Source organism: Sinomonas humi (assembly GCF_000802235.1).
Classification (GTDB): domain Bacteria; phylum Actinomycetota; class Actinomycetes; order Actinomycetales; family Micrococcaceae; genus Sinomonas; species Sinomonas humi.
Genome location: NZ_JTDL01000152.1, coordinates 115344 through 171560, shown reverse-complemented (window position 1 = coordinate 171560; position 56217 = coordinate 115344). Strand labels below are relative to the sequence as shown.

Below are 56217 nucleotides of genomic sequence, written 5' to 3'. Positions count from 1 at the left end.
GTGCATGTAGAGGGCGGCGGCGGTGGTGTCCACGATGGTGGTCATGGCCCAGTTGATCCAGTAGAACCAGCCGGAGACGTAGGCTGCCTTCTCGCCGAAGAACTCGCGGGCGTAGGAGACGAAGGACCCGGAGGAGGGCCGGTGCAGGACGAGTTCGCCCAGGGCGCGCAGGATCAGGAAGACGAAGAAGCCGCAGATCGCGTAGGAGAGGACCAGGGAGGGCCCGGCGGCGGCCAGGCGGCCGCCGGCGCCCAGGAACAGGCCGGTGCCGATGGCCCCGCCGATCGCGATCATCTGGATCTGGCGGGCCTTGAGGCCCTTGTGGTAGCCGGCGTCCTCGGCATGGATCACATGATCCGTCGAATGCGCATGGCCGCCATCTTCAACGTGGTCAAAGCGTTGCTGGCCCGTCTGGGCGGGGTCGGTGGAGGACATCGGCGTCCTTTCGTTGGTTGGGAATGGGTGGGAGATGGTGTTCAGTCAGAGAGGGAGCGCGAGCGTGAGGAAGCCCACGGTGGTGAAGAAGCTTTAGAGGGCGGAGATGCTCAGAGAGTCAGATTTGCGAGGCGTTCGGGGCGCAGGAGTTCCTCGAGACGCTCGGCGGTGAGGAGGCCGCGTTCGAGCACTAGTTCAGCCACTCCTCGCCCCGTCGCCAGCGCCTCCTGCGCGATTGAGGTGGCGGCCGCGTAGCCGAGGTACGGGTTGAGCGCGGTCACGAGACCGATGGAGTGCTCAACGCTCGCGCGCAGCCGGTCCGCATTGGCCGTGATCCCACGGACGCAGCGCTCGGTGAGCGTGTAGCACGCGGCTTCGAGGTGCGCGATGCTCTTTTGGAGGCTGTGCACGATGACCGGTTCGAACGCGTTGAGCTGGAGCTGCCCCGCCTCCGCAGCCATCGTGATCGTCACGTCATTTCCGATCACCTCGTACGCGACTTGGCTTACTACCTCGGGGATGACCGGGTTGATCTTGCCGGGCATGATCGAGGAGCCGGACTGCACAGCGGGCAGGACGATCTCTGCGAGACCCGCACGGGGTCCCGACGAGAGCAGGCGGAGGTCGTTGCAGATCTTCGAGAGCTTGACGGCTACGCGCTTGAGGACACCGGAGAGGTGCACGAAGGCACCCATGTCCTGCGTTGCCTCGATGAGGTCGACGGCGGTCACGAGCGGCAGGCCTGTTGCCTCGCCGAGGTGGCGGCAGGCTGCTTCGGCATAGCCAGCGGGAGCGTTGAGGCCCGTGCCGATCGCTGTGGCGCCGAGGTTGATCTCGTGCACGAGCCGCGAAGCCTCGCGCAGCCTCTCCCGGTCTTCTCCTATGGTCACCGCATAGGTTCCGAATTCCTGGCCAAGGGTCATGGGCACGGCATCCTGAAGCTGGGTGCGCCCCATCTTGACGACGGTCCGGAACTCGGTGGCCTTGTCCGCGAAGGCGTCTTCGAGCGAGGTGAGTGCTTTGAGGAGGCCCTCGATGCCGTAGACCGTCGCGACACGCACGGCAGTGGGGTAGACGTCATTGGTCGACTGGCTCAGGTTGACGTGGTCGTTCGGGTGAAGCGCTGCGTAGTCGCCCTTTGCATGTCCGAGCAGCTCGAGCGCGCGGTTGGCGATGACCTCGTTCGCGTTCATATTCGACGAGGTCCCGGCGCCGCCCTGAATGACGTCGACGACGAACTGGTCGGCGAGCTGTCCGCTGAGGATTTCGAGGCAGGCCTTCTCGATGGCGCTCCCGCGCTCCGTGTCGAGGAGGCCGAGTTCCTGGTTCGCCCGGGCGGCCGCGAGCTTGACTGCCGCGAGCCCTCGCACAAGGTGGGGGTTGGTCGAAAGCGGCTGTCCCGTGATCGGGAAGTTTTCGACCGCGCGGAGAGTGTGGACGCCCCAGTACGCGTCAGCGGGGATTTCCCGGTCGCCGAGGAGATCGTGGTCGATGCGTGGGGAGGGGTCGTTGCGTGTGGAGGGGAGGGAGGTTTCCCCGTCGAGCGTCTCTTCATCGAGCATCTCGGCACGGTTCATGGGTGGAGCCTTTCGTCCTGTTTTGGGCGCAGTTCGGTGGGGCGGAGTTCGGTGGGGCGCGGTTCGGTTGGGCGGAGTTCGGTGGGGCGCAGTTCGGTTGGGCGCGGTTCGGGTCGGCAGGGTCGTTGTGGCGGCCTGATCAGGTCAGGCTGGGAACGCGTCGTCAAGTGCGGCGAGGAGGCCGACGGGCCGGCCGCCGCCCAGGACGGTCGAAGCGGCGAGATCGGCGAGGGGACCGTCAGGTGCGGCCTCGGAAATGCCGAGCGCGGCAAGGGCGCGCACCGCTACGGGCATGCGAGCGCGGTCGCCGCCGTCGGAGATCTTCACAGCGATCGCGCGACCGTCCGGGAGTCCGACGAGCTGGACGCCCTCGAAGCCGTCCTTCGCAACGGCTCCCGGCAGGCGCCGCATGAGGAGGGTCACGTCGCGGCCCTCGCCCGCGACCATCTCAGGGTGGGCCGTCATGGCGCGTGCGACGGCGGCTTCCGCGCTCACGGCGACAGACCCGCCGTCGTGCGCCCCGCCTGTGTGCCCGCCGTCGTGCGCCTCGCCTGTGTGCCCGCCGTCGCGGGTCTGCGCTTCGGCCGCAGCCTGCGCGAGGCGGCCGTAGGCGCGGGCAATGCCAGCGAGACTGAGCGCCGGAAGAGGCGTGCCGCATCCGTCGGTGCTCCAGCCAGCGGGCTCTTCGCCAGTCAGCTCGGCGATCGTCGCAGCGACGAGCTGTTGGAGCGGATGATCCGGATTCAGGTACCCCGCGACGGGCCACCCGTTGAGGGCGCAGACACCCGCCATCGCGGCATGCTTGCCCGAGCAGTTCTGGCACAGGTGGTCGGCGCTGCCGCCGTCGTGGAGCCACTGCTCGCGCTCCCGTACGCCATAGGGGAGGTCCACGGTGTTCTCTAGCGCTGAGATGCCTAGGCCGTGGAGAGTGAGGATCCGCAGCGCACCTTCGCGATGTGCCTTGCCGCCGCTGTGGCTCGCGGCCGCGAGGGCAAGGAGCTCGTCCGGAAGGCTGAGGCCCGCGCGCACGAGGGCGACGGCCTGGAGCGGCTTGAGCGTGGACCGTGGGTAGAAGGGAACGCTCGAATCACCCGCTTCCCACAGAAGGCCCCCGTCTGCGCCGGTGGCTGCCACGCTTCCGTAGTGGACGCCTTCGACGAGCTCGCCACGGATCTGTACGGCGAGTGGGACGTGGGCGGGGAGTCCCGGAAGCATGAGGGCACGGCCTGCCGGGGTGACGAACGGGGAATGATCAGTGATGGAAGGCATGGCTCTCTGGGACGCGATAGTGGGTGGTTGAGCTCGGCAGATGGGTCGAGGCCGGTCAGGGCGGCCGAGGCCGGTCAGGGGCCCGGAGTCCCCAATGACCCGACAGCTTCGTTGACGGCTGCGAGGTGCTCCGCCATGGCTTCGCTCGCGAGTCCGGCGGAGCCGGCCTCGATCGCTGCGACGATCCGGGCGTGCTCGACGTCCGAGGCGCGCTGGCGGTCGGCGACGAGGTTGAGGGTTTCAGATTGGTTTGCGAGCGCCTCGCGCAGGTCGACGACGACGCTTTCGAACACCTTGTTGCCGCTCGCCCGGGCGATCAGGCAGTGGAAGGTGGCGTCGAGCGCGACCCAGGCCGCAGGGTCGTCCTCGACGGCCATGTCGGCCACGATCCCCTTGAGGGTTGCAAGGTCCTCCTCGCTGCGCCGAGCAGCGGCGAGCCCAGCCGCAGGAACCTCGATGTGGGGACGGGCTTCGGTGAGGTCGCGCGCGGAGTAGCGCCCGAGCACGAGATCGCCTGAGGCGCGGTTCGAGACGACGAACGTTCCCTTCCCGGTGTGGGTTTCGGTGAGCCCTAGTGCGGCGCATGATCGGAGCGCTTCCCGGACCACCGAGCGGCTCACGCCGTAGCGCCCGGCCAGAGCAGCCTCAGCGGGGAGTTTCGAGCCGACGGGGACACGTCCCGATTCGATCTCTCCACGCAGTTCTGCCAGAACCGCTTCCGCGGCGCTCAGACGGGCCAGAGGGCGGCGGATGACCTCGGCGGACATCACCTCTGGCTGTCTAGCTGTACGGCTGTCTGACAGGTTCACCCCACGAGTATGACGCTTCTCACAGAGCGGTGTCAACCGGGCGCGTGCCCCTCAGAGTGCGGGATACAGCTCGCCAACGGGAACATCAATCGCTAGGCGATTCTCCGGCCCGGGGAGCGGGCAGGCCCATGCTTCGTTGTAGGCGCACGAGGGGTTGTAGGCGAAGTTGAAGTCGAGCACGTAGACGGGTACGCCGTCGTCGTCCGCGCGGGCACCCAGGTAGGCGCCCTTGATCGTGTCGAGAAGATACCGCCCCGCACCATAGGTCCCACCCTCTCGGCCCGCGGTGCTGTCTCGGAATGGCACGAAGACGCCGCCGCCATAGCCCGCGTGGCGCCACGCCGCGAGCGGGCCGAGGCCGGGTACGTCGAACGTGCCGAGCCGCACGAACGGCACCACCCCGTCCGTGCCGGTTTGGACCGACCTCTCCTGGCCCACACCCTCTGGGAGGAGGGGCAGCTCGAAGCGGTAGCCGGCGTCGTAGGGAGCCGTTCGCAGCCCGCGAAAGGCTGTGCGCTCTGCACCGACGACGGCGGAGGCGGGGTGAGTGCCGAAAAGCAGGTCCCGCTCGCGGCACCACAGTTCGTGCCCAGCGCGTGGGCTCTCGGCTGCGCGGACGCGCCGATAGAGATCGAACACGCGGAGTCGCCAGTCCGCGATTTCATGGGCGGGGATCGCGAGTTCATGGGCGGGGATCGCGAGGCCGTGTTCGTCGTGCTCCAGCATGGCGCCAGAGTACCGCCGCTGCCGTTCGCTAGTCTGGCTCCATGGTCGCGGTTCGCCACGTCGTGATGGTTCTCGGCGCAGCCCTTGGCACCCTTGTCCTTGCTGGGTGCGGCGGCACTCAGGGTGCGCCTCAGTGGACACCAGTGGGCCCGCAGGCGTCCTCGGTTAGCGCCTCTCCGACTCCCAAGGCGACTGCCTCGACGAGCGGGACACCGTCGGCCGGCGCGACGTCGACCGATTGGAAGACTTTCACCGACCCGGGGAAGACGATCAGCTTCGAGCTGCCCGCGCAGTGGATCGTGCAGTCCGCTCCGCTCGCTCCGGGTTCTGCGGCGTCCGCAGTGCACTATGACGTCAAGAAGGCCGACGGAACTTTCGTCGCCGCGCTCCAGACCGGGCTGCCGATGCCTGCCTCGCAGCCGTGCGATGCGAGCCAGGCCAAGCCCTACACGGTGCTCAACAGCGTCCCGGTCAATCTTCCGTTCAAGGATGGCCCCGCGGCGCTGACGCCCCGCTTCGTCTTCCGCGTCATCCAGGGATACAAGTACTTCGGCTCGTTCGGGCTCGTCGGTGTCACAACCTCGGCCCAGGATGGGAAGGCGTGCCGCCTCCTCAACATCGTGCCGGGACCGACGGGCTCCGGCGGATACGCCTTCTCGGATGTCACAGAACTCGCGCCTCTCGCCCCCGAAGCCGAGGTTGCCCCGCTGCAGGCATTCGATAACCTTGCTCAGGCGTCGGATTACGTCCAGACGTCGGGAGACTTCGCCGATGCGCAGCGGATGATCATGTCGCTCAAGTTCACGAAGACCTCCTAGGCCGTTCGACTCCTAGCCTCTGGAGCACCATGCTGCGTACTGTCAGCGCCCGTCTCTCGTTCACCACCGTGGCCCAGACGAAGGTGGCCATGGCCGTCGCCGTCGCGAAGAATCCCGGGTACACGTCCTTCGACGAGCAGCTCACCGTGACCTCCGACGGCCAGCCCGTCCCGTGGCGCGAGCTCGTGGACGGGCACGGAGGCCGCTTCCAGGTGCTCGAGTTCGACTATCCCTCTGACGTGGAGGTCGAGTACACGGCGAGCGTGCGTGGGCGCGCCGTCCCCGAAACGGTGGACGAGATGGAGCTCATCCGCTACGTGCGGCCGAGCCGGTACGCAGAGAGCGACCGGCTTCTTCCGACGTCCTACGGACAGTTCGGGGGGATGGCCGGTTCCCCGCTCGTCGTTGCGGTACGCAAGTGGGTTCACGAGCAGCTCTCCTACGTTGCCGGTTCGTCCCGTGGGACCGACGGTGCGGTCGAGACCCTGCTGCATCGCCGCGGCGTCTGCCGGGACTATGCCCACCTCGCGATTGCGCTCCTGCGCGCCAAAGATGTCCCGGCCCGGCTGACGGCGGTCTACGCCCCCGGGCTGCGGCCTATGGACTTCCATGCCGTCGCGGAGGCATACGTCGACGGCGCCTGGCATGTCATCGATCCGACCGGCCTCGCGTCGCGTTACGGGATGCTCCGGATCACGGCAGGGCGCGACTCCTCGGACACGGCCTTCCTCTCGACCGTCGGAGGGAGCCTCGTCCTCCGTCGGCTCGCAGTCGCTGCCGACTGTGACGAAACGCTCCCCGACGACGATCCGGAAGCACTCGCCGTCGTCGGCTGACCCTCGTCCGAGCGTTCGTTGGTCACGTTCCGCTAGTGCGCGAGCGTTTGTTGGTCACGTTCCGCTAGTGGGCGCGTGGGAGGTGACCAATGGACGACGACGGCGCGCCGCCCGGGGCGGGCAGCTCACAGGGGGTGCGTCTCGACCACATGCTCCCGGAGCTTTGCGGTGAGCCGCGTCAGCTCGGCGAGCTCATCGGCGTCGAGCGCCCCGCCGAACAGGCGGCTGATCTCGCGCACGTGCCCGCGTCCGATCCGTCGCTGGGTCTCGCGGCCGGCCTCGGTCAGCGTGATGAGAATGCCGCGGGCGTCGTCGGGGGCGGCGCGGCGCGTCACGAGCCCCTTGCGCTCGAGCCGCTCGACAAGCCGGCTGAGGCTCGACTGGGCGAGCAGGACATGCTCGTTGAGCTCGTTGAGACGCAGGCCTCCCTGCGGGCAGCCGCTCAGCGTGAAGAGGACGTCATACTCCTTGATGCCCAGGCCCCGGAAGGCTGGGTCGGCTTGGAGGCGTCGCATCACCGCGACCTGCGCCCGGAAGAGGGACTCCCATGCTTCGGCCGTCTCGCGGACCGAGGGCGTGGGCGTGGCGGCCCCTCCAGCCGGAGGATTCATTTCGCGACCTCCGCCCCTTCGGCCTCCGCCTGGGCGGCAGCAGCGGATCCGTCCCGGCGGGCGACCAGCGCGGCGTGCGTCGGTCCCTCGGGGACGTCGGCGGGACGGCCGGCTTCGAATCCGGCCTTGAGCTCGGGGAGCACCTCGCCCAAGAGGTCGAGCTGCTCGAGGACTGTCTTGAGGGGCAGGCCGGCATGGTCGACGAGGAAAAGCTGGCGCTGGTAGTCGCCGAAGTAGTCCCTGAAGGCGAGGGTCTTCTCGACGAACTCGGCTGGGCTTCCCACCGTAAGGGGTGTCTGGGAAGTGAAGTCCTCGAGCGACGGACCGTGGCCGTAGACCGGCGCGTTGTCGAAGTACGGGCGGAATTCCCGCACGGCGTCCTGTGAGTTGCGCCGCATGAAGAACTGGCCGCCAAGGCCGACGACGGCCTGGTGGGCCTTGCCGTGGCCGTAGTGCTCGAAGCGCTCGCGGTAGAGGTTGATGAGCCGAATGTAGTGCTCCTTCGGCCAGAAGATGTTGTTAGCGAAGAATCCGTCGCCGTAGTAGGCCGCGAGTTCGGCAATCTGCGGGGTGCGGATGGAACCGTGCCATACGAACGGGGCGACGCCGTCGAGCGGTCGCGGTGTGGCGGTGAAGTTGTGGAGCGGGGTGCGGAACTTCCCTGACCAGTCCACAACGTCCTCGTCCCACAGGCGCCGGAGGAGTGCATAGTTCTCGATCGTGAGTTCGAGCGCGTCGTGGGGGTTCTTTCCGAACCACGGGTATACCGGGGCGGTGTTGCCGCGGCCGAGCACGAGGTCGGTTCGGCCGTCGACGAGGTGCTGGAGCATCGAGAAGTCTTCGGCGATCTTGACCGGATCGTTCGTCGTGATGAGCGTCGTGGTCGTGGAGAGGATGAGGTGCTCGGTCTGCGCGCCGATGTAGCCGAGCAGGGTGGTGGGCGAGCTCGGGTAGAACGGCGGGTTGTGGTGCTCTCCGGTCGCAAAGACGTCGAGCCCGACTTCCTCGGCGTGCCGGGCGATCTGGACTATCGCCTTGATGCGCTCGGCTTCGGTCGGCATCCGGCCGTTCGTCGGGTCGAGCGTGACGTCGCCGACGCTGAAGATTCCGAACTGCATAATGACCTCTTTCCTCGTGTTCCATCAGGATACATGCATTTGCATCTACCTTGAACCGAAGGCGGTCAGGGATTGTTCCCGGCGGGTTCAGCCCTCCAGAACGAGGGGCTCGGCGAGTTCACGAAGGAGCCGACGCCGCTCGAGGCGTCCCTCCACGAGCCGATACAGGACTGGCACGAGAACAAGCGTGAGGGCCGTAGACGAGACGAGCCCGCCGATGACGACGACGGCGAGCGGCTGCGAGATGAACCCGCCGCCCCCAGTGAGGCCGAACGCCATGGGGGTGAGCGCGAAGATCGTGGCGAGCGCCGTCATGAGGATCGGCCGGAGTCTCTGGCGGGCGCCGTGCTCGATCGCGTCCTCGAGGGCGAGGGCCGGACGGTCCGGGCGCGGCCTGCGGTATTGGTTGATCAGGTCGATGAGGACGATCGCGTTCGTCACGACAATGCCCACCAGCATGAGGAGCCCGATGAGGGCCGGAAGTCCGAGCGGAATGCCGGTTGCGAGGAGGAGCAGGATGGCTCCGGTCGCGGCAAACGGGATGGAAACGAGCAGCACGAGTGGCTGGAGGAGGCTCTTGAAAGCAGCCACCATGACGACATACACGATCGCGATCGCGGCGAGAAGAGCGAGGCCGAGCTGGCGGAACGAGTCAGCCTGCTGGCTTGCCGCTCCGCCCACCGACGCTGTCGCTCCGGCCTCAAGTGCCAGACCGTTCACGCGCTTCTGCACCTCGCCGCTCACGGTGCCGAGATTCGCATTCCCGGGGGTGACCGAGACCGTCGCCGTGCGTTGACCGGAGGTGCTCGTCACCGTGACCGGTACGTTCACCGTCTCCACGCTTGCAATCGAACCCAAAGTGAGGCCATGCGCGCCCGGAAGGGGGAGTGATCGGACGGCATCGACGCTTGAGAACTGCGTGCCCTTTCCGATGAGCACTGGGTAGTCGGTCGTGTCGATCCGCACAGTACCTGCTGGAATTGGGCTCGCCGTCGCCGCGAGCAGCGCCCCAACCTGCTGCTCATTGAGCCCGGCCACAGTGGCCTTGGCACGGTCCACCTTGACTTGGACGACCGGCTGCGCCGCGGCGAGATTGCTCGTCACCTCCGTCGCCCCCGGAACGCCCTGGAGCGCGCCGAGGACGGCGTCGTTGGCCTTTGCCAGCGATGCTGAGTCCGGCGCCTTGACCGTGACATCGACCGTGGAAGCGGTGCCGAAGCCGCCCTGCTGCTGGCTCAGGTTCACTTTGCCAACTCCCTGGAGGCCGCTGAGTTCGGTGCGTACGCGCTGTTGCAGCGCCAATTGGTCGGCGTTCTCGTCGGTGATGACCGTGAACGCCGCACTCGAGGCTCCGGAGGAGAGGAAGGCGCTGAACCCCGTCGTCGAGTTGCCGATCGTGACCTGAACCGTCTGCACTCCGTCGGTGTGGCGGAGCACGTCCTCCACCTTCCCAGCGGCGGCGCTTGTGGCGTCGAGGCTCGTGCCCGGCGGCATCGTCTGGTTCACGGTGAAGCTGTTCTCGCCCGAATTGCTCAGCAGGTTCGTGGGGAGGAGAGGCGTCATCGCGAAGGTTCCAACGAGGACGACGGCGCCCGCAACGAGCGTCCACACCGGGTGCCGCTGGGTTGTGCGCAGGATCGGCAGGTAGCCCCGTTGGATGAGGCTGCGTTTCTCCTTCTCGTGCGCGAGCGCCTCGACCTCGGCAGGGTCCACGGCAGGGAAGCTCTTGCGCCCGAGGAACCAGTAGGCGAGGACAGGCACGATCGTGAGTGCAACCGCGAGGGATGCGAGGAGCGCGATCGTGACCGTGAGCGCGAACGGGCGGAACAGTTCGCCCGCGAGATCGCCGACGAACGCGATCGGGAGGAATACGGCGACGGTCGTGAGGGTGGATGCGGTGACCGCTCCGGCAACCTCGCGCACGGCGGCGAGGATCGCCGTCGTCTTCTCCTCGCCATAGCTCAGGTGACGTTTGATGTTCTCGATGACGACGATCGAGTCGTCGACGACGCGCCCGATCGCTATGGTGAGCGCGCCGAGCGTAAGGATGTTGAGCGAATAGTGGGCCGCGAAGAGTCCGATGAAGGTGATCAGGAGCGAGAGCGGAATCGAGACTGCCGTCACAAGGGTCGAGCGGACCGAGAGCAGGAACACGAGGATCACGAGGACCGCGAAGCCGAGTCCCAGGAGGCCCTCGGTCGTGAGGTCTTGGATGGACTTTTCGATGAACGGCGCCTGGTCGAAGACGGTTGTGAGCTTGGCGTTGGACCCCAGCGCGGACTGGAGGCCCGGGACCGCGTTCCGGACGGCATGTGAGATTGCGACGGTGTCGCCATCAGGCTTCTTCGTGACCGACACCGCGAGCGTTGGCTTCCCGTCGGTGCGCGTGATCGAGGTCGCAGCATCGTTCTGGACGGCCACGCTCGCGACCTGCCCGATGGTGGTCGGCTGGGTCGCCCCCGCGAGCGGGAGACCTTTGATGGCGTCCGTCGAGTCGATCGGGCTGCCAGCCTGCAGCGAGAGCGTGCGTCCCTGCTCCGTCACGGTTCCCACGGGGACCAGCGAGCCGTTGTTCTGGAGGGCGTTCTTGATCGCCGCGACGTCCACGCCGCGCGAGGCAAGCGCTGCGGGGTCCGGTTGGATCTGGATGTGCTGTGTGGCCGCGCCTGTGATGTCGACGCTGCGCACGCCGTCGATCTTCGACAGAGCCGGGACCACCTGCTGGGTGAGCTCATTCTGAAGGTCGCTCAGGGGACGATCGGAGGAAGCAGCGAGGAAGACGATGGGAAAATCCGTGATGCTCCCGGCGAGCGTGTTGGGCGAGACGTCCGAGGGGAGCTCCGACTTCGCGTTAGAGATCGCGCGGTCGATCTGGTTGCGCGCTCGGTCGAGGTCGGTTCCATACGCGAAGGAGAGCAGGATCGTCGAGACTCCCGTGCGCGATGTCGAAGCGCTGCTCTCGAGGCCCTCGACGGCTTGGAGCGACTTCTCGAGCGGCTGCCCCACCTGCTTGTCGACGACGTCGGGAGAGGCGCCGGGCATCGACGTCACAACCGTGAGCTGCGGGAACTCAATCGACGGGATGAGCTCCTGCTTGAGCGTGCCCACGGTGATGACGCCGAAGACGGCGGCGAAGACCGTGATGAGCGCGATGAGCGCCTTGTTGGCCATAGAGAGGCTCGCGAGCCGGAACATGGGGTGGTCTCCCGTCGAACGACGGCGGCCCGCACCGTTGTACGGTGCGGGCCGCCAGATGCCTTTGCGCTACTGGGCGGTGGCCGCCAGCTGGAGGGCGTCGGCCGTATTGGCCGTTACCTCGGCGAGCAGGTCGGGATTCTCGTTGAGTTTGACGCCGTAGCCCGGCATCATCTCACGGAGCTTGTCCTCCCAGCCACGGTACTTCTTCGGGAAGCAGCGCCGCATGAGTTCGAGCATAATCGGAACGGCGGTCGAAGCGCCGGGGGAGGCGCCGAGCAGGGCGCCGATCGACCCATCACGTGAGGTGATCACCTCAGTGCCGAACTGCAGGACACCACCCTTCTGCGGGTCCTTCTTGATGATTTGAACTCGCTGCCCCGCTGTGATGAGCTCCCAATTATCGCCGTCTGCCAGCGGGAAGTACTCGCGCAGCGCTTCGACCTTCGCGCCACGGCTCTTCGCTACTTCCTTCACGAGGTACGCCGTGAGATCCATGTTGTCTTTCGCGACCGCGAGCATGGGCACGATGTTCCCGAGCCGGATCGAGAGGGGCAGATCGAGGAGTGAGCCGTTCTTGAGGAAGTTCGTCGAGAAGCCCGCGTACGGGCCGAAGAGAAGCGAGCGCTTCCCCTCGACGTACCGCGTGTCGAGGTGCGGGACCGACATCGGTGGAGCGCCCACCGAGGCCTGCCCGTACACCTTGGCGTTGTGACGCTCCGCGATCGATTCGTCGGTGCAGCGGAAGAACTTCCCCGAGACAGGGAATCCACCGTAGCCCTTGCTCTCCTGGATGCCCGAGGCCTGCAGAAGGTGGAGGGCGCCACCGCCGGCGCCGATGAACACGAACTTCGCATGGATGCGGCCACGCTCGCCGGATGCAGTGTGCTTCGTGGCGACGTCCCAGCCCCCGCGCGAACGTGCGACGTCGGTCACGTCCGTTCCGTAGTTGACCTCGACGCCGTTGTCGGCCAGGAAGCCGACGAGCTCACGGCTCAGGGTTCCGAAGTCGACGTCGGTGCCGGAGGCGACGCGGTTTGCGGCGACGCGGCCCGGGCCGCGCCCCTCCATGACAAGCGGGGCCCATTCCTCGATCTGTGCCGGGTCCTCGCTGAACTCCATCTCGCTGAACAGCGGGTTGGGGTGAAGGGCCTCGTAGCGCTTCTTCAGGTAGTCCGCATGCGCGTCGCCGATGACGAAGCTCATATGCGGCACCGTGTGGATGAAGCGCGTCGGGTCTCCGATATCGCCCTTGCGGACCAGATGAGACCAGAACTGGCGCGAGAGCTGGAAGCCCTCGTTGATGCCCAGCGCCTTCGCGGGGCTGACGGAGCCGTCCTTGGCCTGAGGCGTGTAATTGAGTTCGCAGTAGGCGGCATGGCCCGTGCCTGCGTTGTTCCATGGACCCGAGCTCTCGAGCCCACCGGCCGGGAGGCGCTCGAAGAGCACCACGTTCCAGGCTGGTTCAAGTTTCTTGATGAACGCCCCGAGGGTCGCGCTCATGATGCCCCCGCCGATCAAGACGACGTCGGCGGACCGAGTGGTGGATATGAAGGTCACTGACTCTCCCTGCGCGTATGGACCACAGGCAGAATATCCCCCGGTGGGGCGGTTCTCTAAATCCTCGCGTGCCTGTGCGTCAAGGGGTTCACGCTCATTTTTTTCGGTGCGGCGAATTCTCCGCCGGACCGGTGGCCCGAGGCCTACGAGGTGAGGACGACATGGTTGAACGTCTCGTTGAGCACTGGTGACGTCGGATACGTGTCCACGCGATTCGAGAGTGCGACGGCCGAGATCGGGAAGGCGATGGGGATCGCGGGAGCAGTGCTCGCAAGCTGGGAGTTGATGTTCTGGTAGGCCTGCGTCCGATCGTTGCCGTCAGGCAGGCCGCGGGCTCGTCCGAGCTTGGTGAAGAGCTGGGCGTCGAAGAACCCGAACTCGCCGTTCTTGGAGCCGAAGAGCGGGGCCAGGAAGTCGTCGGGATCCGCGTAGGTTCCGTATCGGCCCAAGAGGTGGAACGCGTGGTCGCCCGAGGTGGTGACCTTCTCCAGATAGCCGTCGGTCCACGCGATCGGGACCGGTTGGATGTTGAGCCCCACAAGGGTGAGCTGCGCGCTCAGCTCCGCATAGACCTTCTCAGGCGAGGGCAGGTACAGGTGAGTGATGTCGAGCGGATAGTAGAACTTGAGCGGCTCGCCCCCGTAGCCGGACTGAGCGATGAGCCGCTTGGACTTCTCCGGGTCGAAGGACGGGAAGCCACCCGCCTGGTTGAAGCCGTTGAGCTTGGGCGGGAGGAATTGAGCTGCGGGCTTCGTGTCCTCGAGGAAGAACGGGGTGATCAAGGCGCTCTTGTTGATCGCCGAGGCGATCGCGAGCCGCACGTTGTCGTTCTGGAGGATCGGCACGGTCTGGTTCATGCCGAGGTACATGACCGAGAACGGGTCGCGTCGGACTATTTGAAGGCCCTTGCGGACGAGGGTCTCGATATTGTCCAGAGTCACCGCGTCGTAGCCGTCGATGGTGCCCTCGACGAGCGCTTCAAGCCGGTTCTGGGCTTGGTCGTACACAACGAGAGCGAGCTGAGCGATCTGCCCTCGGGTTCCCCAATAGTCCGGCGACGCCTCGAGCAGTACTCGGTCCGAGGTCCATTCTTTGAAGCGGAACGGGCCCGTGCCCACGGGGTGCTGGGCGTAGCGTGAGATCTTCGTCCCGGACGAGGGCTGGTCTTCGACGTCGGCAGAGCCAGCCTTGAGCGCGGTAGGGGAGGAAATCGCGAACGCGGGAGCTGTGAGGGCTTGGAGCAGTCCGGTGAGCGGAGATGTGAGGTCCAGGCGCACTTTGTAGTCGCTGAGGACCGTGCAGCCCTTGTAGAGCGAAAGCTGTGGCGCGTCCGAGTGGGCTTGGAATGTGGCCGTGAAGGGAAGGACCCCTCGGGTCGCGCGCAGCGCGGGGGAGAAGTTGAACCAGCGGTCGAAATTGGCTTTGACGGCGGCTGCGGTGAACGGGGTTCCGTCGTGGAACCTCACGCCTTGGCGCAGGGTGAATGTGTAGGAGAGCAGATCCGAGCTCTGGGTCCACTGCGTGGCGAGCGCGGGTGCCGGTGCCCCGGTCTCCGGGTCCGTTGTGAGGAGGCCTTCGAGGACTTGGCGAGTAACGCGCCACGACTCGATGTCCGCAGTGAGCGCGGGGTCAAGGCCGATGGGGGAGGCCGGCGTTCCGAACGTGAAGCTTTGGTTCGGTGCTGACGCGGCGCTCGCCGTTGTAGTCGGTTTGGGCTGCGGTGAAGGGGTGCAACCTGCCAGTAGTGCTGTTACTGCCGCCGCTTGAAGCAGATCCCTGCGCCTGATGCCTCGCGCCACTCCCTACGCCTTTCCCGCCGCACATGCCCGGCGCCCGTACCCAGGTCTCGACCCGCGCGGCCGGGCTCGTGCTCATGCCGGAGGTGGTGCGCGAGGAGGGACTTGAACCCTCACGTCCGAAGACACAGGAACCTAAATCCTGCGTGTCTGCCAATTCCACCACTCGCGCAGAGCCCGCACAGAACTGGGCGGGACCGTCAGCCAGTCTAGCGGGCGTCCTCAGGGAACCTGTTCAGGCAGCACCCAGCTCATTCCAGACCGAGGTCGCGCCGGAGTTTCGCGACGTGTCCCTTGGCCCGCACGTTGTACTGGGCGAGTTGGATCCGCCCGTCTTCGTCGAGGACAAACGTGCTGCGGATGAGGCCCTCATAGGTCCGTCCGTAGTTCTTCTTCTCGCCCCACGTGCCGTAGCTTTCCGCGACTTTATGCCCCTCGTCGGCCAAGAGGGTGAAGCCGAGATGCTGAGCCTCCGCGAACTTCACGACGGCGGAAGCCGGATCGGGCGAGATCCCGACGACCGAGTAGCCCGCCCTTCCCAGAGAAGCAAGGCTGTCGCGGAAATCACATGCCTGCTGAGTGCATGCCGGTGTCGCAGCTTGAGGATAGAAGTAGAGGACGGTCTTGCCCCCGCGGAGATCCGCGAGGGATGTGGTGCCGCCATTGGAATCGGGCAACGCGAAGTCGGGGGCGACATCGCCCGGGGCGAGCCGCTGTGAGGGTAGGGGAGTGCTCATGCCGAAAGCGTAGCCGCGTGATCGGCCGCTTGCTCCAGGCGGACGTTGGGGCGTGACTGACGACACGTGCGACGTGCTGGTTCCGGATTTCACTCTGGGCCGCGAACCGTGTAAAGTCTCATGTCGTTGCGGGGGACGCCGCGAGGTGCCAAGAAGGTCATGAGACCATCCTGAGCATGCGAAGATCCCGCTGACGAAAACTGCGCCTCTAGCTCAACTGGCAGAGCAATTGACTCTTAATCAATGGGTTCCGGGTTCGAGTCCCGGGGGGCGCACAGCAACCCCTTCCTGACCTGCGGAAAACGCGGATCGGGAAGGGGTTTTTTCGTGTCCTGACGGTGTTGCAACCCCCAAATTCACCCGCTTTCGGCGTTCCCGCTAGAGCGGCTCGACATCGTTATCACCGTCCTCGAAGACATCGTTATCACCGTCTTCGAAGACAAGGGCGAGCCCGGGACCCGCATCGCACCGACGCCCCGAGGACCCGGGTTCACTTTTGCCGGGGCGTCCCGTCGTCTGCCTCGGGCTCTGTCTCATCCGCGTCGGTAGATGGAGGAACCAAGGGTGCATCGCCGTCGCCGCTGGCCTCCACTTTGCCCTGATCGGTGATGGGGCCGCTCAACTCCTTGTCGACCTGAGCGGGATCGAAGGGAAGTTGGGTGACCGGGGCCGTCACCGTGGTCGTCGTGCCGCTGTGGAACGGCCCGATTTGGACGAAGGCGTTCGGGTCGTCGATGTGGGGGATCAGGTTCGCCGGGCTGTAGTTGTCGTCCCGCTCGTACCGGCGCTTGGCGGTGGAGGCGATCCACTCGTGGTCGCCTCCCCGAAGCGGCCTCAGATATGGAGGCAGCAGGCGCCAGAAGCCGGTCCGGGACTCGGTGAGCTGAGCGAGCGGGTTGGGGCGCGTCAGGTACTGGGCCGGTGGCTTTGAGGGGAAGCCGTCAGGCTTGAAGGCGACCCCGCAAAGAGATTCGAGCCGTTCGACGATCCACATGAGCGGGACGTCAGCCAGCGACGCGTCCTCGTTGCCGCCTCCGACATCGGCGTGGGTCCCGGCAAACCAGACCTGCTCCAGATGCTGTCCGTCTGCGTCTTCCTGCTGCTGCCACAGAGTGGGCTCGAAGGAGTTGCGCTTCTCGTCGATGGCGAGGGCCTGGAAGGCGAAGTCGACCTTGGTGGAGAGCTTCGTGTCGTGGAACTGCCAGGGCCTGTTGAGCACGTTGACCCAGCGCAGGCCGTTTAGGGGGATGCCGAGGGCGCCGACCGTGTCCCAGACCGCGATGCACCGGATGTGTGGTTCGGCCTCGATCGCATACTTCGCCCGGAAGTTCTGCGCTGCCTCGCTGCGCGGGTTCGTATCGTCGCTCCGATCCCGGTAGAAGCCATAGGCCTCATCCAGCATTTTCATATTCTCGGGGCGCAGCAGTCCGCAGTCCCTGATGAAGCCAGCCGTGCTGCGGGCCGTGAATGCGCCGCGGCTGAAGCCGACCAGGAAGATCTCATCGCCCGGCTCATAATTCTCGGCGATGTCCTTGTAAGCGGTGCGGACGTTGTGGGCCAGCCCCACACCGAAGGCCCCACCTGAAAAGCGGTCCCATGTCCCCACCCCGACACCTTCCACATAGAAGGCAAGCTGTTTCACCCCCGCTTGGTCTACCGGGGCCAATGCACGGTACAGCTTCTCCACATTCGAGGGACACGCGTGACCGTCCGTCGACTGATTCGGCCGATCCCACGTCCCGTCGCAGCACACGATGATCTTCTTCATGGCCCCTCCTCGGTCCCGGCGCTGCTGAAGACGCGGTCCAGCGACTCAGCACTCGGGAAGACCTTGCGCCACCTCATCGGGACCGCGAAGAGTCCAAGGTCCCCAATTTGGGAGAAATGGGCAGCCGCGACCGGAGGCCGCAGGGCGGCGAGCTGGTTCGAGGCTCTCATGACGTCCGGGTTTCGTGTCCTCTAGCTCACCGGCCTAGGTGGGGCGAAGGCGGAGGCTGTTCATTCCGCCGTCGACGGGCAGGGAGGTCCCGGTGGTAGAGCCGTTGATCGGGCTGGCGAGGTAGGCGATCGCCGCGGCGACCTCCTGGGCGGAAACGAGCCGTCCATGCGGCTGCCGGGCGTTGAGCGCCGCCCGCTCGGCCGCGGGGTCAGGGGCCTTGTCCAGCAGGCGGGCAACCCATGGGGTGTCGGCTGTGCCGGGACTGACGCAGTTCACCCGGATGCCTTCCCGGACGTGATCGGCCGCCATTGCCAGGGTCAGCGAATAGGCGGCGCCCTTGCTCGCCGAATAGAGGGCGCGCTGGGGCAGGCCCGCCGTGGCCGCGATCGAGGAGGTGTTGACGATGGCGGCGTGATCGGACTTCCTCAGGTGCGGCAGCGCGGCCCGGGACACGCGGACGATGCCGAGGACGTTCACCTCGAACACCCGCCGCCACTCGTCGTCGTCGTTGTCTTCGACGGTGCCTTGGGCGCCTATGCCGGCGTTGTTCACCACGATGTCGACGCCCCCCAAGGCGCGGACTGCCTCGTCGACCGCTGCCTCGACGGAGGCGGTATCCCCGACGTCGCACGTGATCGGGACCGACCCCTCCGGTGCGGAGGCGGGAGCCAGGTCCAGCACCGCAACTGCACAGCCGCGCTCCATGAGGTACGACGCGGTCGCCGCACCGATCCCCGAAGCGCCGCCCGTCACGATGGCCCTCAGACCGTCAAACTCGGCTGCCATTGCTGCTCTCCTTCCCCATCCCTGTCGTGGAGGATGACGGGATGCTCGCTGGGCACTTGGCCGATCCGGATGAATTTCATCGGTCGACTCCTTCGACGGGGGACCCTGCCGGGGCGGGGGCGGGGGCGGGGGCGGTGTCGATCAGGCCCTGTTCCTCCAGCTCGTCCCAGAGGGCCTGCGGGACCTCGCGGGAGGCCAGTGCGACGTTCCGCCCCACTTCGGCAGCTGTGCGCATTCCCACCGCCACAGAGATCACTAACGGCTCCCGGAATGGGAAGGCCAGGGCCGCCGCCGGCAGACTTGTGCCGTGCCGTTCGCAGATATCGGCCAGCAGGTTGGCGCGCTCGAGGAGTTCCGCCGGGGCTGGGGCGTAGTTGAATGTTGCGCCGGGCGCCGGCCTGTCCGTGGAGAGGAGCCCGCTGTTGAAGACTCCGACGTTGACGACGCCGATCCCGCGACGGGCGCAGGCGGGCAGGAGGTCCTGCCGGGCCCCCTGTTCGAGGAGCGTGTAGCGGCCGGCGAGCATGACGACGTCGACGTCGGTCTCAGTCACGAACCGGTGCAGCATCTCGGACTGGTTCATGCCAGCCCCGTACGCGCCGATGACGCCTTCGTCCCGCAGCTGGGACAGGGCCGGGACGGCGCCCTCGAGGGCCTCGGCCCAGTAGTCGTCCGGGTCGTGGATGTAGACGATGTCGAGGCGGTCCGTGCCCAGGCGGGCGAGGCTCTCCTCGATCGAGCGCAGCACGCCGTCGCGTGAGTAGTCGCGCACTCGCATCAGCTCATCGCTGACATCGAATCCCTCGGTGTCCCTGCCCCCGGGGCTCGGGTTGGGGCGAATGAGCCTGCCGACCTTCGTCGAGAGGACGTAGTCGGCGCGGGGCTGGCCCCGGAGGGCTTCGCCGATCCGCCGCTCCGACAGGCCGAGCCCATAGTGGGGTGCGGTGTCGAAGTACCGGATGCCATGTTCCCACGCGGCCTCGATGGCACCTATTGCGTCCGCATCACTGATCTCCTGGTACAGGTTGCCGATCGGCGCACCCCCGAACCCGAGGGTCGTCAGGGCGACAGCGGTGCCTGGGATAGTGCGTTTCTGCATCAATCGGTCCTTCCGTGCGGGAGGTCGTGTTCGAATCCGTAGAAGCGGGGCGGCCGTCCGGGCTGCGACGCTGGTCCTCTCCTCGGCGCCTCTCAGAAGCGGGTGTGGTCGTCCATGAGGAGGGCGGCCATCGTCCTTGCATGTGTAGCAGCGTAGGGGTCGCCTTCCGCAGCGGCGACGACCGCTCCCTTGATGAGGATGTGCATGGACCAGGCGAAGCCCTCAGGGTCCTCCAGCCCTGCCGCTGAGGCGATCCGGGCGAGCTGCTCCCGCGTCCTCTCCATGTATCGGATGCTTGCCCTGCCGAGCAGGTGCTCGGGACCCATCTCCATCATCACCTGCACGAAGGTCATGACTTGGGCCCTCCCCAGGAGGAACCAGACGTCGAAGACATCGAAGACGGCAAGCAGGGCGTCGTCCTGGTCGGCGTTGCGGGCGACGGCGGCGTCTATCGCCTCGCTCCGTTCCCGGTACCACCGGTCCAGGTAGGCGAGGACCACCTCGTCCTTGGAGCGGAAGTGCCGGTAGAAGGTGGCCTTGGCCACCCCCGAGGCCCGGATCAGCTGATCGATCCCGACGTCGCGGATACCCCGCCGGGCGAACAGCTCGTAGGCCGCGGCAACGATCCTCTCAGACGCACTGGGCGCCTTCTCGGCTGGGCCGCCCGGTCCTTGGCCTTCCATTTCCACTCCGCGATGCTACCCGCAGACGCAGCGGAGACAGACACCCGGCCCTCGGGAGGGAAACCGAACCGCGCCAGGGGATTGGATGATCGACAAGCGCAAGGCCCCAGGCCGCCGGTGACGATCCCGAGCCAGCCCGTCCAGTGCGGGAGCACGCCCTTGTGGCCGGCGATGAACTGCAGGGTCGCCTCGCCGCCGGACACTGGCGGCGGGCGGAGCGCAGGGCGCTTACGCCCCGAACTGCACCGCGTCGACCTTCCAAGTGCCGCCCTCGTTGGCCATCGTGACGCTTGCATTCGCGAGCTCGTTCGGGTCGATGGCCTCGGGCTGCCCGGGTGTCGTCCAGCGGCTGTCCGTCACGGGTGCGCCGTCGGGGCCCATGTACTGACGGCTCAAGTAGCAGAAGACGTGCCCCGTCTGCAGGGCAGACCCGGCACTCGTGTGCAGGGTGCACTCCATTCCGGTCGTCTGGACCGTGAAGCCTGCGGCGTGGACCTCGCTCTGGCCTGGGGTGAAGTCGGCTGGGAACGAGCTCGCCATGTGGGCGGTGATGAGGCCCTGCGACAGGAGCTCGTCGCGCGCACCTGCCGGCGAGGGGTATTTGGGTGCAGCCTCGTTCATCAGGACGGGGAGTACCCGATAGATCGTGTCGCGCGCCTTGGTCTCCTCAGGGGTGAGGGCGCCTGCGTAGCCGGGGCCGTCAATCTGAAGCGAACGCAGGGTCGGCGCCACGACGGGAACGCTCACGCTGGACGGCGAGGCAGACGACGGCGAGGCAGACGACGCCGGGGAACTCGCCGTCGTCGTCGGGCTGCTCGACGGCGACGGGCTGGCACTGCCGGTCGTGGCGCTACCGCTCGCCGCAGCCTGTGGCCCCGCCGCACTGCAGCCCGCGAGGGCGGCACCCGACGAGAGCGCGAGGAGCGCAAGGCTCGAGGCGAGCAGAAGCTTTCTGGCAGTCATTCCACGTCCTTCCTGCGGACCTGATCCTGGCGGACCCTGTCTCGCGCAGACCATGTCTTGTCGACTTGCTCTGCCAACCTACGCGACTTCACCGGCTGACTCATGCAACGCCTCTGGCGTGGTGAGGCGCGGGTTCAGACAGGCCAGGCCGGCATGTGCCGGCGCGGACGCGGCAGCTCGGACGTGCTGGTCCCGGACGTGGCAGCTAGGCGATGCGCCCGCCGCGACCCGAGCGGTGGCGGCCATTTCCCGCGGTGGAGGAGTCCCGGTGGAAAATCGTCCAGCCGGCGACGCCCGCCAGCGCCGCGAGCGACAGGATGATGGGGAGCCAATCCATGCCCGACCTCCCTCGAACCGCACCGTGCCCGAGCAGCCGAACTGGGATATGCCCTTCGAGCGGGCAAGCGCCTGGTCGGCAATTCGAGCCTCTGGGGCAATCAAAGACCTGCGCCCGCAATGTGTCCAGAGCGGGAGGTGCTCAGAGCGCGCAGAGTTCGCGCATGAAGGCAGTGAAGTCGTCCGCGTCGTCTTCCTGCTCGACGGTCCGAGGTGTCGCGGTGCGCTCCGGGCTGTCGAGCTGACACAGGGACCGGACGGTGAACGAGAACTCGCGGCCCGTGCTCGTCCCTACGTCGAATGCCCCTGGTGCTGGCTCGGCAGCATATGCGAGGTTCGTGAGGTCGATGGTCCAGGGGCGGCCGACTGCTTCGAGCGTCCGGCGGTCGAACGGCGCGATGACGAGTTCGATGGGCTGCCTCCGGTAGCCCAGTACGACGCCTCGCGGCATCGGCGTCCCCGTGAATGGGCCGTCGAGCATGCCGCCTGCTTCTGCAGCGCAGACGAGGTTGTACGACCCGTAATTGGGGATCTGCCCGTCAAAGACGCGGTGGAGCGCCGCCTTGAGCGCTGCGTCTGATGCTGCGGGGCCTCTTCCGTCCCCTGGGGGCGGATGCTGGCTGCTCACGCTTGCTCCTTTCGCCGCCGCGCCTCCCAGTCTACGGACAGGTCGGTTCGGGAATGAGGCCCCGCCGTCCCGTTTTCGAATATGGACTGGAGGGGGGCGTGAGGCAGCAATCGTCTGTCCACCATCCGAGCGTGAGTCCGAATGCTGGACGAAACATTGGCGGAATTTCGCGGAAGCTCCCCTTTCCCGGTCGGGGGGAGTCTTCTGGCGGTCATAGACTCTCCCCATGACCGAGCAGAGCCAAACCTCCCCAGCGCCCACTGAGGGCGTCGACATCAAGCCGCGCAGCCGCGTCGTGACCGACGGCATCCACGCGGCCCCGGCCCGCGGCATGCTTCGCGCCGTCGGCTTCGGCGACGAGGACTTTGCCAAACCACAGGTCGGTATCGCGAGCTCGTGGAACGAGATCACTCCCTGCAACCTCTCGCTCGACCGCCTCGCAAAGGCGGCGAAGGAGGGCGTCCACGCGGCGGGCGGCTTCCCCATGCAGTTCGGGACCATCTCGGTCTCGGACGGCATCTCCATGGGCCATCAGGGCATGCACTTCTCCCTCGTATCGCGCGAGATCATTGCTGACTCGGTCGAGACCGTCATGCAGGCCGAGCGCATCGACGGCCAGGTCCTCCTGGCGGGCTGTGACAAGTCCCTGCCGGGCATGCTCATGGCTGCCGCCCGCCTCGATGTCTCGAGCGTCTTCCTCTACGCAGGCTCGATCATGCCTGGGTGGGTCAAGCTCGAAGACGGCACGGAGAAGGACGTCACGCTCATCGACGCCTTCGAGGCCGTCGGCGCCTGCGCCGCAGGTCGCATGTCAAAGGGGGACCTCGACCGTATCGAGCGAGCGATCTGCCCCGGCGAAGGTGCCTGCGGCGGCATGTACACCGCGAACACGATGGCCAGCGCTGCCGAGGCTCTCGGCATGTCGCTCCCGGGCTCAGCGGCTCCGCCCTCGGCTGACCGCCGCCGCGACATGTTCGCCCACCGCTCGGGCGAGGCAGTCGTCAACCTTCTGCGGCAGGGCATCACGGCGCGCGACATTATGACCCGCGAGGCGTTCGAGAACGCAATTGCCGTCGTCATGGCCTTCGGCGGCTCGACCAACTCCGTGCTGCACCTCCTGGCCATCGCCCGCGAGGCCGAGGTCGAGCTCGAACTCGAGGACTTCAACCGCATCGGCGACAAGGTCCCCCACCTCGGCGACCTCAAGCCGTTCGGCCGCTACGTCATGTACGACCTCGACCGCGTCGGCGGCGTGCCCGTCGTCATGCGCGCCCTCCTCGACGCGGGCCTCCTGCACGGCGATGCGCTCACGGTGACCGGAAAGACGGTCGCCGAGAACCTCGAGGAGATCGCTCCGCCGGACCTCGACGGCAAGATCGTCCGCGCCATGGACAACCCGATCCACAAGACGGGTGGCCTGTCCGTGCTGCGCGGTTCGCTCGCCCCGGAGGGCGCGGTCGTGAAGACGGCCGGCTTCGACGCCCAGGTGTTCGAGGGCTCTGCGCGCGTCTTCGAGCGCGAGCAGGGTGCGCTCGATGCTCTGGACAACGGCGAGATCAAGGCCGGGGACGTCATCGTCATCCGCTACGAGGGTCCCAAGGGCGGCCCGGGGATGCGCGAGATGCTCGCCATCACTGGCGCCATCAAGGGCGCTGGGCTGGGCAAGGACGTCCTGCTCCTCACGGACGGCCGCTTCTCTGGCGGCACCACGGGCCTGTGCATTGGGCACGTTGCGCCGGAAGCGGTCGACGGCGGTCCCATCGCCTTTGTGCGCAATGGGGACCGCATCCGTGTGGACATCCCGAACCGCACGATCGAACTGCTCGTCGACGAGAGCGAGCTCGAGGCACGCCGTGACGGCTGGGAGCCGCTCCCGGCCCAGTTCACGAAGGGCGTCCTGGCCAAGTACGCCAAGCTCGTCCACTCAGCCAGCGAGGGCGCGGTCCTCAACTGACGCTGGCGGTTCGGAGGGATCAGGGGCGGCCGGGTCCGAGGGCTCGGCCGCACCCGGTCTCACTTGCTGGATAGATGTCCGGATAGTGAGACCGCTAAGTCGCAGATTGACACTCTCACGAGGAATTGTGAAGACTGTGGGCATGCAGACCGTTTCGACCGACATGGTGCTCAATGTCGTCGTCCTTGCCAAGCGCGTGGCTTACTGAAGCCGCCACTGGCAACGTTCTGTCACGCGCAACCCCTCGGAGAGCCGAAACGCTCCAGGGGTTGTTTTTATTTGAGCTGAGCACAGCTCCTTCGCCACGAAGATCCTAAGGAAGAGACTGATGAGCAAAGGAACGCCGATCAGCCCATCGCTGATGGCTTCGAAGCCGTCTGCGGCCAAGGCCGCGGATTCTGTCGACTCTGTCGACTCTGCCTCTGCCGTCCTGGGGCCCAACCGAGTAGTTGAGCCTACAGAGATGACTGGATCTGAAGCAATCGTCCGCTCGCTCGAGGAACTTGGCGTGGACGATGTCTTTGGTCTTCCGGGCGGCGCGATCCTGCCGACCTACGACCCTCTGATGGCTTCGAAGATCAACCACGTCCTGGTGCGCCACGAGCAGGGCGCCGGCCACGCTGCCCAAGGGTATGCAATGGTCACGGGACGTGTCGGCGTCTGCATTGCCACGTCGGGTCCGGGCGCCACCAATCTGGTGACCGCGATCGCCGACGCGCACATGGACTCCGTTCCCCTCGTCGCAATCACCGGTCAGGTCGCGAGCGGCGTCATCGGCTCCGACGCCTTCCAGGAAGCGGACATCGTCGGCATCACTATGCCGATCACGAAGCATTCGTTCCTCGTCACCCGAGCAGAAGACATTCCGCACACCCTCGCGGAAGCTTTCCACCTCGCGTCGACGGGTCGCCCAGGCCCCGTCCTGGTCGACGTGACGAAGGACGCCCAGCAGTCGAAGATGGTCTTCAGCTGGCCGCCCAAAGTGGACCTCCCGGGCTACCGTCCTGTGACGCGCGGGCACAGCAAGCAGGTGCGCGAGGCGGCTCGCCTCATCGCAGCCTCCGCCAAGCCCGTGCTCTACGTGGGCGGCGGCGTCGTCAAGGCCAACGCGGCAGCCGAGCTGGTGCAGCTTGCCGAGACGACGGGCGCCCCCGTGGTGACGACGCTCACCGCACGCGGTGCGTTTCCGGACTCGCATTCCCAGCACGTCGGCATGCCCGGCATGCACGGCTCGGTCTCGGCCGTCACAGCGCTTCAGCAGGCGGACCTCCTCATCACCCTCGGGGCTCGCTTCGATGACCGCGTGACCGGCGTTCTGAGCTCGTTCGCACCGAATGCCAAGGTCATCCACGCTGACATCGATCCGGCCGAGATCTCCAAGAACCGCACGGCCGACGTCCCGATCGTGGGTTCGGTCAAGGAGATCCTCCCCGAGCTCACCGAGGCCGTGCGCGCGATCCAGGAGAGGGACGGCGGTACCGACCTCGCTCCTTGGTGGGCGTTCCTCAACAAGCTCAAGGAGGACTACCCCCTCGGCTGGACCGAGCCGGAGGACGGGTTGCTCTCGCCGCAGAAAATCATCCAGCGGATCGGCGAACTCACCGGCCCTGAGGGCGTGTACGTCGCGGGCGTCGGGCAGCACCAGATGTGGGCCGCCCAGTTCGTGAAGTACGAGCGCCCCCGCGCGTGGCTCAACTCTGCCGGCCTCGGCACGATGGGCTACTCGGTTCCGGCAGCCATGGGCGCCAAGGTCGGCAATCCCGAGCGCACGGTCTGGGCGATCGACGGCGACGGCTGCTTCCAGATGACCAACCAGGAGCTTGCCACGTGCACGCTCAACAACATCCCGATCAAGGTCGCCGTCATCAACAACTCGTCCCTCGGCATGGTGCGCCAATGGCAGACCCTGTTCTATGACGGCCGCTACTCGAACACGGATCTGCACACTGGAGCCGAGACCGTTCGGGTTCCCGACTTCGTCAAGCTCGGGGAGGCCTACGGGTGTGCGTCCTTCCGCGTCGAGCGCGAGGACCAGATCGACGAGGTCATCATGCAGGCCCTCGAGATCAACGATCGCCCCGTCGTCGTCGATTTCGTGGTGAGCCCGAACGCGATGGTGTGGCCGATGGTCCCCTCCGGCGTGAGCAACGATCTGATCCAGGTGGCCCGCAATTCCACGCCAGTGTGGGAAGAGGAGGACTGAGGCATGGCCCGCCACACCCTGTCCGTGCTGGTCGAGGACAAGCCAGGCGTGCTGACGCGCGTCGCAGGCCTCTTCGCCCGCCGGGCGTTCAACATCCACTCGCTCGCGGTGGGACCCACCGAGGTCGACGGGATCTCGCGCATCACCGTCGTCGTCGATGCGGAGGGCGACCTCCTCGAACAGGTGACCAAGCAGCTCAACAAGCTCGTGAACGTCATCAAGATCGTCGAGTTGCTCCCCGAGAACTCGGTTCGCCGCGACCACCTGCTCATCAAGGTCCGGGCGGACTCGATGACGCGGGTCCAGGTCACCCAGGCAGTCGAGCTGTTCCGGGCGTCGATCGTCGACGTGTCGACTGACGCGGTCGTTGTTGAGGCGACCGGCACAACCGAGAAGCTCGACGCCCTGCTGACCGTCTTGGAGCCGTTCGGCGTCCGCGAGATCGTCCAGTCCGGGACGCTCGCGATCGGACGCGGTTCGCGGTCCATGAGCGATCGCGCCCTGCGCGCGAGCTAGCGCCGTCTTTCAAGCCCAATAGAGATTTTCCAGTGAAGAGCCAAGGAGATATCAAGTGACTCACCTCTACTACGACGACGACGCCGACCTGTCGATCATCCAGGGCCGCAAAGTCGCCGTCATCGGCTACGGCAGCCAGGGGCACGCGCACGCCCTGAGCCTGCGCGACTCAGGCGTGGACGTCCGAGTCGGACTCGCCGAGGGTTCGAAGTCGAAGGCCAAGGCTGAGGCCGAGGGCCTCCGCGTCCTCCCGGTTGCCGAGGCAGCCGAGGAAGCCGACCTCATCATGATCCTGACCCCGGACCAGGTCCAGGCGAAGGTCTACGCCGAGTCGATCGCCGATCACCTCAAGGCTGGCGACGCCCTGTTCTTCGGCCACGGCTTCAACATCCGCTATGGCTTCATCAAGCCCCCGGCGGACGTCGACGTCGCGCTCGTCGCCCCGAAGGGCCCGGGCCACATTGTGCGCCGCGAGTTCGAAGCCGGCCGCGGCGTTCCGGACCTCATCGCCGTCGAGCAGGACGCTTCGGGCAAAGCCAAGGAGCTCGCCCTCTCCTACGCGAAGGCAATCGGCGGCACCCGCGCCGGCGTCATCGAGACCACGTTCACCGAGGAGACCGAGACCGACCTGTTCGGCGAGCAGGCCGTCCTCTGCGGTGGTGCGTCCCAGCTCATCCAGTACGGCTTCGAGACCCTCACTGAGGCTGGCTACAAGCCGGAGATCGCGTACTTCGAGGTGCTCCACGAGCTCAAGCTCATCGTCGACCTCATGGTCGAAGGCGGCATTGCCAAGCAGCGCTGGAGTGTCTCCGACACCGCCGAGTTCGGCGACTACGTCTCCGGCCCGCGAGTCATCGACGCGCACGTGAAGGAGAACATGAAGGAAGTCCTCAAGGACATCCAGGACGGCACCTTCGCGAAGCGCTTCATGGACGATCAGGCAAACGGCGGGAAGGAGTTCCTCGAGCTGCGCAAGAAGGGCGAGGATCACCCGATCGAGGCAACGGGCCGCGAGCTCCGGAAGCTGTTCTCGTGGATCAAGCAGAACGACGACTACACCGAGGGCTCTGTGGCCCGCTAGTCATCGTCCAAGCGGCGGGTGCGGATTCGCGCCCGCCGCTTCGGCTGTCCCGCCGAGGAGAGTGCTCCCGCTCACATTCTCGGCGTCCCCACCACCCCTGTATGAAGCATCCCGCCTGACCCGACCGGAGAGGTCCGCCCGTGTCCAACGAGAAGCCCGTCGTCCTCCTCGCCGAGGAACTGTCCCCCGCCACTATTGAGGCCCTCGGCCCCGACTTCGAGATCCGCCACACCGACGGCGCCGATCGCTCCCAGCTCCTTCCGGCGATCGCGGACGTCGACGCGATCCTGGTCCGTTCCGCCACCAAGCTGGACGCCGAGGCGATCGCGGCTGGCAAGAAGCTCAAGGTCATTGCGCGTGCAGGCGTCGGCCTCGACAACGTCGACATCAAATCCGCGACGCAGGCTGGCGTGATGGTCGTCAATGCGCCGACCTCGAACATCGTCTCCGCCGCTGAGCTCACGTGCGGGCACATCCTGAGCCTCGCGCGCAACATTCCGGCCGCCAACGCCTCCCTCAAGGGCGGCGAGTGGAAGCGCTCCAAGTTCGCTGGCACAGAGCTTCTCGACAAGACGCTCGGCGTCATCGGCCTCGGCAGGATCGGCGCGCTCGTTGCCGCCCGGATGCAGGCGTTCGAAATGAACGTCCTCGCGTTCGATCCCTACGTCACGTCAGCACGCGCCGCGCAGCTCGGCGTGAAGCTCGTGACTCTCGACGAGCTGCTCGCGCAGAGTGACTTCATCACGATCCACATGCCGAAGACGCCCGAAACCCTCGGCATGCTCGGCGCGGACGCGTTCGAGAAGATGAAGTCGACCGCCTACGTCGTCAATGTGGCGCGTGGCGGCCTCGTCGACGAGGACGCCCTCACCAAGGCCCTTGAGGCCGGGCAGATCGCCGGCGCGGGCATCGACGTCTTCGAGAAGGAGCCGAGCACCAACCTGCCGTTCTTCGAGTACCCAAACGTGGTCGTCACACCGCACCTCGGTGCGTCGACGGACGAGGCCCAGGAGAAGGCCGGCATCTCGGTCGCGAAGTCTGTGCGCCTCGCCCTAGCCGGTGAGCTCGTCCCGGACGCCGTCAACGTCGCCGGCGGCGTCATCGCCCCCGACGTTCGCCCCGGAATCCCGCTCATCGAGAAGCTCGGCCGCATCTTCACGGCGCTCAGCCACGAGCCCGTCACGCAGATCGATGTCGAGGTCGCGGGGGAGATCGCATCGCTGGACGTGAAGTCCCTCGAGCTCGCCGCGCTCAAGGGCGTCTTCACCGACGTCGTTTCCGAAAAGGTTTCCTACGTCAACGCGCCGGTCCTTGCAGAGCAGCGGGGCGTAGCGGTTCGCCTCCTCACCACTTCGGAGGCCGAGGACTACCGCAACGTCCTCACGATCCGCGGCCTCCTTTCGGACGGCACCCAGGTCTCCGTCGCGGGTACGCTCACTGGGCCCAAGCAGATCCAGAAGCTCGTGGGCATCAACGGGTATGACCTCGAGATCCCGATCTCGGAGCACCTCGTGGTCATGAGCTACACCGACCGCCCCGGCGTCATCGGCACGATCGGCCACATTCTCGGAATGAACGGCGTGAACATCGCCGGCATGCAGGTGGCCCGCGCGGAGCAGGCAGGCGAGGCGATGGCGCTCCTCACCGTCGATTCGAAGATCCCGGCCAACGTGCTCGAGACCGTCAAGAGCGATATCGGCGCAACCGCCGTCCGCGAGATCGACCTCGAGGACTAGCTTCTGAGGGCACCTCGCCCCAGCAGCCCACGACGACGGCGGACCCCACCACGTGTGGTGGGGCCCGCCGTCGTCCGTTGACGCATTCGCCGCAGTGGCCTCGCGCATCCGGTAAATTCTTAGGGTGACGTCCGCATCCGGGAAGACCCCTTACTACATCACTACCGCCATCACCTATCCGAACGGCGAGCCGCATATCGGCCACGCGTACGAGTACATCGCTGCCGATGCGATGGCGCGTTTCAAGCGGTTGGACGGATTCGACGTCTTCTTCATGACGGGTACAGATGAACATGGCCTGAAGATCGCCCAGTCGGCCCAGAAGTCGGGCATCACGCCCAAGGAGTTCGTCGATCGCAACGCGGAGCTCTACAAGGAGACCCATGCCGCGCTGGGAGTGAGCTACGACCGCTTCATCCGCACCACCGATCCCGAGCACTATGAGTCCGCTCAGGCGATCTGGAAGCGGATGGAGGCAAACGGGGACATCTACCTCGACAAGTACGAGGGCTGGTACTCGGTGCGCGACGAGGCGTACTACACCGAGGACGAGACGGTCGTGCGCGACGGTGTGCGGTACACGAAGGAGACGGACACCGAGGTCACATGGACGGCCGAGGAGAGCTACTTCTTCCGCCTCTCCGCCTATCAGGAGAAGCTGCTCGCGCTCTACGAGGCTGAACCCGAGTTCGGCGCCCCCCAATACCGCTTCAACGAGGTCATCTCGTTCGTGAAGCGCGGCCTCGAAGACCTCTCCATCTCGAGGACCACCTTCGACTGGGGAATCCCCGTACCCGACGCGCCCGGCCACGTCATGTACGTGTGGGTTGATGCGCTCACCAACTACCTAACGGGCGTAGGGTTCCCCGACGTCGAGTCCGAGACGTTCCGCAGATACTGGCCCGCGGACGTGCACGTGATCGGCAAGGACATCTCGCGCTTCCACGCTGTCTACTGGCCGGCGTTCCTCATGAGCGCTGGGATCGAAGTGCCCAAGCGCGTCATGATCCACGGCTTCCTGCAGAACAACGGCGTCAAGATGTCGAAGTCGCTCGGCAATGTCGTGGCGCCCCGCGACTTCATCAGCCAGTACGGCCTCGACCAGGTGCGCTACTTCCTGCTCCGTGAAGTGCCGTTCGGAGCCGACGGCAGCTACAACCATGAGGCGATCGTCGGCCGCATGAACGCCGACCTCGCGAACAACCTCGGCAATCTTGCCCAACGCTCGCTCTCGATGGTCGCGAAGAACCTCGACGGTGTTGTGCCCGAGCCCGGCGAACTCACAGACGCCGACCGCGCCCTGCTCGACGCGGCCGGAGGTCTGCTGGAGGCCGCCCGGGCAGCGTTCGAGAAGCAGGAGTTCAGCCGTGCCCTCGAAGCGATTTGGGGTGTGCTCGGAGACACGAACGCCTACTTCGCCGAGCAGGCCCCCTGGGTGCTGCGCAAGACGGACCCTGCCCGCATGGCGACCGTCCTCTACGTGACGCTCGAGGTCCTGCGCATCGTTTCGATCCTCGTCCAGCCGGTCATGCCGGCCTCTGCCGGGCAGCTGCTCGACGTCCTTGGCCAGGACGAGGGAGCAGCGCGCGAGTTCGCGGCGCTCGCGACGCCGATTGCGCCCGGCACGAAGCTGCCCGCGCCGGCTCCCATCTTCCCGAAGTACGAGGAGCCGGCGCAGGCATAGCCTGTCCAAGCCCAGCTACTCGATCGCGAGCCCGGCCACGGGGGAGAGGCGCGCGGCGCGTCGGGCGGGAAGCACCGATGCCCCGAGGCCGGCAGCCGCGGCGACGACGATGACGGCAACCACCTGAGCCCACGGGATCACGGCGGTGACGGTAGCGAAAGTGCCGAGGGCGCTCTGCGCACCGAGCCAGCCGTAGAGGATGCCCAGCGCGGTGCCGATCACGGCAGCGACGCCCGCTACGAGGACTGCCTCAAGAGCCAGCATCCCGCGCAGCTGTCCACGCGTTAGGCCGAGGGCTCGCAGGAGCGAATTCTCGCGAGTGCGCTCGAGCACGGACAGCGAGAGGGTGTTGGCCACGCCGATGAGCGCTATGAGCACCGCGACGGCCAAGAGGCCCGTGACGACGAGCAGCAGTGTGTCGATGACCTGCGTGAACGTGGCCTTCTCGATCGCCGCGCCGGAGACCTCTGACTCCTGCACGCCCAAGGCCTGGGCAACCTGGGTCCTCAGCGTCGCTACTGCTGAACCATCGAGCTTCGGGTCAACCGCGATCCAGACCTGTTGGGGCAGCTGGCCCGGGCGCGCTTGGAGCGTCCCAGGAAGGACGAGGGCGGGCAGGTCGGTCGCGGTGCCCGCCGTGCCCGCCAGAGACGCCGACCGCGGATCGACGCTTCCGCTTGCGCCCGGCCCGGGCGAGACGGCGGGAGGCGTCGCCGTCGCACCGCGTGGGAGCACGATGCCTCCGGGTGCCGGCCGGTCCGCTGGGCTCTGGATGACGGCGGCCGCATCCGAGGCGCTGATCGCGTAGACGGGGGCGTACGCCGCGCGCGGGGTGCTGTGCGTCTGGACCGAGCCGACCGGTGTGAGGACTGCGGACGCCTCAACTCCGGACAGTGCTCGGACGTCGGCGAGCTGCTGGGCCGTGAAGGGAACGCCTCCTGTGCCGTTGACAGCCATGTCGACTGGGAAGTGGCGGTCGAGTGAGGAACTGAGGGCCGTCTGTGCTGTCGCGGCACCCGTCATCATCATGGTCACGAGCGTCACACCGATCACGAGCGCCGAGGCGGTCGCGGTGGTCCTCCGCGGGTTGCGGACGGCATTGACCGCGGCCATCCGCGCGGGGACTCCCGCCGGTGCTGCCAGGAGCCCCGCGGCGGCGACGAGCCGGGGGACGAACAGCGCGGCGGCGAGCACGATTCCGATGAACGAGACGGCACCTGCCGGGATCGCGAGCAGGAGATTCCCCTTCGCGGCGCCGATCCCGAGGCCCACAGCGCCGAGGGCCGCAAGCACGACGCCGGTGGCGAGCCGCACGCGGCCCGCTACACGGCGGAGGGACGGCTCGTCGGAGGGGCGGAGCGCCGCGAGCGGCGAGACGCGGGTGGCTGCCCGGGCGGGAAGAAGGGCCGCCAACACGGTCAGGAGCGTGCCGACTGCGAGCCCCAAGGCGATCGACGACGCCGGCACGGCGAGTGTCGCGTACTGGTACCTCGGGTTCTGGGCGAGGAGGGCGACTACAAGCGCGACCACGCCGACAGCCACGGCAACCCCGAGCACGGAGGCGACGAGCCCAGTGACGACCGCTTCGACGACGACCGATGCTCGGATCTGCCGACGGCTCGCACCAATGCAGCGCAGGAGCGCGAGTTCGCGTGTGCGCTGGGCGATGAGGACTGAGAATGTGTTCGCGACCACCAAGCCCGCGACGAGCAGGGCTACCGCAGCGAAGGCGAGCAGGATGATGGTGAGCCGGTCGGAGCCCCCAGTGAAGGACTTGATCGTGGCCACAGTCTTCTGCGAGGGCGTCATGACGCTGCCCGGGGCCTGGTGAACCGCGGCGTCGAGCGCGGACGCCACGGTCGCCCCGTCTGCGCCGGGCGCGATGGCCACCGTGATCGAGGAGTAGACGGCCTGGCCGCCCGCGAGGGAGGAAAGGGTGTCCGCTGGTGCGGCGAACTGGGCGGCCCAGGACTGCTGCGGGTCTGTCGAGGCCGCCATGATGCCCGTCACCGTCGCCGTTGCCTCATGGGCCGAAGAGCTAGCTCCGGACGGCAGAAGTTCAAGGCTGCTGCCGATCGTCAACGCTCGTGCGGCGGCTGTCTTCGCATCCACAGCGACCTGCCCAGTCTTCGTCGGCCACGAACCGGACGTGAGCGCGACGGGTTCAAGCCGCTCGGACGGCGGCAGGTTCCGGATGAGCCCGCCGATAGTCGTCTCGCCGACCTTGGCTTGAATCTGGAGCTGCTGCTCGGCGTAGCTCTCGGCGACCCCAGAAGTCCGAGCCACGGCTGCGGCGTCTGCTTCGCTCAGGTGTGCGCCTTCCGCGGGAGGCGAGACGACGAGGTCCGCCCTCGCGTAGTCCTGGCCCACGCTCGCGACGAGGGACGCCGTCGTCGACGCATTGACCATAAGGGTCGCGGAGAGGAAGCCCACGGCGAGGAGGACCGCGAGGACAATCGCCACAAACCGCCCGGCATGCATCTTCAACTGGCTGAGCGCAATCTGCAGCATGCTAGCCCTCGACTTTCGCAAGTGCCGCGAGGACGGTTTCGACCGTCGGGTCCGTGATCGACCCGGCGAGGCGGCCGTCGGCCAGGAGCACGACGCGGTCGGCGTAGCTTGCGGCGACCGGATCGTGCGTGACCATGATGATGCTCTGGCCCATTTCACGGCTGCTCCGACGGAGCATCCCCAGCACCTCGGAGCCCGACCGGGAGTCGAGGTTTCCGGTTGGCTCGTCAGCGAAGACGACGGCCGGCCTCGTGAGCAGCGCGCGGGCGACTGCAACCCGCTGCTGCTGCCCCCCGGACAGTTCGTGGGGCTTGTGGTCGAGCCGATCCTGCAGCCCGAGCGTCGCGGCGAGCTGCCCAAACCATTCCTCGTCGACCTTCCCGCCGGCGAGGGTCACGGGAAGCGTAATGTTCGCCCGGGCCGTGAGCGTCGGGACGAGGTTGAAGGCCTGGAATACGAATCCGACCCGATCCCGGCGAAGCTCAGTGAGTGCCTTATCCGCGAGCCCGGTGAGTTCGGTCCCGCCGACCGTGATCGTACCCGCGTCAGCTGTGTCGAGGCCCGCGAGGCAGTGCATGAGCGTCGACTTGCCCGAACCTGAAGGGCCCATGATCGCGGTGAATTCTCCAGCAGGGAACGCGAGGTCAATGCCGCGCAGGGCCTCGACCGCGGTCTCGCCGCGTCCGTAGGTCTTGCGGAGGCCTCTGGCGGTCACAGCGTCATGGAGCGCGGACCGCGGCTGAGTGGATTCGGAGGTAGTGGTCATGGTTCCACGCTAGAAAACCGAGAGCAGCGCGGGGATCGCGCCGTGGGCTGATCTTCCGGCTCTCCGAACGGCACGAGCCTCATCCCATGGGATGAGGCATGGCAGAGGCATGAGGCACGGGACGGGGCCCGGACTACGGGACAACGACTCCCGTCGCGTAAGCGATCAGGACGATGTGCACGCGGTCCCTCGCCTGGAGCTTCGCGAGGATCCGGCCCACGTGGGTCTTCACGGTGGCCTCGGAGACGACGAGCGAGTCGGCGATCTCCGCGTTCGAGAGGCCGTGCGCAATGAGTACGAATACTTCGCGCTCGCGGGCCGTCAGCGTATCCACTGCCTGGGCGTCTGTGCTCGCCTCGGGGGTTGGTTCCCTCAGGAGCGCTGCCATGTGGTCGAGGAGACGACGGGTGGTCGACGGCGCGATGACCGCATCCCCGTGATGCACCGTGCGGATGGCGGCGAGGAGCTCCTCTGGCGGGGCGTCCTTGAGAAGGAAGCCGCTTGCCCCAGCCCTGATGGCGGACAGCGCGTACTCGTCGAGGTCGAACGTCGTGAGCACGACCACCTTTGGCCGCGGGGCTTGGCCTGCGGGCGGAGTCTGCGCGCCTTCGAGAAGGCGCCGTGTCGCCTCGATCCCGTCGAGGCGCGGCATTCGCACGTCCATGAGGACGACGTCGACCTCCGCCCGCCCGATCACGCGCACCGCTTCGAGCCCATCGCCGGCCTCGGCTACGACGCGCAGGTCCGGTTGTGAGTCGATGAGCATCCGGAAACCGCCGCGGACGAGTTGCTGGTCGTCTACGAGGGCCACCCGGATGGGCTGTCCGGAATGAAAAGCACGCTCTGAGAAGTCAGCGATGTCAGGCCTCCGTATAGGGGATGAATGCGCGGACGCGGAATCCGCCGCCCGGAAGAGGGCCGGCGTCGACCGAACCATCGTAGAGTGCCACGCGTTCGGCCATCCCGTGCAAGCCCTGGCCCTCCCCGCCTGAAGTGTCGGCCGCCGCGCCGCGTCCGTCGTCGGCCACGTCGAGCTCGAGGCCACGTGCGGTCCACCGCCTGACGACTGACGCTGCCGCCCGTGGGCCTGCATGCTTGAAGACATTGGTGAGGGATTCCTGCACGACCCGATACGCCGTGAGCTCAGCCCCCGCGGGAAGTGCTCCCCTCGGAGCGCCGTCGCCCTGGAAGCCGACGACGAGCCCAGCGCGGCGCACGGCGTCAAGGAGGCTGGGAAGGTCGTCGAGTGTGGGAAGGGGACGGGTCGGTGCGGCCCCGTCGCTGCGGAGGACACCCAGAAGCCGGCGCATCTCACGCAGAGAGCCACGGCCGGTCTCGCCGATGGTTCCGAGGGCCGCGACGGCGAGGCCGGGCTCCTGCGCCGCCGCGTAACGTGCACCGTCCGCCTGCGCGATGATGACCGAGAGCGAATGGGCCACGATGTCGTGCATCTCGCGTGCGATGCGGCTCCGCTCGTCGGCGGCCGCGAGGCCCCGCTCCTGCTCTCGCTCGACCTCGAGGCGCCGCGCACGGTCCTCGAGAGCCTGCACGGCCAAGCGACGCGCACGCGCGAGATCGCCGAGTGTCCACGCGACAAGCACGACGGCGCCGATCGCCACGCCTCCCACAAGCTGCACTGGCACGCGGACGCCGGCTTCGCCGGTCGAGAGGTAGGCGCTCGCCGTCATGGGCAGGACGAAGTAGCGCAGTACGAATAGGAACCCGCCGACGAGTCCAGCGATGAGGCCGCCCAGGCTTGCCCAGCGCGGCGCATAGGCCGCCAGCGAGAACACCGTCGCCAGCGCGAGAGCCTGTGCGGCGACTGGCTGGTTGCCCAGGATCACCTCGATGAGGCACGCCGCGGCTACCACTGCACCGGAGGCCACGGGCCGCGTACGGCGCCACGCGAGTGGGGCAATGACGAGTGCGGAGAAGACGAGCTCCCGTGGTCGGAAGGCGAACTCGTAGGGGGCGGAGAGGAAGAGGAAGAGGCCAAGGGCCATGAGCGCATCCACCCGACCGGGGTGGGCCTGGGCCCAACGGTACAGGCGGTGGTGCAGTCGCATGATTCTTGAGCCTAGACGCGCTCACCGGCGTGTGCATCAGGCCAAGGTCTGATTCCCGCCTCGCTCGCAGTGATGCTGCCCCCGGTAACGTGGCCTCCATGGACGAACCGAAGGAGAGATCCCTGCCTGTGCGCCTCCGCGCTCCTGTGGCGGCGCGGCGGCACGAGGCGTTCGACCTCGACGAACTCGCCGTGAGGGCCCGAGAGCTCGGATGCAAGGCACGGAAGCTTTCCGATGACTGGCCGCGAGCCGGGCTCAGCCTCGCAGCTGAGGTCGGGCGGCAGGCTCCCTGGCCGGGAGAGGGGAGCACGCTTGGACTCTGGGAGATCCTCGCGAATCTCGGGGCCGCTGACCTCGCGGTCGCGCGAGCGGTCGAGCCCCATCTCGACGCGCTTGCGATCCTGCACCAAGCCGGGCGTCCACGGCCCGAAGAGGGCACGACGTGGGGGGTCTTCGCGGCGGAGGGCAAAGACGCCCGTCTCGAAGCGCGTGAGACCGCAGACGGCTGGCGGCTCGACGGCGTGAAGCCATGGTGCTCCCTTGCCGCCGAGGTGAGCCATGCGGTCGTGACTGCTTACACGGGTGCTTCGAACCGGCGGGCCTTCGCGGTGCGGCTTCAGGCCCCCGGGGTCACGAGCGAGTCCTCCGAGTGGTCCCCGCACGGGCTCCGGGGCATTGTGAGCACGCCGGTACGCTTCGACGACGTCCCAGCCGTCCCAGTGGGCGACGACGGCTGGTACCTCGAGCGGGCCGGCTTTGCGTGGGGCGGCATGGGCGTCGCCGCAGTCTGGTACGGGGGAGCTCTCGGTGTAGCCCGGCGGCTGTGGTCGGGGTACACGTCGCGGGAGCCCGACCAGATCGGCCTCATGCAGCTTGGCGCTGCCGACCTTGCTCTCGGTGCTGCCCGTGCGGTGCTCGCCGAAGCGGCCGACGACGTCGATGCCGGACGCGCGGAGGCAGACTGCGGCGCGCTGCTCGCCCTGCGCGTCCGCGGGGTCGTCGCGGACGCCGTCGAGCAGGTCCTCAGAACAGTCGACCACGCGCTCGGACCAGCTCCGCTTGCGTTCGACGCCGAGCATGCCCAGCGCGTGGCTGACCTGCGCCTCTACGTGCGCCAGCATCACGCCGAACGCGACGCTGCCACACTTGGCCGATCGCTTCTCGCGGCAGGGACGATGCCATGGTGACCTTCAGCCATCACGATGCGAGTACCCCGGAGTCCGAGTGGCGCGGCGACACGATCACCCGGGACGCGCCCGACCTCGACCTCAGGGCCCACGGACGTCTCGTCGTCCTCGCGGCCCATCCGGACGATGAGACGCTCGGAGCGGGAGGGCTGATCGCCGAAGCCGGCCGCCGTGGCTGGCCCGTCGACGTCGTCATCGCCACCGATGGCGAGGGCTCCCATCCCGGCTCGCCCACGCACTCGCCTTCGAAGCTTGCAGCCCTCCGCCGACGCGAAGTGGAGGACGCCGTCCGGCTCCTCGCCCCCGGTGCTCGGATCCACTGTGCCGGCATCCCGGACGGAAGCGTCGCGGAGAACTCGAACACGCTCGCCCGAGTGTTGCGCACGGTGCTGAGGGAACGCGAGGGCCAGGTCCCCGCCGTCGTCCTCGCCGCGCCTTGGCGCCGCGACGGCCACACGGATCACGACGCCGCCGGGGAGATTGCGGCGCGCGTCGCCAAGGAAGCCCGGGCGCTGCTGCTCGAGTACCCGATTTGGCTTTGGCACTGGGGGACACCCGGCTGTGGGGACGCCCCGTGGGACCGAGGGCGCCGCTTCCGCCTCGACCCGGACCTCAGATCGAGGAAGGCAGCTGCCCTTGCCGCGCATGCGAGCCAGACGGGCCCGCTCTCGGAGCTGCCTGGCGACGAAGCGCTCCTCAGCCCAGGGATGCAGGAGCATTTCGACCGCGAGGCGGAGTTCTTCTTCGTGACACCGCCGCCTGACGTCGGCACTGCCCGCGATGCTCGTGCAGTGTTCGACGAGCTCCACGGCTCGGACCCGGACCCATGGCAGTTCGAGTCGAGCTGGTACGAGGCACGCAAGCGGGCCCTCACCCTCGCCTCGTTGCCGTCCCCGCGATACCGACGGGTGCTCGAGATGGGTTGCTCGATCGGCGTCCTCACCGGCGAACTTGCCGAGCGGGCGGACGCAGTCGTCGCGACGGACGTGAGCCAGCGCGCGCTCGACCTCGCCGCCGCCCGCATGCCCACCGCCGCAGCCATCGCGTGGGAACGGCGTCGGCTTCCTGCCGAGTGGCCGGAGGGACGTTTCGACCTGATCGTCATGTCCGAAGTCGGGTACTACTTCTCCCATGAAGAGTTCGACGACGTCGTCCGGCACTGCCTCGCGTGCCTCGACGACGGCGGCGCTCTCGTCGCCTGCCATTGGCTCGGCCCAATCGAGGGCTGGACGCTCACGGGAGCGGCCGTGCACGCGCGTCTGCGTTCCGAGCCTGGTCTCGCGTTGCTCGCCCACCACGAGGAAGAGGATTTTGTGCTCGATGTCTTCGTCAGGCCGCCCGCCGTCTCCGTCGCGCGTCGCGAGGGCATCGCGTGACGCCTCGCCTCCCGCCGCTTGAGTACCTCCCGGGAGCTGAGCCGACAGGCATCCGAGAGGTCGTCGTCGTCATCCCTGCGAAGGACGAAGAGGAGCTGCTCCCGCGTTGCCTCGCCTCGGTCGATGCGTCCCTCCGGCGGCTCGCGGTTGCGCAGCCCCGGGTCAGGGCGGCTGTCGTGGTAGCGCTCGACTGCTGCCGGGACGGCTCGGAACAGGTGGTCTCCCGATGGCCCGCGGTCCGCGGGGTCCGGCTGGAGGCGGGCGGTGCAGGGGCCGCCCGGGCGGCAGGGGTGAAGGAGGCGCTCGCGCTCACGGCAATGCCCCCGGAGAAGGTGTGGATCGCCTCCACCGATGCCGACAGCGCCGTCCCCGACTGGTGGCTCCTGCACCAGCTGGACCTTGCAGACGCGGGGATCGACCTCGTGCTCGGCACCGTGATCCCAGACCCCGAGGACGTGGCCCCCGATCGTCTTGCGGCCTGGCTCGCGGTCCATGAGCTCGCCGACGGGCACGGGCATGTCTTCGGCGCGAATCTCGGCATTCGTGCCAGCGCGTATCTGGCCGCGGGAGGGTTCCCGGAGGTTCCCGCCGGCGAAGATGCCGCGCTCGCCCAAAGGGCTAGGGAATTGGGAATGAACGTCCGAGCCAGCGACGGTGCGCGCGTGCTCACGTCGGGCCGGCTCCGCGGGCGGTCACGGGGAGGATTCGCGGACTTCTTGGCGGCCTTCTGACCCCTCGCCATCTTGTTATCTGAGACGAGTTGTTCAAGATGTGGATGGTCTTCCTACCGTGGGAGCATGACGCAGACTCTCGATCTCGCAGTGATCCCCGGCGACGGCATCGGACCCGAGGTGACGGCGGAGGCCCTCAAGGTCCTCCACCGGGCCCTCGAAGGGACCGGTGTCGAGGTCAAGGAGACTCACTACAGCCTCGGTGCCCAGCACTGGCTCTCCACGGGGGAGACCCTTCCGGCCGACGTACTGGAGGATATCCGCGGCCGGGACGCGATCCTGTTCGGTGCGATCGGTGCAGCCCCAGGCGACAAGCGCATTCCTTCAGGGCTCATCGAGCGCGAACTGCTCCTCAAGCTGCGCTTCACCCTCGACCAGTGCGTCAACCTCCGCCCGTCCCGCCTGTATGCGGGCGTCGGCAGTCCCCTTGCGGCGCCCGGCGAGATCGACTTCGTCGTGGTGCGCGAAGGCACCGAGGGCCCGTACGTGGGCAACGGAGGATCCATGCGCACGGGCACTCCGCATGAGATCGCGACCGAGGTTTCGGTGAATACGGCCTACGGTGTTGAGCGCGTGGTTCGAGACGCGTTCCGCCGGGCGTCCCTGCGTGCCCGCAAGAAGGTCACCCTCGTGCACAAGCACAACGTCCTCGTCCACGCGGGCCACCTGTGGAAGCGGACCGTCGAGGCCGTCGCCGCCGAGTTCCCCGAGGTGGAGCACGACTACCTCCACGTCGACGCCGCTACGATCTTCCTCGTGACCGATCCGGCCCGCTTCGATGTCATCGTCACGGACAACCTCTTCGGCGACATCCTCACCGACCTCGCCGGGGCAGTCACGGGCGGAATCGGCCTCGCCGCGTCCGGGAACATCAACCTCGACGGCACGGCACCTTCGATGTTCGAGCCGGTTCACGGCTCGGCCCCGGACATCGCTGGCCAGGAGAAGGCGGATCCGACCGCCGCGATCCTCTCGGCCGCGCTCCTGCTAGACCACGTGGGGCAGGGCGAAGCGGCGGCGCGCATCGAGGCCGCCGTGCGAGCCGACGTTGAGTCGCGAACACCGGGGGAGAAGCGCACGACGACGGAGATCGGCGACGCGATTGCGGCCCGAGTCTGAGGCGTAAGCTGTAGGCACTGACTGCCCAGGGGCCTCGTCCTTGGGGCATGCGCCGGGGGATGGATGCGCCAAGCGGGGCGCAAGACGATGTGGAGGAACCATGACTCAGAACGCCGTCGGCGTCGACTTCGCGCAGCGGCTCACCGACAACCCGACGACTGCGGAGCGGCGCGCCGCGATCCTTGAGGATCCGGGTTTCGGCAACTACTTCACCGACCACACTGCCGTGATCGACTGGACGATTGACGCCGAGGGCCGGGGTGGATGGCACCAGGCACGCATCGAGCCCTATGGTCCGATCGCCATGGATCCTGCCGCAGCCGTCCTCCACTACGGTCAGGAGATCTTCGAGGGGCTCAAGGCCTACCGTCACGCCGACGGGAGCGTATGGACCTTCCGTCCCGAGGCCAACGCCCACCGGTTCAACCGCTCCGCCAAGCGCCTCGCGCTGCCAGAGCTTCCGCCGGAGCTGTTCGTCGAGTCGCTTCGCCAGCTTGTCTCCGTGGACAGGGAATGGGTGCCCAACGGCGAGGGCGAGGCGCTGTACCTGCGCCCGTTCATGATCGCGACCGAGGCGTTCCTGGGGGTCCGGCCCGCGCGCGAAGTCTCGTACCGCGTCATCGCCTCGCCGGCCGGGAACTACTTCGGCGGTGCGCTCAAGCCCGTTTCGATCTGGCTGTCGGAGCACTACGCCCGTGCGGGCCACGGCGGCACCGGTGAGGCGAAGTGCGGGGGCAACTACGCGGCGTCGCTCGCTGCCCAGCTAGAGGCCGAAGCCCACGGCTGCAAGCAGGTGCTCTTCCTCGACCCGTACAACGACAACGCTGTCGAGGAGCTCGGAGGGATGAACATCTTCTTCGTGTTCACTGACGGCCGCGTCGTCACTCCCGCCCTCAACGGCAACATCCTCCACGGCGTGACCCGTGACTCGGTCCTCCAGCTTGCGTCAGACCGAGGTCTCTCCGTCGAGGAGCGCAAGATCACGATCGACGAATGGCGTGCGTCCGTCGCCGACGGGACCCTCGCAGAGGTGTTCGCGTGCGGGACCGCTGCCGTCATCACGCCTATTGGCGAGCTCAAGACGGCGGAGGGCTCCCTCGTTTCACCCGAGCCCGGCCCGGAGTCTGTCGCGATGAGCATCCGGGAGCAGCTTCTTGGGATCCAGACGGGGGCGGTCGAGGACTTCCACGGCTGGCTCACCCGGCTCGCCTGAGCACAGGTGCACCTTTAGAAGCAGGACGAGAACCGCACCACCGCCAAATCCCATGACGGCGCGTTCCCCGCACTCGGCGGGGACGCGCCGTCGTGCGTTCGCGCTGACGCTACGTCACGGTCTTGGCAGACCTGTCGGCATCCGACCAGAGCCGGCGGAGTGAAGCGGAGAGGCGTTCGGGCTCCACGCGGTGCGGAGGGTCGAAGTGGTGACGTTCAGCGAAGACCTCAAGCCGGAAGTCCGGGAACACGTTCGAGAGCCTTTCGGCGATCTCGCCGTAGTCGTCTGGATTCGAGAGGGCGCCCAGGGCAAAGTAGACGGGCTGCCTGAAGCGGGCCAGCGCTTCCCTGTCGAGATCGTAGGTTCGGAAGGTTCCGAGGAAGGCCCGGATTCCGGCGGGCCGCAGCGCCATCCAGGGTGGCTCCGGTCCTCCAGCGACTGGGAGGCCTGCGGTTACGCCCGGTCGCACGCCGAGTTTGACGAATTCGGACATGAACTCGGCCGGTTCCAAATCCTCGAGCGCTCGGTACTTCTCCCACAGTTCCCGGTGGCGGTCGCTCCACCCCCAGTTGCCTGCCCACGCCGGCTCAAGCAAGGCAAGGCTTTCCAGACGCGCTGGATGCCGCGCCGCGAACGCGAGCGCGGAGGCGCCCCCGCCTGAGTAGCCGACGAGGTTGAAGGTGTCCCAGCCCTGCTCGTCGGCAGCGCGTAGGACGCCGGCAATTTCGGTGTCGAGGCTGTAATCGGCGGGAGGTCTTGGGCCAGCGTAGACCTCAAGGTCCTTGGCAACCGCCTCGACGTTCTCGCCGAGAGACTCGAGGAGCGCCCGGTAGGCCGGTGCTGCTGGGAGGACGCTTCCGGGGAGGAGCATGACCCGGTGTCGACTGTGCTGGGTGGTTTCCATGGCTTCAGGATGCGGCGGGAAGAGCCGCGCCCACATCGCGCGAACGCGCTATTCGGAGGCTGGTTTAGGGCACGAGTGCGGTTCATGATCGATGCATGACGGGCCCGCTGCGCCTCGCTGAGTTCATCGCCGCAGTGTCGCTCGCGACGGATCTTGGCATGGGGCAACCGCTCGAGCAGGGGCTCAGAACCTGCCTCGTGACTCTGGAGCTCGCGGACGCGGTCGGGGCGGAGAGGGACGTCGCGCGCGAGGCCTACTACACCGCACTCCTCCGATTTCTCGGCTGCACTGCCGACGCTTTCGAGGCAGCACGTATCGCCGGGAATGACATTGAATTGCGGGCTGCCATCGCCCCTGTCATAGGCGCAACTCCGGGCACGTTTCTTCGCGCCGTGATGCCTGCGCTCGGTCGCGGCCTGTCTGTGGGACGCAAGGCCGCGCTTCGAACACGCTTCCTGGCAACAGGACCTGAGCGACTGAGGGCTGGAGTGCGGGCGCATTGCGAGGCAGCCGAGATGCTCGCGGTGAGGCTCACCCTTCCGCTCGGCGTCCGCAGGGCGCTCGGCGCGGCCTTCGAACAGTGGGACGGCCGCGGGTTTCCCAGCGGGGTGAAGGGCGAAGCAATCCCCCTCGCTGCCCGCCTCGTCGCCGTCGCCCGTGACATAGAGGTGATCTCTCGCCTCGGCGGCGTCGAAGCCCTCAAGGCCGCCCTTCGCGAGCGGGCGGGGAAGTCCTATGATCCCCGGCTTGCGACCGCCGCACTTTCCCAGCTTGGGCGCTTGCTGGATGCTGCCGGCACGGGCAGGGCGTGGGAGACGGTCCTTGGGAAGGAGCCGCTGCCGCTAGCCGAGATACCGCCCGAGCGAATGGAGGACGTGCTCGCAGTCTTCGCCGACTTCGCCGATCTCAAGGAACCACGGCGGGCGGGGTTTTCCCGGGCAGTCGCACATCTTGCAGCAGCGGCCGTTCCGGACCGACCAGAGCTCTTACGGCAGACCGCGCTCGTCCAGGATCTTGGACGCGTAGGCATGCCGAGCAGGGCGGACGGGTCGCTCGAGCCGCTCGACGACGAGCGCCTCCGGCTCCATCCATATTTCAGCGAGCGCATTCTTGCGCACATCCCGACTGCGCGGCCACTCGCGAAACTTGCGGGCCTGCACCACGAGCGTCTTGACGGCTCGGGCTATTACCGAGGCGCCTCGGGCACTGAGATCCCCTGGGAGGCACGGGTGCTCGCCGCCGCCGACGCATTCCAGGAGAACTTCGTGCGTGCCCCCGGTCCCGCGGACATGACCCCCCAGCAGGCAGCCGATGCGCTCGCTCGACTCGCTCCGGCAAAGCTAGACCCTCACGCGGTAGATGCCGTCCTCGCCGCAGCCGGTGTGAGGGGTCTCAGTCCGCGTGCCCACGCTGCAGGGCTCACCGAAAGGGAAGTCGAGGTGCTGCGTCTCATCTGCAGAGGTGCCACCAAGAAGGAAGTGGCCGTCGCACTGACCATCTCTGTGAGCACGGCTGACCACCACGTGAGGCACATCTACGCCAAGACTGGTGTCTCCTCTCGGGCGGCCGTCACTCTCTTTGCCGCCGAACACGATCTCCTCTAGGGTCAGGCTCCCCGCATTGAGCGCCCAGCCCCGCGATAGGGTGGGGGCCATGCGTATTGCCCGTTTCGTCATTGATGGTGCCTCAGATTCGACCCCTCTCTATGGCGTCGTCCAAGGCGAGCCCGGCAGCGAACAGGTGGCGGCCATCAAGGGTGATCCCTTCTTCCAGGGCATCACCCCGACGGGCCAAGTCCATCGCCTTGAGGACGTCCGCCTCGTGGCGCCCATCATCCCTCGGAGCAAGGTCGTCGGCATCGGCCGAAATTACGCGGACCACGCGAAGGAGCTCGGCAACGAGCTGCCCACCGAGCCCGCCATGTTCCTCGTGGCCAACACCGCCGTCGTGGGTCCGGGCGATCCCGTGATCCTCCCCGAGTGGACCGAGGAAGTATCGTACGAGGGCGAGCTGTGCGTCGTGATCGGTCGTATCTGCAAGGACGTTCCGGCCGAGAAGGCCCATGAAGTGATCTTCGGCTACACCGTGGGGAACGACTTCACGGCGCGGGACAAGCAGCGCTCCGACGTCCAGTGGGCGCGTGCCAAGTCCTTCGACACGTCCTCACCCCTCGGCCCCTGGATCGAGACGGAGCTCGACCCCGAGGACCTTTCTCTCGTGACGCGGCTCAACGGAAAGGTCGTCCAGGACGGCACGACGGCGGACATGGTCTTCGGCGTAAGCGAGCTCGTCGCCGCTGTGTCCCAAGCCTTCACGCTGCTCCCGGGCGACGTCATCATGACCGGAACGCCGGCCGGGGTCGGTCTCGTCACGGAGGGCGACCGCATCGAGGTCGAAATCGAGGGGATCGGGACGCTCTCCAATCCCGTCGTGCGCCGATAGAAGCAGCCGGCGGGCGCCTGAGCGGCATGGCTCCGGCCTAGAATGGTTCCACTATGACTTCCTCCGCCGATACCGCCGTGCTCAACGCTGACGCCATCCCTTCCGTCACCCCCGATACCCCCGTCCGCGTTCGGTTCTGCCCATCGCCCACGGGTACGCCGCACGTCGGCATGGTGCGTACGGCCCTCTTCAACTGGGCCTACGCGCGCCATACGGGAGGGACTTTCGTATTCCGCATCGAGGATACGGACGCGCAGCGGGACTCGGAGGAGAGCTACCAGCAGATCGTAGAGGCGCTGCGCTGGCTCGGCCTCACATGGGACGAAGGGATCGACGTCGGCGGCCCGCACGAGCCCTACCGGCAGTCGCGCCGGCTCGACCTCTACAAGGATGTCGCCGCGAAGCTCAAGGAGGCGGGGTTCCTCTACGAGTCCTACTCGACACCCGATGAGATCGAGGCGCGCCATCGCGCGGCCGGCCGTGACCCCAAGCTCGGCTACGACAACTCGGACAGGGACCTGACCGAGGAACAGATCGCGGCTTTCCGGAGCGAGGGCCGCGAGCCGGTCCTGCGGTTCCGGATGCCGGATGAGGATGTCGCTTTCGACGATCTCATCCGCGGCGAGATCCGTTTCAAGGCGGGAAGCGTGCCGGACTTCGTCGTCGTGCGCGCCGACGGTTCACCCCTGTACACGCTCGTCAATCCGGTCGATGACGCGCTGATGGGGATCACCCATGTGCTCCGGGGAGAGGATCTCCTCTCCTCGACTCCGCGCCAGGTCGCGTTGTACCACGCGCTGCACGCCGTCGGCGTCGCGTCCTACATGCCGCTCTTCGGACACCTCCCGTATGTCATGGGAGAGGGGAACAAGAAGCTCTCGAAGCGGGACCCGCAGTCGAATCTGTTCCACCATCGGGACCGAGGCTTCATTCCCGAGGGCCTGTTGAACTATCTCGCGCTGCTCGGCTGGTCGCTCTCGGCGGACGAGGACATCTTCACCGTCAAGGAGCTCGTCGACAACTTCGATATCGCCGATGTGCTCCCGAACCCGGCCCGTTTCGACCAGAAGAAGGCCGAGGCGATCAACGGCACCCACGTTCGGCTCCTGGACGCCGCGGACTTCCGCGACCGCCTCGTGCCGTACCTTCGGTCTGCAGGGATTGTTGGCGAAACGCTGAACACGCGTGAGGAGCAGATTCTCACCGAGGGCGCTCCGCTCATCCAGGAGCGGATCACCCTGCTGGGCGAGGCGCCCGGGATGCTCGGCTTCCTGTTTGCAGAGGACGCCTCGATCACCGTCGAGGACGACGCGCGGAAGGGCCTTCCCGAGAATCTTGCGGAAGTCCTCGACGCGGCGATCGCGGCTCTCGAGCCGTTGACGGAGTGGACGGCGGAGGCGATCCAAGACGCCCTCCGCACTGCTCTCGTGGATGGACTCGGAATCAAGCCGCGCCTCGCGTTCGGTCCCGTACGAGTCGCGGTGTCAGGCCGCAGGGTCTCACCGCCGCTCTTCGAGTCGATGGTGATTCTCGGGAAGGACTCCTCGCTCGCGAGGCTCAAGGCCTTCCGTGGCTGACGGCGGCTCCGGCTCCCTGGGCCTGCCCGATCGGCCCGTCAGCGGAGTTCTCCTCGACATTGACGAGACGCTCGTCGATCTCGAGGGCGCGATGCATCGCGCGCTGCGGGAAGTCACTGCTGGCTATGTCGAACTCGACGAGGCGGGTTGGGCCCGTTTCTGCGATACGTTCACTCGCGGTTCGGAAGACATCTACGAGCAGTACGTCGCCGGCGAGATCACGTTTGCCGAGCAGCGGGTTCTGCGCGCGCAACGGTGCCTCGCCGATGCGGGGACGGAGTTCCCAGACGCGGCCGCGGCAGCATCTTGGCTCAGCGCCTACGAAGCGGCGCAGCCAGCCTACGTGCGTGCGTTCGACGACGTCGTGCCCCTCCTCGACGCGCTCGACGAGGCGGGCGTGCCCTATGGCGCGGTGAGCAACAACGTGCACGACTACCAACGGGCGAAGCTCGACCACGCCGGGCTCGAGAGGGTGGAGGTCCTCGTCGGGATCGACGCGGTCGGGGCAGCGAAGCCGGCCCCGGCGATCTTCCATGAGGGGCTGCGCCTCCTCGGTACAAGTGCCGCGGGCACGGTCTACGTGGGGGACAATCCCCATCACGACGTAGTCGGGGCCGAGGGCGCGGGACTGCGAGGCATTTGGCTCAACCGTTCCGGAAAGGAGCTGCCCGCGGACCTCGCGGCGCACGTGCGCGTGCAGATCGGCAGCCTCGAGGAGCTGCCTGCCCTCATCGGGTTGGGGGCTACTGATCCGCGCGAGGCGATTTGGCACCGCGGTGCCGATCTTGTAAAGTAATTACTCGTGCTGAGGGGCACGGAGCGCATCGAATCGGAAGGTTCGAGGCCCTTCTGGCCCCGAAGACGCCTTGGGATATGGTGTAATTGGCAACACTACGGTTTCTGGTACCGTCATTCTAGGTTCGAGTCCTGGTATCCCAGCTCCTGATGCCCCGTGAGCGAGCGGCGGGTCTGACGGTCAGGTAAAGTACACGGCCCCATCGTATAGCGGCCTAGTACGCCGCCCTCTCACGGCGGTAACGCGGGTTCGAATCCCGCTGGGGTCACGAAGGTCCGCGGGATTTCCCGTAGGGCCTTTATTCAAGCCTTGGCGCGGCGGCTGTCATGCCTTCGCGTCAAGATGCAGTGCTCGGCCCCATCGTATAGCGGCCTAGTACGCCGCCCTCTCACGGCGGTAACGCGGGTTCGAATCCCGCTGGGGTCACTGCGAAGAATGCCCCCGATCCTCGCGGATCGGGGCATTCGGCTTTCCAGCCCTGTCCCTGACCAAGGGGCTAGTCGCAGAGCTTCTGCGCTGCAGCTTGGACCTTGAGCATGGTGCGGAGATTCCGGGTGGTCGTGGTGGCTTTGAACTTGGCCTTCGCCGTCGCCTTCGACATCGTGCTGTCGAGCGTCCCGCCGACCGGGGCGAGCCACGCCGTAGCAGTAGGGGAGAGGCGCGCGTGCTCGGTGCCGGCCCTCTCTGCCAGATCCCAGAGTTCGTCGAGCACGGCAGAGTCCGTCGCCAGCGTCACGTAGGTGTGTGTCGAAGCGTCGTCGGGAGGAAAGGGGCATGCATTCACCAGGGCGTCGACGTCGTCAGCGGGAATGACGATCACCCAGGCGTCATAGCCGAAGCGTTCACGAAGTGCGTCCTGGATGGCTTCCTTGAGTTCATCCGCCGAGAGGCTTGAACGGAGGACGGCGTTGCCGCTAGCGAGCAACGTCGAAACGTCGGTGACCGGGAGTTCCGCGAGCGTCGCTTTGACCTCTGCCATCTTGAGGTTGATCCCGCCCACGTTGACGCCTCTCAGGAAGACGGCGTAAGCGTTCATGGAGCCTCTCCTTAGAGGTCGTGATCGTTCTCCCGGACGCGTCTTAGTCGTTGCCCTTGCGGAGCGCTTCGGTGAGGAGGCGGGCAGCGCTGCAGACGACCTCAGCATGCTGACGGCCCGGCTGCCGCGTCAAGCGCTCGATCGGGCCCGAGATGGAGACGGCCGCGATCACCCGCCCTGAAGGCCCCCGGACTGGCGCGGACACCGAGGCGACCCCGGGCTCGCGTTCGCCGAGCGACTGGGCCCAGCCCCGCCGTCGTACGCCCGCTAGCACGGTGGGAGTGAAGCGGGCGTTGTTGAGCCCCTCGAGGAGCCTGTCGTGGTCCTCCCACGCAACGAGGATCTGGGCGGCCGAGCCAGCTTTCATGGTGAGCTGGGTGCCGACTGGAATTGTGTCTCGAAGCCCTACCGGGCGTTCTGCTGAAGCGACGCACACGCGCCAGTCGCCTTGCCGGCGGAAGATCTGGGCACTTTCACCGGTCGCGTCGCGCAGCTGGACGAGGATCGGCCCGGCGGCCGCGATGAGGCGGTCCTCTCCAGCGGCCGAGGCGAGTTCGACGAGCCGGGAGCCGAGCACGAAGCGGCCCTGGATGTCACGCGCTACGAGGCGGTGATGGACGAGGGCGAGCGCGAGCCGATGAACGGTCGGGCGGGCCAGGCCTGTCGCGGAGACGAGCTGGGCCAGGGTGGTCGGTCCTGCCTCGAGTGCATCGAGCACCATCGCGGCCTTGTCGATCACGCCCACGCCACTAGAATTGTCCATAGCTTGATATTGGTGTCTCACCATCTGAGATGCAAGTCGGCGGACTAGCCCGATCGCGGGTGTCCTGCTGCACTGGTATAGAGGCGCTTGACGGCGCGCATAAAGAACCGAAGGGAGCTGGCCATGGGACGCACTCTGGCCGAGAAGGTCTGGGACGCGCACGTTGTGCGCAAAGGCGAGGCTGGCCAGCCCGACCTTCTCTACATCGACCTGCACCTCGTGCACGAGGTGACCTCCCCGCAGGCGTTCGAGGGTCTCCGTCTCGCGGGGCGTCAACTCCGCCGCCCCGATCTGACGATCGCGACCGAGGACCACAACACCCCGACGCTCGACATCGACAAGCCCATTGCCGACCCGACGAGCCGGACGCAGATCGAGACCCTCCGGAGCAACTGCAAGGAGTTCGGTGTCCGGCTGCATCCCCTCGGGGACACGGAGCAGGGCATCGTGCACGTCGTCGGGCCGCAGCTCGGCCTCACGCAGCCCGGCCTGACCATCGTTTGCGGCGACTCGCACACGTCCACGCACGGCGCGTTCGGCGCCCTCGCCATGGGCATCGGCACCTCCGAGGTCGAGCACGTGATGGCCACCCAGACCCTGCCCCTCAAGCCGTTCAAGACGATGGCAATCACGGTCGAGGGCAAGCTCAAGCCCGGCGTGAGCTCGAAGGACATCATCCTCGCTGTGATCGCAAAGATCGGCACCGGCGGTGGGCAGGGCTACGTCCTCGAGTACCGCGGCTCTGCGATCCGGGCACTGTCGATGGAAGCTCGCATGACCATCTGCAACATGTCGATCGAGGCAGGCGCCCGCGCTGGCATGGTCGCCCCGGACGAGACCACCTACGCCTTCATGAAGGGCCGCCCGCACGCCCCGCAGGGCGCGGACTGGGACGCGGCGGTCGAGTACTGGAACACCCTCCACACCGACGAGGACGCGGTGTTCGACGCCGAGGTCTTCCTCGACGCCGACGAGCTCGAGCCGTTCGTCACATGGGGCACCAACCCCGGGCAGGGCGTTTCGCTCTCGCAGGCCGTCCCCGATCCCGACTCGTTTGCAGACGAGAATTCGAAGGCTGCCGCCCGCCGCGCACTGACGTACATGGACCTTGAGCCGGGGACGCCGATGAAGGACATCCGGGTCGACACCGTCTTCCTCGGCTCATGCACCAACTCCCGCCTCGAGGATCTGCGCGCTGCGGCCGAGATCCTCCGCGGGCGGCAGAAGGATCCGAATGTCCGCATGCTTGTCGTCCCCGGCTCGGCACGGGTCCGCCTCGAGGCTGAGGCTGAGGGTCTGGACCAGGTCTTCAAGGACTTCGGTGCCGAATGGCGCTTCGCGGGCTGCTCGATGTGCCTGGGTATGAACCCGGACCAGCTCGCCCCGGGCGAGCGGTGCGCATCGACGTCCAACCGCAACTTCGAGGGCCGGCAGGGCAAGGGCGGACGCACGCACCTCGTCTCGCCGGTCGTCGCCGCCGCCACCGCGATCCGCGGGACCCTCTCCTCGCCGTCGGACCTCGAAGCAATGCCGGCTGCTGCCGCCGCAGGCGGTCTCTCGGCCTGAGTCCCTGCGGCCCCAAGCCCACCTTGATCCCGGCCCCCTGCGGGCCCCAGAACCTTTTCGAGACAGGAAGCCCGCCATGGAGAAGTTCACCTCCCATACCGGGATTGGCGTCCCGCTGCGCCAGAGCAACGTCGACACCGACCAGATCATCCCCGCCGTGTTCCTCAAGCGCATCACGCGAACCGGGTTCGAGGATGCACTGTTCTCGTCCTGGCGCAAGGACGAGTCGTTCATCCTCAACCAAGAGCCCTTCAAGCAGGGCTCGGTGCTCGTCGCGGGCCCTGACTTCGGCACGGGTTCGTCCCGTGAACACGCCGTTTGGGCTCTCAAGGACTACGGCTTCCGCGTTGTGCTCTCCTCGCGTTTCGCCGACATCTTCCGCGGCAACTCAGGGAAGCAGGGTCTGCTCGCCGCCGTCGTCGCCCAGGACGACATCGAGCTGATCTGGAAGGAACTCGAGAACCACCTCGGCACCCAGATAACGGTGGACCTCGAGTCCAAGACGGTCACGTGTGGCAACCTTGTGGCGCCCTTCGAGATCGACGACTACACGCGCTGGCGTCTTCTCGAGGGCCTCGATGACATCGGGCTCACCCTCCAGCACGAGGACGAGATCGCCGCGTACGAGGGCAAGCGCCCGTCCTTCAAGCCCACCACTCTCCCCGCCCACAGCTGACCCGCGGGCGTGCCGCCGGAGGCGTGGGCGGCACGCCGCAGCACTTTTCGCGGCTGCGACGGCTTCCTTCTATGCTTAGCAGGGTCCGCGGCCGAGCCGTGAGGCCAGGCGAGCAGTGAGGAAGCAACATCTATGAGCAGTGTGCTGACCATCCGCGGCGGCGTGCCGCTTTCCGGACGGGTTGCCGTCCGGGGAGCCAAGAACCTCGTCCCGAAGGCCATGGTCGCGTCGCTGCTCGGCGACGAGCCGTCCGTGCTCCGGAACGTCCCGGAGATCAAGGACGTCGAAGTGGTGCGCAATCTTCTGCGTCTCCACGGAGTGGAGATCTCGCAAGATCCCGCGACGGGCGATCTCACGCTCGATCCGTCGAACGCCCGCACCGCCCATGTGGCCGACATCGACGCCCACGCGGGCGATTCGAGGATTCCCATCCTGTTCTGCGGGCCACTCATCCACGCCATCGGTGAGGCGTTCATCCCTGACCTGGGCGGCTGCCGTATCGGCGACCGTCCCATCGACTACCATCTCGGCGTCCTCCGGCAGTTCGGCGCGGTGGTGGACAAGCGTCCGGGCGGGATCAGCATCTCTGCGCCGAAGGGCCTCAAGGGCGCCAAGATCTCGCTCCCGTACCCGAGTGTCGGGGCGACCGAGCAGGTTCTGCTGAGCGCGACGAAGGCCGAGGGAATCACGGAGCTCACCGGCGCGGCGACGGAGCCGGAGATCGTTGACCTGATCGCCGTGCTTCAGAAGATGGGCGCGCTCATCTCGATCCAATCGGATCGCACGATCCGAATCGAGGGCGTCCGGTCGCTGGGCGGCTTCACGCACACCGCGCTTCCGGACCGCAACGAGGCGGCGTCCTGGGCATCGGCCGCGCTCGTCACCAAGGGCGACATCTTTGTCGAGGGCGCGCTCCAGCGGGACATGATGACCTTCCTCAACACGTTCAGGAAGCTCGGCGGCGGCCTCGAGATCAGGGACGACGGGATCCGCTTCTACCACCGGGGCGGGAAGCTTTCGCCGCTCGTCGTGGAGACGGACGTGCACCCCGGCTTCATGACCGACTGGCAGCAGCCGCTCCTTGTCGCCCTCACGCAAGCGGATGGCGTCTCGATCGTCCACGAGACCGTCTACGAGAACCGGTTTGGCTTCACGGAGGCGCTGCGCCGGATGGGCGCGACGATCCAGGTGCACCGGGAGTGCCTAGGCAGCGTCCCGTGCCGCTTCGGCCAGCGCAACTTCCTGCATTCCGCCGTCATTTCGGGACCGGTGAGCCTGCATGGCGCCGATTTCAACGTACCGGACCTGCGGGGTGGCTTCAGCCACCTCATCGCGGCCTTCGCAGCCCAGGGAACATCCCGGGCGACGGGCGTGGACGTCATCAAGCGCGGCTATGAGCACTTCACCGACAAGCTCGAATCGCTCGGTGCCGACTTCGACCTCTCGGAGGGTGCTGCGTGAGCCGACGGGCGGTCTCGGAGACCATGAGCGAGCGGATCGCCTTCGCCTTCGCCGGTGCGGTGGTGCGGCCGATCATGAACGCGATCATGGGCAAGACTTGGCTCAAGACCGATCGGCTCCCGGACGGCGGCTTCATCGCCTGCCCCAACCACTGCACTGAAATCGACCCGCTCGTCGTGGGGCACATGCTCTACAACTTAGGCCGGCCGCCGCACTTCCTCGCGAAAGCAGGGCTCTTCAAGCCGCCCGTACTCGGGCGGGTCATGAAGGGCACTAAGCAGATTCCCGTGGATCGCAGCGGCGCCGGGGCGGGCACGTCGCTTGAGGTCGCCCGCGAGGTGCTCGACGAGGGCGGCGCAATCCTCATCTATCCAGAGGGCACGCTCACCCGCGATCCGGACCTCTGGCCCATGAAAGGCCACACGGGTGCCGCTCGCCTCGCCCTCAAGACCGGAGCGCCCGTCGTCCCCATCGCCCACTGGGGAGCCCAGGAGGTGTTCCCGCGGTACGCCAAGCGCTTCCACGTCTGGCCTCGGAAGCGTGTGCGGGTGATCGTTGGAGAACCGGTTGACCTGAGCGAGTTCGAGGGGCGCCCGCTCGACAAGTCGACGCTCGTCGCGGCGACGGAGAAGATCATGGGGGCCATCACGGCTTTGCTGGCAGAACTTCGTGGCGAGGAGCCGCCCGCGCGGCGCTGGGACCCATCGGCGCATCAGCAGAGCCTGCATGGCCGCGACGTCGCGAGGGGCACCAACCCGTCGAAGGGCGCTGCGGCGAACGACGGCGGGATCCCCGCGTGAGCGGTGGCCTCGCCCGCGGCGGAGCCTCCCCAGCCGACGGAATCGCCGAAGACATCACGGATGTCGCCGTCTTCGGAGCCGGAAGCTGGGGAACGACCTTTGCGAAGGTCCTCGCAGACGCCGCAGCGGCACATGGCGTCCAGCGCAGCATCCGTGTCTGGGGACGGAACCCGGAGACGATTGCGGACATCAACCGCCGCCGCAACGGGCGCTATCTCGGGGACATCGAACTGCCGGAAGGAATCAGCGCCACGACCGATCCGTCTGTCGCGCTCAAGGGGGCGCAGCTCGTCGTCTTCGCCGTTCCCGCCCAGTCGTTGAGGGCCCAGCTCGAGCAGTGGCGGCCTCTCATTCCCTCCGACGCCGTCGTCATGTCACTCATGAAGGGGCTTGAGGTCGGTACCGACTTGCGCATGACGCAGGTGATCGCGGAGGTCGCAGGGATTGCTCCCGGACGCATTGCTGTTCTCTCGGGGCCGAACCTCGCGATGGAGATCGCGCGAAGGGAGCCCACGGCGTCTGTCGTTGCCTGCGCCGACGAGGAACTCGCGCGTCGCATCGCCCGAGTCTGCACCGCGCCGTATTTCCGCCCCTACACGTCGAACGACGTCGTCGGCGCCGAGATAGGCGGCATCGTCAAGAACGTGATCGCCCTGTGCGTTGGCATCTGCGAGGGCAAGGGCATGGGCGACAACACGAAGGCCTCCGTCATGACGCGGGGCCTTGCTGAGACGACCCGTCTCGCCGTCGCCCTCGGCGCCGATCCCCATACGCTCGCCGGGCTCGCAGGGCTCGGCGACCTCGTGGCCACTTGCGCATCCAGGCTGTCGCGCAACCACACCGCCGGGACCCTCCTCGGCCAAGGCTTCAGCGTCGACGAGCTGGGGAACCACATGACCCAAGTCGCCGAGGGCATCAAGTCCGCCCCCGCGGTGCGGGAGCTTGCCCGGCGTGTCGGCGTGGAGATGCCCATCACCGAAGCGGTCGTCGGCGTTCTCGCCGGCCGCGTCGACGTTGACCAGCTCGAATCGCTCCTGCTTGCGCGGGAGCTCAAATCGGAAGGCGAATAGCGTGCCCAACCCCAGCCCCGGCCGGAAGATCCGCGTCGCGCTCCTGTTCGGCGGCCGCTCGAGCGAGCACGCCGTCAGCTGTGTGACGGCCGCAGGCGTCATGAACGCGATCGACCAGGACAAGTACGAGGTCGTGCCCGTCGGGATCGCGAAAGACGGCCAGTGGGTTCTCTCCGACGGCGACTGGCAGCAGTGGGCGCTCAACGCGGGGGAGATGCCCGAGGTCCGTTCCGGCTCGGAGACTGTGCGCCTCGGGGGCGGCTCTGGGCGGACTGGGCTGGTCGTCACACGCCCCAACGAGGTTCCTCGAGAACTGGGCGACGTCGATGTCGTCTTTCCGCTCCTGCACGGTGCCTTCGGCGAGGACGGGACGGTCCAGGGCCTCCTCGAACTTGCAGATGTCCGGTATGTGGGGGCGGGCGTGCTCGCCTCCGCGGTCGGCATGGACAAGCACTACATGAAGGTGGCCTTCGAAGCCGCCGGGCTCAAGGTCGGGCCCTATGTCACGGTGACGGACAAGGAATGGCGGCGCGACCCGCAGTCCGTCCGCGACGCCGTCGGGCTGCTCGGCTATCCCGTGTTCGTCAAGCCGTGCCGCGCGGGCTCCTCGGTCGGCATCACCCGGGTCGAGAGCGCGGAGGGCCTTGATACTGCGATCGCCGAGGCCCGCCGCCATGACCTGCGCATCGTCATCGAAGCCTCGATCACGGGCCGCGAAATCGAGTGCGGTGTCCTCGAAGGGCGCGGAAGCGATGCGCCGCGGACCTCTCTGCCCGGAGAGATTGTCGTCCAAGGCGGGGCGCACAAGTTCTACGACTTCGAAGCCAAGTATGTCGAGGACAATGCAGCGTCCCTGAGCTGCCCGGCGGACCTGCCCCCCGAGGTGATCGCCGAAGTGCGCGAACAGGCGGCCCGGGCATTCGATGCGGTCTCGGCCGAGGGTCTCAGCCGGGTGGACTTCTTCTACACGCCTGACGGCGAACTCGTCATCAACGAGATCAACACGATGCCCGGCTTCACGCCCATCAGCATGTACCCCCAGATGTGGGCGGCGACCGGGCT

48 protein-coding genes and 5 tRNA genes (1 of these 53 cut by a window edge) are annotated in these 56217 nt (G+C 67.2%); 27 read left to right on the top strand and 26 right to left on the bottom strand.

Annotated features, from left to right (window positions below; translation table 11 throughout):
* From LK10_RS20215 to LK10_RS20195, 5 genes are all read right to left on the bottom strand, one after another.
* A partial coding sequence (locus LK10_RS20215; protein ID WP_043127966.1) for an amino acid permease occupies nt 1-435 on the bottom strand: 435 nt, incomplete at its 3' end.
* 110 nt (nt 436-545) lie between these two features.
* A complete protein-coding gene (gene aspA, locus LK10_RS20210; protein ID WP_081998723.1) occupies nt 546-1997 on the bottom strand; it encodes an aspartate ammonia-lyase in 1452 nt (483 codons plus the stop codon).
* Between the two features lie 159 nt (nt 1998-2156).
* On the bottom strand, nt 2157-3281 hold the full coding sequence (locus LK10_RS20205; RefSeq protein WP_043127964.1) for an asparaginase: 1125 nt from the start codon (nt 3279-3281) through the stop codon (nt 2157-2159).
* A 74-nt stretch (nt 3282-3355) separates the two neighbouring features.
* On the bottom strand, nt 3356-4090 hold the full coding sequence (locus LK10_RS20200) for a FadR/GntR family transcriptional regulator (protein WP_043127961.1): 735 nt from the start codon (nt 4088-4090) through the stop codon (nt 3356-3358).
* A 51-nt stretch (nt 4091-4141) separates the two neighbouring features.
* Nucleotides 4142-4816, bottom strand: a complete 675-nt coding sequence (locus LK10_RS20195) for a DUF1684 domain-containing protein (protein WP_043127957.1) — start codon at nt 4814-4816, stop codon at nt 4142-4144.
* A gap of 41 nt (nt 4817-4857) precedes the next feature.
* Here LK10_RS20195 and LK10_RS20190 point away from each other — a divergent pair, with 41 nt between their 5' ends.
* Nucleotides 4858-5634 (top strand): hypothetical protein, encoded by a 777-nt coding sequence (locus LK10_RS20190; RefSeq protein WP_081998718.1) that lies wholly within the window; start codon nt 4858-4860, stop codon nt 5632-5634.
* Nucleotides 5635-5663: 29 nt separating this feature from the next.
* A complete protein-coding gene (locus tag LK10_RS20185; RefSeq protein WP_043127954.1) occupies nt 5664-6470 on the top strand; it encodes a transglutaminase-like domain-containing protein in 807 nt (268 codons plus the stop codon).
* A gap of 125 nt (nt 6471-6595) precedes the next feature.
* On the opposite strand, the gene LK10_RS20180 is transcribed toward LK10_RS20185, so the two are convergent.
* The 7 genes from LK10_RS20180 to bcp all read right to left on the bottom strand — a co-directional run bounded on the left by LK10_RS20180 (nt 6596) and on the right by bcp (nt 15487).
* Nucleotides 6596-7081 (bottom strand): MarR family winged helix-turn-helix transcriptional regulator, encoded by a 486-nt coding sequence (locus tag LK10_RS20180; RefSeq protein WP_043127951.1) that lies wholly within the window; start codon nt 7079-7081, stop codon nt 6596-6598.
* On the bottom strand, nt 7078-8199 hold the full coding sequence (locus tag LK10_RS20175) for an LLM class flavin-dependent oxidoreductase (RefSeq protein WP_043127948.1): 1122 nt from the start codon (nt 8197-8199) through the stop codon (nt 7078-7080). The genes LK10_RS20180 and LK10_RS20175 overlap by 4 nt, the downstream gene beginning before the upstream one ends.
* An 87-nt stretch (nt 8200-8286) precedes the next feature.
* The gene (locus LK10_RS20170) at nt 8287-11394 is read right to left on the bottom strand and encodes an efflux RND transporter permease subunit (RefSeq protein ID WP_081998717.1); all 3108 of its coding nucleotides are present in this window, start codon (nt 11392-11394) and stop codon (nt 8287-8289) included.
* 69 nt (nt 11395-11463) lie between these two features.
* The gene (locus tag LK10_RS20165; protein ID WP_043127945.1) at nt 11464-12954 is read right to left on the bottom strand and encodes a malate:quinone oxidoreductase; all 1491 of its coding nucleotides are present in this window, start codon (nt 12952-12954) and stop codon (nt 11464-11466) included.
* 143 nt (nt 12955-13097) lie between these two features.
* On the bottom strand, nt 13098-14753 hold the full coding sequence (locus tag LK10_RS20160) for an ABC transporter substrate-binding protein (protein ID WP_231567860.1): 1656 nt from the start codon (nt 14751-14753) through the stop codon (nt 13098-13100).
* A gap of 84 nt (nt 14754-14837) precedes the next feature.
* Nucleotides 14838-14922: transfer RNA gene (locus tag LK10_RS20155), tRNA-Leu, on the bottom strand.
* Between the two features lie 79 nt (nt 14923-15001).
* The gene (bcp, locus tag LK10_RS20150) at nt 15002-15487 is read right to left on the bottom strand and encodes a thioredoxin-dependent thiol peroxidase (protein ID WP_043127942.1); all 486 of its coding nucleotides are present in this window, start codon (nt 15485-15487) and stop codon (nt 15002-15004) included.
* 202 nt (nt 15488-15689) lie between these two features.
* Here bcp and LK10_RS20145 point away from each other — a divergent pair.
* A tRNA-Lys gene (locus LK10_RS20145) sits at nt 15690-15762 on the top strand.
* Nucleotides 15763-15977: 215 nt separating this feature from the next.
* Here LK10_RS20145 and LK10_RS20140 read toward each other — a convergent pair.
* The 7 genes from LK10_RS20140 to LK10_RS21085 form a co-directional block, all read right to left on the bottom strand.
* Nucleotides 15978-17255, bottom strand: coding sequence for a DUF2235 domain-containing protein (locus LK10_RS20140; protein ID WP_081998716.1), 1278 nt, complete (start codon nt 17253-17255; stop codon nt 15978-15980).
* Between the two features lie 204 nt (nt 17256-17459).
* Nucleotides 17460-18212 carry an SDR family NAD(P)-dependent oxidoreductase gene (locus LK10_RS20135; protein WP_043127939.1) on the bottom strand — a complete coding sequence of 251 codons (753 nt, stop codon included), beginning with the start codon at nt 18210-18212 and terminating at the stop codon, nt 17460-17462.
* A 76-nt stretch (nt 18213-18288) separates the two neighbouring features.
* Nucleotides 18289-19311: an aldo/keto reductase gene (locus LK10_RS20130; RefSeq protein ID WP_052207625.1), complete on the bottom strand. Its 1023-nt coding sequence runs from the start codon at nt 19309-19311 to the stop codon at nt 18289-18291.
* 92 nt (nt 19312-19403) lie between these two features.
* On the bottom strand, nt 19404-19994 hold the full coding sequence (locus tag LK10_RS20125) for a TetR/AcrR family transcriptional regulator (protein ID WP_052207624.1): 591 nt from the start codon (nt 19992-19994) through the stop codon (nt 19404-19406).
* A 228-nt stretch (nt 19995-20222) separates the two neighbouring features.
* The gene (locus LK10_RS20120; protein ID WP_043127936.1) at nt 20223-20957 is read right to left on the bottom strand and encodes a hypothetical protein; all 735 of its coding nucleotides are present in this window, start codon (nt 20955-20957) and stop codon (nt 20223-20225) included.
* A 205-nt stretch (nt 20958-21162) separates the two neighbouring features.
* The gene (locus LK10_RS22905) at nt 21163-21294 is read right to left on the bottom strand and encodes a hypothetical protein (RefSeq protein WP_269429540.1); all 132 of its coding nucleotides are present in this window, start codon (nt 21292-21294) and stop codon (nt 21163-21165) included.
* 141 nt (nt 21295-21435) lie between these two features.
* Nucleotides 21436-21921, bottom strand: coding sequence for a hypothetical protein (locus tag LK10_RS21085; protein ID WP_052207623.1), 486 nt, complete (start codon nt 21919-21921; stop codon nt 21436-21438).
* Between the two features lie 226 nt (nt 21922-22147).
* Between LK10_RS21085 and ilvD the strand changes: the two genes are divergently transcribed.
* The 6 genes from ilvD (at nt 22148) to metG (ending at nt 31095) form a co-directional block, all read left to right on the top strand.
* Entirely contained in the window at nt 22148-23875 is a 1728-nt protein-coding gene (ilvD, locus tag LK10_RS20110) for a dihydroxy-acid dehydratase (protein WP_043127933.1), read from the top strand.
* Between the two features lie 328 nt (nt 23876-24203).
* Nucleotides 24204-26078 carry an acetolactate synthase large subunit gene (locus LK10_RS20105; protein ID WP_043127930.1) on the top strand — a complete coding sequence of 625 codons (1875 nt, stop codon included), beginning with the start codon at nt 24204-24206 and terminating at the stop codon, nt 26076-26078.
* A 3-nt stretch (nt 26079-26081) separates the two neighbouring features.
* Nucleotides 26082-26594, top strand: a complete 513-nt coding sequence (gene ilvN / locus LK10_RS20100) for an acetolactate synthase small subunit (protein ID WP_043127927.1) — start codon at nt 26082-26084, stop codon at nt 26592-26594.
* Between the two features lie 55 nt (nt 26595-26649).
* Complete coding sequence (ilvC, locus tag LK10_RS20095) at nt 26650-27675, top strand: ketol-acid reductoisomerase (RefSeq protein WP_043127925.1); 1026 nt, start codon at nt 26650-26652, stop codon at nt 27673-27675.
* Between the two features lie 140 nt (nt 27676-27815).
* Nucleotides 27816-29411, top strand: coding sequence for a phosphoglycerate dehydrogenase (gene serA / locus LK10_RS20090; protein WP_043127923.1), 1596 nt, complete (start codon nt 27816-27818; stop codon nt 29409-29411).
* 124 nt (nt 29412-29535) lie between these two features.
* The gene (gene metG / locus LK10_RS20085) at nt 29536-31095 is read left to right on the top strand and encodes a methionine--tRNA ligase (RefSeq protein WP_043127921.1); all 1560 of its coding nucleotides are present in this window, start codon (nt 29536-29538) and stop codon (nt 31093-31095) included.
* 15 nt (nt 31096-31110) lie between these two features.
* Here metG and LK10_RS20080 read toward each other — a convergent pair whose 3' ends face one another.
* From LK10_RS20080 to LK10_RS20065, 4 genes are all read right to left on the bottom strand, one after another.
* A complete protein-coding gene (locus tag LK10_RS20080; RefSeq protein ID WP_043127919.1) occupies nt 31111-33606 on the bottom strand; it encodes an FtsX-like permease family protein in 2496 nt (831 codons plus the stop codon).
* 1 nt (nt 33607) lies between these two features.
* Nucleotides 33608-34372 carry an ABC transporter ATP-binding protein gene (locus LK10_RS20075; protein ID WP_043127916.1) on the bottom strand — a complete coding sequence of 255 codons (765 nt, stop codon included), beginning with the start codon at nt 34370-34372 and terminating at the stop codon, nt 33608-33610.
* Nucleotides 34373-34505: 133 nt separating this feature from the next.
* Nucleotides 34506-35183 (bottom strand): response regulator, encoded by a 678-nt coding sequence (locus LK10_RS20070; protein ID WP_043127915.1) that lies wholly within the window; start codon nt 35181-35183, stop codon nt 34506-34508.
* A gap of 49 nt (nt 35184-35232) precedes the next feature.
* A complete protein-coding gene (locus tag LK10_RS20065) occupies nt 35233-36438 on the bottom strand; it encodes a sensor histidine kinase (protein ID WP_043127912.1) in 1206 nt (401 codons plus the stop codon).
* Between the two features lie 98 nt (nt 36439-36536).
* Between LK10_RS20065 and LK10_RS20060 the strand changes: the two genes are divergently transcribed.
* The 5 genes from LK10_RS20060 (at nt 36537) to LK10_RS20040 (ending at nt 42064) form a co-directional block, all read left to right on the top strand.
* Nucleotides 36537-37625, top strand: a complete 1089-nt coding sequence (locus tag LK10_RS20060; protein WP_156144277.1) for an acyl-CoA dehydrogenase family protein — start codon at nt 36537-36539, stop codon at nt 37623-37625.
* A complete protein-coding gene (locus tag LK10_RS20055; RefSeq protein WP_043127906.1) occupies nt 37619-39001 on the top strand; it encodes a bifunctional PIG-L family deacetylase/class I SAM-dependent methyltransferase in 1383 nt (460 codons plus the stop codon). Before LK10_RS20060 ends, LK10_RS20055 begins: the two co-directional genes overlap by 7 nt.
* Nucleotides 38998-39732: a glycosyltransferase gene (locus tag LK10_RS20050; RefSeq protein ID WP_052207622.1), complete on the top strand. Its 735-nt coding sequence runs from the start codon at nt 38998-39000 to the stop codon at nt 39730-39732. Before LK10_RS20055 ends, LK10_RS20050 begins: the two co-directional genes overlap by 4 nt.
* Nucleotides 39733-39798: 66 nt before the next feature.
* Nucleotides 39799-40851, top strand: a complete 1053-nt coding sequence (locus LK10_RS20045) for a 3-isopropylmalate dehydrogenase (RefSeq protein WP_043127902.1) — start codon at nt 39799-39801, stop codon at nt 40849-40851.
* Nucleotides 40852-40951: 100 nt separating this feature from the next.
* Nucleotides 40952-42064, top strand: coding sequence for a branched-chain amino acid aminotransferase (locus LK10_RS20040; protein ID WP_043127899.1), 1113 nt, complete (start codon nt 40952-40954; stop codon nt 42062-42064).
* A 109-nt stretch (nt 42065-42173) separates the two neighbouring features.
* Here LK10_RS20040 and LK10_RS20035 read toward each other — a convergent pair whose 3' ends face one another.
* Nucleotides 42174-42968 (bottom strand): alpha/beta fold hydrolase, encoded by a 795-nt coding sequence (locus LK10_RS20035; RefSeq protein WP_043128058.1) that lies wholly within the window; start codon nt 42966-42968, stop codon nt 42174-42176.
* Between the two features lie 95 nt (nt 42969-43063).
* Here LK10_RS20035 and LK10_RS20030 point away from each other — a divergent pair, with 95 nt between their 5' ends.
* From LK10_RS20030 to LK10_RS20000, 7 genes are all read left to right on the top strand, one after another.
* A complete protein-coding gene (locus tag LK10_RS20030) occupies nt 43064-44572 on the top strand; it encodes an HD domain-containing phosphohydrolase (protein WP_043127897.1) in 1509 nt (502 codons plus the stop codon).
* Between the two features lie 49 nt (nt 44573-44621).
* Entirely contained in the window at nt 44622-45410 is a 789-nt protein-coding gene (locus LK10_RS20025; RefSeq protein WP_043127894.1) for a fumarylacetoacetate hydrolase family protein, read from the top strand.
* A 53-nt stretch (nt 45411-45463) separates the two neighbouring features.
* Nucleotides 45464-46987 carry a glutamate--tRNA ligase gene (gene gltX, locus LK10_RS20020; protein WP_043127892.1) on the top strand — a complete coding sequence of 508 codons (1524 nt, stop codon included), beginning with the start codon at nt 45464-45466 and terminating at the stop codon, nt 46985-46987.
* Nucleotides 46980-47783 (top strand): HAD family hydrolase, encoded by an 804-nt coding sequence (locus LK10_RS20015; RefSeq protein WP_052207621.1) that lies wholly within the window; start codon nt 46980-46982, stop codon nt 47781-47783. The genes gltX and LK10_RS20015 overlap by 8 nt, the downstream gene beginning before the upstream one ends.
* A gap of 71 nt (nt 47784-47854) precedes the next feature.
* Nucleotides 47855-47926 (top strand) — tRNA-Gln (locus LK10_RS20010).
* Nucleotides 47927-47978: 52 nt separating this feature from the next.
* A tRNA-Glu gene (locus LK10_RS20005) sits at nt 47979-48051 on the top strand.
* A gap of 85 nt (nt 48052-48136) precedes the next feature.
* Nucleotides 48137-48209, top strand: a tRNA-Glu gene (locus tag LK10_RS20000).
* Nucleotides 48210-48279: 70 nt separating this feature from the next.
* Here LK10_RS20000 and LK10_RS19995 read toward each other — a convergent pair.
* Nucleotides 48280-48819, bottom strand: coding sequence for a DUF1697 domain-containing protein (locus LK10_RS19995; protein WP_043127890.1), 540 nt, complete (start codon nt 48817-48819; stop codon nt 48280-48282).
* A gap of 43 nt (nt 48820-48862) precedes the next feature.
* Nucleotides 48863-49582 (bottom strand): IclR family transcriptional regulator, encoded by a 720-nt coding sequence (locus LK10_RS19990; protein ID WP_043127887.1) that lies wholly within the window; start codon nt 49580-49582, stop codon nt 48863-48865.
* 123 nt (nt 49583-49705) lie between these two features.
* Between LK10_RS19990 and leuC the strand changes: the two genes are divergently transcribed.
* The 6 genes from leuC to LK10_RS19960 form a co-directional block, all read left to right on the top strand.
* A complete protein-coding gene (gene leuC, locus LK10_RS19985) occupies nt 49706-51148 on the top strand; it encodes a 3-isopropylmalate dehydratase large subunit (protein ID WP_043127884.1) in 1443 nt (480 codons plus the stop codon).
* Nucleotides 51149-51224: 76 nt separating this feature from the next.
* Nucleotides 51225-51824 (top strand): 3-isopropylmalate dehydratase small subunit, encoded by a 600-nt coding sequence (gene leuD, locus LK10_RS19980; protein ID WP_043127883.1) that lies wholly within the window; start codon nt 51225-51227, stop codon nt 51822-51824.
* A gap of 132 nt (nt 51825-51956) precedes the next feature.
* A complete protein-coding gene (gene murA, locus LK10_RS19975) occupies nt 51957-53285 on the top strand; it encodes a UDP-N-acetylglucosamine 1-carboxyvinyltransferase (RefSeq protein WP_043127880.1) in 1329 nt (442 codons plus the stop codon).
* 23 nt (nt 53286-53308) lie between these two features.
* Nucleotides 53309-54085: a lysophospholipid acyltransferase family protein gene (locus LK10_RS19970; RefSeq protein ID WP_052207634.1), complete on the top strand. Its 777-nt coding sequence runs from the start codon at nt 53309-53311 to the stop codon at nt 54083-54085.
* Between the two features lie 41 nt (nt 54086-54126).
* Nucleotides 54127-55155, top strand: coding sequence for an NAD(P)H-dependent glycerol-3-phosphate dehydrogenase (locus LK10_RS19965; protein ID WP_043128053.1), 1029 nt, complete (start codon nt 54127-54129; stop codon nt 55153-55155).
* Nucleotide 55156: 1 nt separating this feature from the next.
* A protein-coding gene (locus LK10_RS19960) for a D-alanine--D-alanine ligase family protein (protein ID WP_043127877.1) crosses the window boundary here: on the top strand, nt 55157-56217 show its 5' portion. Its footprint extends 67 nt past the window's final position; 1061 of the gene's 1128 nt are visible here — the first part of the coding sequence; it begins with the start codon at nt 55157-55159; its stop codon lies off the right edge, out of view.

Excerpts from the sequence above, each read along its gene's own strand:
- leuD (WP_043127883.1), top strand. The coding sequence starts at position 51,225 with ATGGAGAAGTTCACCTCCCATACCGGGATTGGCGTCCCGCTGCGCCAG.
- LK10_RS20035 (WP_043128058.1), bottom strand. The coding sequence starts at position 42,968 with ATGGAAACCACCCAGCACAGTCGACACCGGGTCATGCTCCTCCCCGGA.
- LK10_RS20185 (WP_043127954.1), top strand. The coding sequence starts at position 5,664 with ATGCTGCGTACTGTCAGCGCCCGTCTCTCGTTCACCACCGTGGCCCAG.
- LK10_RS20130 (WP_052207625.1), bottom strand. The coding sequence starts at position 19,311 with ATGCAGAAACGCACTATCCCAGGCACCGCTGTCGCCCTGACGACCCTC.
- bcp (WP_043127942.1), bottom strand. The coding sequence starts at position 15,487 with ATGAGCACTCCCCTACCCTCACAGCGGCTCGCCCCGGGCGATGTCGCC.
- LK10_RS20025 (WP_043127894.1), top strand. The coding sequence starts at position 44,622 with ATGCGTATTGCCCGTTTCGTCATTGATGGTGCCTCAGATTCGACCCCT.
- LK10_RS20135 (WP_043127939.1), bottom strand. The coding sequence starts at position 18,212 with ATGGCAGCCGAGTTTGACGGTCTGAGGGCCATCGTGACGGGCGGCGCT.
- LK10_RS20105 (WP_043127930.1), top strand. The coding sequence starts at position 24,204 with ATGAGCAAAGGAACGCCGATCAGCCCATCGCTGATGGCTTCGAAGCCG.
- LK10_RS20075 (WP_043127916.1), bottom strand. The coding sequence starts at position 34,372 with ATGACCACTACCTCCGAATCCACTCAGCCGCGGTCCGCGCTCCATGAC.
- LK10_RS20080 (WP_043127919.1), bottom strand. The coding sequence starts at position 33,606 with ATGCTGCAGATTGCGCTCAGCCAGTTGAAGATGCATGCCGGGCGGTTT.
- ilvD (WP_043127933.1), top strand. The coding sequence starts at position 22,148 with ATGACCGAGCAGAGCCAAACCTCCCCAGCGCCCACTGAGGGCGTCGAC.
- LK10_RS20125 (WP_052207624.1), bottom strand. The coding sequence starts at position 19,994 with ATGGAAGGCCAAGGACCGGGCGGCCCAGCCGAGAAGGCGCCCAGTGCG.
- LK10_RS20195 (WP_043127957.1), bottom strand. The coding sequence starts at position 4,816 with ATGCTGGAGCACGACGAACACGGCCTCGCGATCCCCGCCCATGAACTC.
- LK10_RS20180 (WP_043127951.1), bottom strand. The coding sequence starts at position 7,081 with ATGAATCCTCCGGCTGGAGGGGCCGCCACGCCCACGCCCTCGGTCCGC.
- LK10_RS20205 (WP_043127964.1), bottom strand. The coding sequence starts at position 3,281 with ATGCCTTCCATCACTGATCATTCCCCGTTCGTCACCCCGGCAGGCCGT.
- leuC (WP_043127884.1), top strand. The coding sequence starts at position 49,706 with ATGGGACGCACTCTGGCCGAGAAGGTCTGGGACGCGCACGTTGTGCGC.
- ilvN (WP_043127927.1), top strand. The coding sequence starts at position 26,082 with ATGGCCCGCCACACCCTGTCCGTGCTGGTCGAGGACAAGCCAGGCGTG.
- LK10_RS20045 (WP_043127902.1), top strand. The coding sequence starts at position 39,799 with ATGACGCAGACTCTCGATCTCGCAGTGATCCCCGGCGACGGCATCGGA.
- LK10_RS20175 (WP_043127948.1), bottom strand. The coding sequence starts at position 8,199 with ATGCAGTTCGGAATCTTCAGCGTCGGCGACGTCACGCTCGACCCGACG.
- LK10_RS20140 (WP_081998716.1), bottom strand. The coding sequence starts at position 17,255 with ATGAAGAAGATCATCGTGTGCTGCGACGGGACGTGGGATCGGCCGAAT.
- LK10_RS19970 (WP_052207634.1), top strand. The coding sequence starts at position 53,309 with ATGAGCGAGCGGATCGCCTTCGCCTTCGCCGGTGCGGTGGTGCGGCCG.
- LK10_RS20170 (WP_081998717.1), bottom strand. The coding sequence starts at position 11,394 with ATGTTCCGGCTCGCGAGCCTCTCTATGGCCAACAAGGCGCTCATCGCG.
- LK10_RS20030 (WP_043127897.1), top strand. The coding sequence starts at position 43,064 with ATGACGGGCCCGCTGCGCCTCGCTGAGTTCATCGCCGCAGTGTCGCTC.
- LK10_RS22905 (WP_269429540.1), bottom strand. The coding sequence starts at position 21,294 with ATGGATTGGCTCCCCATCATCCTGTCGCTCGCGGCGCTGGCGGGCGTC.
- LK10_RS20065 (WP_043127912.1), bottom strand. The coding sequence starts at position 36,438 with ATGCGACTGCACCACCGCCTGTACCGTTGGGCCCAGGCCCACCCCGGT.
- LK10_RS20190 (WP_081998718.1), top strand. The coding sequence starts at position 4,858 with ATGGTCGCGGTTCGCCACGTCGTGATGGTTCTCGGCGCAGCCCTTGGC.
- gltX (WP_043127892.1), top strand. The coding sequence starts at position 45,464 with ATGACTTCCTCCGCCGATACCGCCGTGCTCAACGCTGACGCCATCCCT.
- aspA (WP_081998723.1), bottom strand. The coding sequence starts at position 1,997 with ATGCTCGATGAAGAGACGCTCGACGGGGAAACCTCCCTCCCCTCCACA.
- murA (WP_043127880.1), top strand. The coding sequence starts at position 51,957 with ATGAGCAGTGTGCTGACCATCCGCGGCGGCGTGCCGCTTTCCGGACGG.
- LK10_RS20060 (WP_156144277.1), top strand. The coding sequence starts at position 36,537 with ATGGACGAACCGAAGGAGAGATCCCTGCCTGTGCGCCTCCGCGCTCCT.
- LK10_RS20120 (WP_043127936.1), bottom strand. The coding sequence starts at position 20,957 with ATGACTGCCAGAAAGCTTCTGCTCGCCTCGAGCCTTGCGCTCCTCGCG.
- LK10_RS20055 (WP_043127906.1), top strand. The coding sequence starts at position 37,619 with ATGGTGACCTTCAGCCATCACGATGCGAGTACCCCGGAGTCCGAGTGG.
- LK10_RS19995 (WP_043127890.1), bottom strand. The coding sequence starts at position 48,819 with ATGAACGCTTACGCCGTCTTCCTGAGAGGCGTCAACGTGGGCGGGATC.
- LK10_RS20040 (WP_043127899.1), top strand. The coding sequence starts at position 40,952 with ATGACTCAGAACGCCGTCGGCGTCGACTTCGCGCAGCGGCTCACCGAC.
- LK10_RS19990 (WP_043127887.1), bottom strand. The coding sequence starts at position 49,582 with ATGGACAATTCTAGTGGCGTGGGCGTGATCGACAAGGCCGCGATGGTG.